This window comes from Collinsella sp. HCP3S3_D1, from assembly GCF_052064015.1.
Taxonomy (GTDB): Bacteria; Actinomycetota; Coriobacteriia; order Coriobacteriales; family Coriobacteriaceae; genus Collinsella.
Map to the genome: position 1 here is coordinate 1 of NZ_JBQHWK010000021.1, position 41,369 is coordinate 41,369.

The 41,369-nt window shown below is 59.0% G+C and carries 35 protein-coding genes; 17 read left to right on the forward strand and 18 right to left on the reverse strand.

The genetic code is table 11. The annotated features are described in order from the left end of the window. Window positions 1–150: 150 nt before the first annotated feature. Window positions 151–1,230, forward strand: coding sequence for an agmatine deiminase family protein (locus tag ACTNDJ_RS07480; protein WP_441064033.1), 1,080 nt, complete (start codon window positions 151–153; stop codon window positions 1,228–1,230). 426 nt (window positions 1,231–1,656) lie between these two features. Here ACTNDJ_RS07480 and ACTNDJ_RS07485 read toward each other — a convergent pair whose 3' ends face one another. From ACTNDJ_RS07485 to ACTNDJ_RS07505, 5 genes are all read right to left on the reverse strand, one after another. Then, entirely contained in the window at window positions 1,657–2,076 is a 420-nt protein-coding gene (locus tag ACTNDJ_RS07485) for a YjdF family protein (protein ID WP_441033667.1), read from the reverse strand. A gap of 977 nt (window positions 2,077–3,053) precedes the next feature. After that, entirely contained in the window at window positions 3,054–5,294 is a 2,241-nt protein-coding gene (locus ACTNDJ_RS07490; RefSeq protein ID WP_441064029.1) for a DNA gyrase subunit A, read from the reverse strand. A 45-nt stretch (window positions 5,295–5,339) separates the two neighbouring features. Next, window positions 5,340–7,337, reverse strand: coding sequence for a DNA gyrase/topoisomerase IV subunit B (locus ACTNDJ_RS07495; protein ID WP_441064028.1), 1,998 nt, complete (start codon window positions 7,335–7,337; stop codon window positions 5,340–5,342). Window positions 7,338–7,591: 254 nt separating this feature from the next. Beyond that, window positions 7,592–11,959 (reverse strand): hypothetical protein, encoded by a 4,368-nt coding sequence (locus ACTNDJ_RS07500; protein ID WP_441064027.1) that lies wholly within the window; start codon window positions 11,957–11,959, stop codon window positions 7,592–7,594. 155 nt (window positions 11,960–12,114) lie between these two features. After that, entirely contained in the window at window positions 12,115–13,119 is a 1,005-nt protein-coding gene (locus tag ACTNDJ_RS07505; RefSeq protein ID WP_441064026.1) for a helix-turn-helix domain-containing protein, read from the reverse strand. 297 nt (window positions 13,120–13,416) lie between these two features. Between ACTNDJ_RS07505 and guaA the strand changes: the two genes are divergently transcribed. The 3 genes from guaA (at window position 13,417) to ACTNDJ_RS07520 (ending at window position 18,758) form a co-directional block, all read left to right on the forward strand. Next, complete coding sequence (guaA, locus tag ACTNDJ_RS07510) at window positions 13,417–14,397, forward strand: glutamine-hydrolyzing GMP synthase (protein WP_441083504.1); 981 nt, start codon at window positions 13,417–13,419, stop codon at window positions 14,395–14,397. Between the two features lie 279 nt (window positions 14,398–14,676). Beyond that, a complete protein-coding gene (locus tag ACTNDJ_RS07515; protein WP_441083505.1) occupies window positions 14,677–15,261 on the forward strand; it encodes a DUF5714 domain-containing protein in 585 nt (194 codons plus the stop codon). 242 nt (window positions 15,262–15,503) lie between these two features. Continuing rightward, window positions 15,504–18,758: an ABC transporter ATP-binding protein/permease gene (locus ACTNDJ_RS07520; protein WP_441083506.1), complete on the forward strand. Its 3,255-nt coding sequence runs from the start codon at window positions 15,504–15,506 to the stop codon at window positions 18,756–18,758. Window positions 18,759–19,031: 273 nt separating this feature from the next. Here the strand turns inward: ACTNDJ_RS07520 and ACTNDJ_RS07525 are convergent, their stop codons facing one another. Beyond that, complete coding sequence (locus ACTNDJ_RS07525) at window positions 19,032–19,856, reverse strand: hypothetical protein (RefSeq protein WP_441064021.1); 825 nt, start codon at window positions 19,854–19,856, stop codon at window positions 19,032–19,034. A gap of 350 nt (window positions 19,857–20,206) precedes the next feature. Between ACTNDJ_RS07525 and ACTNDJ_RS07530 the strand changes: the two genes are divergently transcribed. Continuing rightward, window positions 20,207–21,160, forward strand: coding sequence for a tRNA dihydrouridine synthase (locus ACTNDJ_RS07530; RefSeq protein WP_441064019.1), 954 nt, complete (start codon window positions 20,207–20,209; stop codon window positions 21,158–21,160). A gap of 65 nt (window positions 21,161–21,225) precedes the next feature. On the opposite strand, the gene ACTNDJ_RS07535 is transcribed toward ACTNDJ_RS07530, so the two are convergent. Continuing rightward, window positions 21,226–21,471 carry a glutaredoxin family protein gene (locus ACTNDJ_RS07535; protein WP_427794969.1) on the reverse strand — a complete coding sequence of 82 codons (246 nt, stop codon included), beginning with the start codon at window positions 21,469–21,471 and terminating at the stop codon, window positions 21,226–21,228. A 51-nt stretch (window positions 21,472–21,522) separates the two neighbouring features. Continuing rightward, window positions 21,523–22,350 (reverse strand): TipAS antibiotic-recognition domain-containing protein, encoded by an 828-nt coding sequence (locus ACTNDJ_RS07540; RefSeq protein ID WP_441064017.1) that lies wholly within the window; start codon window positions 22,348–22,350, stop codon window positions 21,523–21,525. Between the two features lie 141 nt (window positions 22,351–22,491). Between ACTNDJ_RS07540 and tsaA the strand changes: the two genes are divergently transcribed. Together tsaA and ACTNDJ_RS07550 are read left to right on the forward strand one after the other, a co-directional pair. Next, window positions 22,492–23,229, forward strand: a complete 738-nt coding sequence (gene tsaA, locus ACTNDJ_RS07545) for a tRNA (N6-threonylcarbamoyladenosine(37)-N6)-methyltransferase TrmO (RefSeq protein ID WP_441064015.1) — start codon at window positions 22,492–22,494, stop codon at window positions 23,227–23,229. A gap of 112 nt (window positions 23,230–23,341) precedes the next feature. After that, on the forward strand, window positions 23,342–24,553 hold the full coding sequence (locus tag ACTNDJ_RS07550) for a MalY/PatB family protein (protein WP_441064013.1): 1,212 nt from the start codon (window positions 23,342–23,344) through the stop codon (window positions 24,551–24,553). 96 nt (window positions 24,554–24,649) lie between these two features. Here the strand turns inward: ACTNDJ_RS07550 and ACTNDJ_RS07555 are convergent, their stop codons facing one another. After that, on the reverse strand, window positions 24,650–25,129 hold the full coding sequence (locus ACTNDJ_RS07555) for a pyridoxamine 5'-phosphate oxidase family protein (protein WP_154516961.1): 480 nt from the start codon (window positions 25,127–25,129) through the stop codon (window positions 24,650–24,652). A gap of 256 nt (window positions 25,130–25,385) precedes the next feature. On the opposite strand from ACTNDJ_RS07555, the gene ACTNDJ_RS07560 reads away from it, so the two are divergent. The 3 genes from ACTNDJ_RS07560 (at window position 25,386) to ACTNDJ_RS07570 (ending at window position 27,811) form a co-directional block, all read left to right on the forward strand. Further along, complete coding sequence (locus tag ACTNDJ_RS07560) at window positions 25,386–25,811, forward strand: potassium channel family protein (RefSeq protein WP_154516963.1); 426 nt, start codon at window positions 25,386–25,388, stop codon at window positions 25,809–25,811. Between the two features lie 36 nt (window positions 25,812–25,847). Beyond that, on the forward strand, window positions 25,848–26,381 hold the full coding sequence (locus ACTNDJ_RS07565; RefSeq protein ID WP_441064011.1) for a TIGR00730 family Rossman fold protein: 534 nt from the start codon (window positions 25,848–25,850) through the stop codon (window positions 26,379–26,381). Between the two features lie 125 nt (window positions 26,382–26,506). Further along, window positions 26,507–27,811, forward strand: a complete 1,305-nt coding sequence (locus ACTNDJ_RS07570) for a chloride channel protein (RefSeq protein ID WP_441064009.1) — start codon at window positions 26,507–26,509, stop codon at window positions 27,809–27,811. An 83-nt stretch (window positions 27,812–27,894) separates the two neighbouring features. Here the strand turns inward: ACTNDJ_RS07570 and ACTNDJ_RS07575 are convergent, their stop codons facing one another. The 4 genes from ACTNDJ_RS07575 to ACTNDJ_RS07590 all read right to left on the reverse strand — a co-directional run bounded on the left by ACTNDJ_RS07575 (window position 27,895) and on the right by ACTNDJ_RS07590 (window position 30,887). Then, window positions 27,895–28,632, reverse strand: coding sequence for an SAM-dependent methyltransferase (locus tag ACTNDJ_RS07575; RefSeq protein WP_441064007.1), 738 nt, complete (start codon window positions 28,630–28,632; stop codon window positions 27,895–27,897). A gap of 274 nt (window positions 28,633–28,906) precedes the next feature. Next, the gene (locus ACTNDJ_RS07580; protein ID WP_441064005.1) at window positions 28,907–29,605 is read right to left on the reverse strand and encodes an ABC-2 transporter permease; all 699 of its coding nucleotides are present in this window, start codon (window positions 29,603–29,605) and stop codon (window positions 28,907–28,909) included. Next, complete coding sequence (locus ACTNDJ_RS07585) at window positions 29,602–30,483, reverse strand: ABC transporter ATP-binding protein (protein WP_441064003.1); 882 nt, start codon at window positions 30,481–30,483, stop codon at window positions 29,602–29,604. Before ACTNDJ_RS07585 ends, ACTNDJ_RS07580 begins: the two co-directional genes overlap by 4 nt. 23 nt (window positions 30,484–30,506) lie before the next feature. After that, a complete protein-coding gene (locus tag ACTNDJ_RS07590) occupies window positions 30,507–30,887 on the reverse strand; it encodes a GntR family transcriptional regulator (RefSeq protein WP_117820855.1) in 381 nt (126 codons plus the stop codon). Window positions 30,888–31,358: 471 nt separating this feature from the next. Between ACTNDJ_RS07590 and ACTNDJ_RS07595 the strand changes: the two genes are divergently transcribed. The 3 genes from ACTNDJ_RS07595 (at window position 31,359) to ACTNDJ_RS07605 (ending at window position 34,541) form a co-directional block, all read left to right on the forward strand. Further along, the gene (locus ACTNDJ_RS07595) at window positions 31,359–32,972 is read left to right on the forward strand and encodes a peptide chain release factor 3 (RefSeq protein ID WP_427719358.1); all 1,614 of its coding nucleotides are present in this window, start codon (window positions 31,359–31,361) and stop codon (window positions 32,970–32,972) included. A gap of 156 nt (window positions 32,973–33,128) precedes the next feature. Next, window positions 33,129–33,851 carry a VUT family protein gene (locus ACTNDJ_RS07600; protein WP_441064000.1) on the forward strand — a complete coding sequence of 241 codons (723 nt, stop codon included), beginning with the start codon at window positions 33,129–33,131 and terminating at the stop codon, window positions 33,849–33,851. A gap of 9 nt (window positions 33,852–33,860) precedes the next feature. Continuing rightward, on the forward strand, window positions 33,861–34,541 hold the full coding sequence (locus ACTNDJ_RS07605; RefSeq protein ID WP_441063998.1) for an SDR family NAD(P)-dependent oxidoreductase: 681 nt from the start codon (window positions 33,861–33,863) through the stop codon (window positions 34,539–34,541). Between the two features lie 50 nt (window positions 34,542–34,591). On the opposite strand, the gene ACTNDJ_RS07610 is transcribed toward ACTNDJ_RS07605, so the two are convergent. Continuing rightward, entirely contained in the window at window positions 34,592–35,317 is a 726-nt protein-coding gene (locus ACTNDJ_RS07610) for a uracil-DNA glycosylase (protein ID WP_154516983.1), read from the reverse strand. 61 nt (window positions 35,318–35,378) lie between these two features. Between ACTNDJ_RS07610 and ACTNDJ_RS07615 the strand changes: the two genes are divergently transcribed. Continuing rightward, on the forward strand, window positions 35,379–35,684 hold the full coding sequence (locus ACTNDJ_RS07615; protein WP_441056314.1) for a LysR family transcriptional regulator substrate-binding protein: 306 nt from the start codon (window positions 35,379–35,381) through the stop codon (window positions 35,682–35,684). A 27-nt stretch (window positions 35,685–35,711) separates the two neighbouring features. On the opposite strand, the gene ACTNDJ_RS07620 is transcribed toward ACTNDJ_RS07615, so the two are convergent. Next, on the reverse strand, window positions 35,712–37,094 hold the full coding sequence (locus ACTNDJ_RS07620) for an MATE family efflux transporter (RefSeq protein ID WP_441056313.1): 1,383 nt from the start codon (window positions 37,092–37,094) through the stop codon (window positions 35,712–35,714). A 178-nt stretch (window positions 37,095–37,272) separates the two neighbouring features. On the opposite strand from ACTNDJ_RS07620, the gene ACTNDJ_RS07625 reads away from it, so the two are divergent. Continuing rightward, window positions 37,273–38,088 carry a putative RNA methyltransferase gene (locus ACTNDJ_RS07625; RefSeq protein ID WP_441056312.1) on the forward strand — a complete coding sequence of 272 codons (816 nt, stop codon included), beginning with the start codon at window positions 37,273–37,275 and terminating at the stop codon, window positions 38,086–38,088. Between the two features lie 129 nt (window positions 38,089–38,217). Here ACTNDJ_RS07625 and ACTNDJ_RS07630 read toward each other — a convergent pair whose 3' ends face one another. Further along, on the reverse strand, window positions 38,218–38,619 hold the full coding sequence (locus tag ACTNDJ_RS07630; protein ID WP_441063990.1) for a hypothetical protein: 402 nt from the start codon (window positions 38,617–38,619) through the stop codon (window positions 38,218–38,220). A 440-nt stretch (window positions 38,620–39,059) separates the two neighbouring features. Here ACTNDJ_RS07630 and ACTNDJ_RS07635 point away from each other — a divergent pair, with 440 nt between their 5' ends. After that, window positions 39,060–39,764, forward strand: a complete 705-nt coding sequence (locus ACTNDJ_RS07635) for a class I SAM-dependent methyltransferase (RefSeq protein ID WP_427794261.1) — start codon at window positions 39,060–39,062, stop codon at window positions 39,762–39,764. A 48-nt stretch (window positions 39,765–39,812) separates the two neighbouring features. Here the strand turns inward: ACTNDJ_RS07635 and ACTNDJ_RS07640 are convergent, their stop codons facing one another. After that, the gene (locus ACTNDJ_RS07640; RefSeq protein ID WP_441063986.1) at window positions 39,813–40,109 is read right to left on the reverse strand and encodes a hypothetical protein; all 297 of its coding nucleotides are present in this window, start codon (window positions 40,107–40,109) and stop codon (window positions 39,813–39,815) included. 77 nt (window positions 40,110–40,186) lie between these two features. Here ACTNDJ_RS07640 and ACTNDJ_RS07645 point away from each other — a divergent pair, with 77 nt between their 5' ends. Next, window positions 40,187–40,675, forward strand: a complete 489-nt coding sequence (locus tag ACTNDJ_RS07645) for an N-acetyltransferase (RefSeq protein ID WP_154517003.1) — start codon at window positions 40,187–40,189, stop codon at window positions 40,673–40,675. A 118-nt stretch (window positions 40,676–40,793) separates the two neighbouring features. Here the strand turns inward: ACTNDJ_RS07645 and mscL are convergent, their stop codons facing one another. Beyond that, entirely contained in the window at window positions 40,794–41,219 is a 426-nt protein-coding gene (gene mscL, locus ACTNDJ_RS07650; RefSeq protein ID WP_154517006.1) for a large conductance mechanosensitive channel protein MscL, read from the reverse strand. Window positions 41,220–41,369 lie beyond the last annotated feature (150 nt).

Genomic DNA, 41,369 nt, shown 5'->3' on the forward strand with positions numbered 1-41,369 from the left:
ACGTTTCGCTCCATATCCCGCTCCTCCCGGGTCGGATACCCGATCGGAGCATAGTTCCGTTAGCGCAGTTGGTGAAAGTACGTTAGCGGGGTCGGCGAAAGCGCGTTAGCGCATTCGGCGAGATGCGTTTGCGAAAGTGGTCAATTTTAGATTAGCGCTAACAAGAAGCAGTATGCCGCCATCGCCCGCGCCATCTCCGAGTTCACCCCGGTCTATATGTGCGCCAACCAGGTCGACTACGCCAACTGCAAGGCCGTCTTCGAGAACGACGAGAACGTCACCGTCGTCGAGATGACCACCGACGACGCCTGGTTCCGCGACACCGGCGCCACCTACGTCATCAACGGCAAGGGCGATAAGCGCGCCAACCACTGGCACTTCAACGGCTACGGCGGCCTCATCGACGGCCTCTACTTCCCGTGGGACAAGGACGAGCAGATCGCCCTCAAGATGGCCGAGCTCTCCGGCTGCCGCCGCTACCGTCCCGACGACATGATCCTCGAGGGCGGCTCCATCACCGTCGACGGCGAGGGCACCCTCGTCGTCACCGACCAGTGCCTCCTGTCCCCCGGCCGCACCTGCTCCGCGGTGCTCGAGGAGGAGGAGGACCCCGAGTCCCTCTGGCCCAAGTACCGCAAGAAGTTCGAGCCCTGGAGCGAGGAGCTTCGCGAGTACATGACCGAGCACCTCAAGGACTACCTCGGCGTCGAGAAGGTCATCTGGGTCAAGGAGGGCATCGACCCCGAGGAGACCAACGGCCACATCGACGACGTCGCCACCTTCATCGCCCCGGGCGTCATGGTCTGCATCTGGACCGACGACCCCGAGTACCCGTTCTACGAGCAGTGCCACGCCGCCTACGAGACCCTCTCCAACGCGGTTGACGCCAAGGGCCGCAAGCTGAAGGTCTACAAGCTCTGCATGCCCGTGAAGCCGCTGTACATGGACCAGGCCTCCTGCGACACCATCGACGCCGACGAGAACGCCGAGCCGCGCGTCCCCGACGAGCCGCTGATCGCCTCCTACATGAACTACCTCGTGACCAACCACGGCGTCATCGTCCCGCAGTACGGCGACGAGAACGACCAGCTGGCCGTCGACACGCTCCAGGAGATCTACGACGAGGTCTGGGGCGAGGGCGTCTACAAGTGCGTGGGCGTCAAGTCCGACCAGGTCGTCTACGGCGGCGGCAACATCCACTGCATCACGCAGCAGGAGCCGTCCGCCTAATAGCCCGGCTTGCCGGGGCGCGGTGACCCTCTTTCACGGGAGTCCGCCGCACCCCGGAGGCCCGGCCGGCCGGGCTTTCCCCGGGCACTCCGCTGCCTCCACACCGGAGTGCCCCTCCCCTTCGATTGGATACCCGTCTGGCCTGGGACCTATCGCGGGTTAGGCCTATTGTTCGCTTGGATATCCCAGGTCAGACGCGTATTCAACTGTCGAAAGTTCCCGGTCGTATACGCGGCCGTCTTGATCGGAGTATCTATGTACCAGCGTATTTAATTACTGCGCTGGAATAGAACACATGTTTGATAAATTAATTTAGCATCAGACAGCGGGCGCAGTTTCAGTCGAATCCGTGCCCGCTGCTGTATGTGTGAGCAGTGTGAACAGGGGACGTAGCCCCGTTCACACCTGGACCCATGTCGGCACCGGTCAATGCCCACGATGCTTCTGCTTGCGCTTCAGCTTCCGCTGCTCGAAGCGCGCCTCCGCCTCATCCGCGCGACGCTGACTTCTTGCTTGAGCCGACTCCCGCTTCATCGCTTCCCGCTGCGCCGCGAGCGCCTGTTGTGCCTTGGTGCTCACCGCGGGCCGTTTAAGGGCTTTCGCTGCCTCGCGAGCGCGCCGCTTGGGGTTCTTCGCGGGCTTGCTTGTCTCAGTGGCCTTGTCGCCGAAGAACGAGAGCTTCTCCCATTTGCCGACAACGAATCGCAGGATCTCCTCATCGGACGGCTCCGCGCCGAAGACGATGCGGGCGACGCCGTATCTGCCGTCCTCGACATGCTCCGCCAGCCCGACCCAGAATTGGCCGTCGTGATATACGGTCAGGGTGGACGACACACTGATCTGCATGGTTGGTTCCTCCTTTATGTAGATGACCATGCAGAGAAGGGACAACCAAGGAGGCAGGTTACTGATGCGGACCCCCGCACGCCCACGACTACCCGACGGGGACTGTGTTTTTATCTCTGGTAGTTGGATTGTAGCACGCGCAGACGCGCCCTTCATCGCTGGCGACATGACATGGTTGGGGCTTACCACCCGACGCGCCCTTGCGCATATCGTCTTCTCATTTTCGAAACTTTAAAAGACCTTGAGTTTCGAAACCGCGAAGGAGAGTTTAAGCAAGAGACGACGTTAGCTCTGAGTCGACGCTCGAGAAGGGGCTCTCGTCGCTTCTGTCCATCAGGGATGCATTCACGAAGGTCCTCATCGCCCGCACGAGGCGCGGGCCTTATACCCGGGAGGGCGTTCTCGTGCTGGATCTCGCGAGGTGACTGCTCGGCGAGCAGGAGTTCTGAGCGTCATACGGGGATATCGCTCGATAGGGCACGCAGGGCCGTTTGTGCTCGCACGGGAAACGTCGTCGCCGTATGGGCGGCCAGTCGCATCCGATTAGTCTTTTGTTAAACAGACCTTTCGAGTGCGCACGAAGTGATTGCGCCAACAACGAAGCCCCAACCTGCTCGCTAACTCATGGGCAAGCCACCTGAGACTACTCATTTTCCCTACTAGCAATGAAGGCCTGCGACCTGCAGTTTTGCAAACTGCTTGAAAGGCGCCTGCGTTGATTCGCTTCCTATTGCAGCTGGCGGCTCGCACACGAAAAGGCACTTGAGTTTCAAAGCGGGCGTTTTCGTCGATATCGAACCTCTAAAGGCTGTCCGCCGTGCCCTTTGGGAATGAATGATGGGCTTATGTCTGTTCCACTTTATGCGACATTTTGTCTATAGGGATGATGCTGCTGTAATGCATGGGGCCCGGAGCGCGGCATTTACTGCGCTCCGGGCCTCACTGTTTTGAGAGTTTATGGCGGCTCTGCCGTCGTCCTAGTCAAACAAACTCGGCATGTCGTTTTCTTTCATGAGGGCACCGGCAGAGGGGAGACTCTGCGCGGTGAACTTCTCGGCCGAGACGCCGGCGCCAAGGATTTCCTCGGTCGTGCCGACGGTGGTGACCGAGCGACCCTTCTTGGCGGTAAAGGCCTGGACGCCCTGCGTGTTGGTGGTCGTCTTGGTCTTGAGCAGCGACGTGTTGAAGTTCATCAGGCGGTAGTCGCTCGAGACCAGCGCGAGGTCGCGATCCTCCTTGAGCACCTGTGCATACAGCAGTTTGCTGCCGCCGTAGATGGCGTTCTTGAGGCGCTTGCGGTTGGTCTTGGTGACGTATCCAGAAAGCGCGACGCGCACCACACGACCGTTCTCAAAGACGAACAGCACGTCGGCCTTGTAGTCCTCGGGGTCGATGACCCAGATGACGCTCTCGTCGGGTTCCATCTCGAGGTCGGTGGGCAAGTACGAGCCCAGCTGGGCCGACTTGGTGTCCTCAAACGCTGCGACCTTGCACTTGTACACCTGGCTCTTGTTGGTAAACACGAGCAGCTCGTGCGTATTGGAGGACGGGAACTCGATAAAGGGCTTATCGCCGTCCTTGTACTTGAGCGTCGCAGCCTTCTTGAGTACGCGGTCCGTCATCTTCTTAAGGTAGCCCTCGCGCGAGAGCATGATGGTAACCGGATATTCCTCGACCTCGGGCTCCAGGCTTACCTCGATGACCTCGTGAGGCTCAATCCTGCCCGTGCGGCGCGGCATCACGTACTTCTTGTTGACCGCAGCCAGCTCGTCGCTGATGACCTTCTTGATGTTCTCCTCGCTGGAGAGGATCTCCTCTAGCTCGGCAATCTCACCCTCAAGCTTAGCGATGTCCTTGGTGCGGTTGAGGATGTACTCCTCGTTGATGTTGCGGAGCTTAAGCTCGGCAACAAACTCGGCCTGGGTCTCGTCGATGTCGAAACCCTTCATAAGGTTGGGCACGACCTCAGCCTCGAGCTTGGTGCCACGGATGATGGCGATGGCCTTGTCGATGTCGAGCAGAATCGCCTCGAGGCCGTGCAGCAGGTGCAGGCGCTCGGACTTTTTGCCCAAGTCAAAGTTAATGCGACGACGCGTGGACTCAATACGCCACTTGACCCACTCGTGCAGGATCTGGCGTACGCCCATAACGCGGGGGTAACCATCGACCAACACGTTAAAGTTGCACGAGAACGAATCCTGCAGCGTAGTCGAGCGATAGAGCTTGGCCATGAGCTTATCGGGGTCGACACCGCGCTTAAGGTCGATGGCGATACGCAGGCCCGAGAGGTCAGTCTCGTCGCGGATGTCAGCGATCTCCTTGACCTTGCCCTCTTTGGAGAGCTTGACGATGCGATCGATGATGACATCGGTCTTGGTGGTGTAGGGGATCTCGTAGACCTCGATGATGCGCTCTTCGGGAATCCAGCGCCAGCGGGAGCGGATCTGGAAGCTGCCAAGGCCGGTCTCGATAATCTTTTCCATCTCCTCGCGGCGGTAGATAATCTCACCGCCGGTCGAGAAGTCGGGCATGGGCATATATTCGAGCAGATCGCAGTTAGGATCCTGCAGGTAGTGCATGGTGGCGGTGCAGACCTCGTTGAGGTTGAAGCCGCAGATGTCGGACGCCATGGCGACGCCGATGCCCTTGTTGGCCGAGACAAGGATGTTGGGGAACGTGGTGGGCAACAGACGCGGCTCCTTCATGGCGCCGTCGTAGCTGTCGACGAAGTCGACCGGGTCTTTGTCGATGTCCTTGAAGATCTCGGCACTGATGGGGGCGAGCTTGGCCTCGGTGTAACGTGAGGCGGCGTAGCTCAGGTCGCCCGAATAGTACTTGCCAAAGTTGCCCTTCGACTCCACGAAGGGGGCGAGCAGCGCCTCGTTGCCGGTGGCCAAGCGCACCATCGTCTCGTAGATCGCGGCGTCGCCGTGCGGGTTGAGCTTCATGGTTTGGCCCACGATGTTAGCGCTCTTCTGGCGCTCACCTTTGAGCAAGCCCATCTTGTACATGGTGTAGAGCAGCTTGCGGTGCGAGGGCTTAAAACCGTCGATCTCGGGGAACGCACGCGAGACGTTGACGCTCATGGCGTAGGGCATGTAGTTGACCTCGAGCGTCTGCGTGATCGGCTGATTGGTGACCTCGGAGTGCAGGCCGATGACGTTCTCGGCGTTGACCTGCTTTTTCTTTGGCTGGTTCTTCGTCTTCTTCTTTGCCACGATTTCCTCTTGAACTTCTTATGGGCCGTCGTTATCGATTTGCTGCTACTGCAGGTCCAGCTGGTCCAGGTATTCCTTGCCGTGCTCCGAGATATGGCGCTTGCGGCCCGCCTCGTCGCTGCCCAGCAGAAGGTTGAACATGGTCTCCATCTTGGTGACGTCTTCGGACTCGACCTTGATCAGACGACGCGTCTCGGGGTTCATGGTGGTGAGCCACATCATGTCCGGGTCGTTCTCACCAAGACCCTTGGAGCGGTTGATGGAGCACTTCTGGTCGCCGATCTCCTTAAGAATGCCGTTCTTCTCGAGCTCGGTGTAGGCAAAGTAGGTCTTTTCTTTGCAGTTGATCTCGTAGAGCGGCGACTCGGCGATATACACGTAGCCTTCGTCGATAAGCGTGGGCACCAGGCGATAGAGCATGGTGAGCACGAGCGTACGGATGTGATAGCCGTCGACGTCGGCGTCCGTACAGATGATGACCTTGTTCCAGTTGAGGTTGTCCAGGTCAAAGGCGCCCAGGTTCTTGATGCGCTTGTCCTTGATCTCCACGCCGCAGCCCAGCACGCGCATGAGGTCCATGATGATGTCGGACTTAAAGATGCGCGGATAGTCCTCCTTTAGGCAGTTGAGGATCTTGCCGCGGACGGGCATAACGCCCTGGAACTCGGCATCGCGCGAGGTGCGAATGGCGCCTGCTGCCGAGTCGCCCTCTACGATGTAGATCTCGCGACGGCTCTTGTCCTTGGAGCGGCAGTCGATGAATTTCTGCACGCGGTTGGCCATGTCGGTCTTCTGCTGCAGGTTGGTCTTGATGCTCTGGCGCGTCTTCTCGGCATTCTCGCGCGAGCGCTTGTTGATGAGCACCTGCTCCATGATCTTGTTGGCGGCATCTTTGTTCTCGATCAAGTAGGTCGAGAGGCGCTCCTTAAAGAATGCCGTCATGGCCTGCTGGATAAAGCGGTTGTTGATGGCCTTCTTAGTCTGGTTTTCGTAGGACGTTTGGGTGGAGAAGCAGTTGGTTACCAGCACCAGACAGTCCTGGACATCTTGCCACTTAATGCCGCTCTCGTTTTTGTTGTACTTGCCCTGTTGCTTGATGTAGGCATCGATGGCGCTGGTCAGGGCGCTACGGGCCGCCTTTTCGGGTGAGCCGCCGTTCTCGAGCCAGGAGGAGTTGTGGTAGTACTCCTGCATCGTGAAAGTGCGCGAGAAGCACATGCAAGCAGTGATTTTTACGTTGTAATCGGGCAGATCCTCGCGATCGCGACCGCGACGGTCGGCCTCGATAAAGAAGGGATCGGTAAGGTAGTCGGCACCGACCTTCTCGAGCACGTAGTCCTCGATGCCCTTGGGATAGCAGAAGTCCTCTTGGGAAAACTCGCCGTCGTCGCCCTCGATGCGCAGCCGGAAGGTCACGTTGGCGTTGACCACGGCCTGGCGGCGCATGGTCTCGCGATACCAATCGTGGGGGATGCTGATGGAGGTAAAGACCTCAAGATCGGGGCGCCACTTGATGGTGGTACCGGTGCGGTCCTCGTCGCTGGGCTCAACCTCGAGTGCTTTCTTTTTGGCGCCGACGACCTTGCCCTTCTTAAAGTGCAGGGAGTACTTGTTGCCGTCGCGCCAAACCGTGACGTCCATGTATTCGGAGGCGTACTGGGTTGCGCACGAGCCCAGGCCGTTGGTGCCGAGCGAGAAGTCGTAGTCGCCGCCCTGGTTGTTGTTGTACTTACCGCCGGCGTAAAGCTCGCAAAAGACGAGTTCCCAGTTAAAGCGCTTCTCGGAGGGGTTCCAGTCAAGCGGGCAGCCGCGGCCGTTGTCCTCTACCTGAATGGAGCCATCGCGAAAGGCGGTAAGGGTGATGAGCTTGCCGTAGCCCTGGCGCGCCTCGTCAACGGCGTTGGACAGGATCTCGAAGGCGGCATGCGCGCAACCGTCGAGCCCGTCCGAGCCAAAGATGACGGCGGGGCGCAGGCGTACGCGCTCCTCGTCCTTGAGCTGGCGGATACTGTCGTTACCATAGTTTGCGGTGTTTTTTGCCATACTCGCTCTCTCGGTGCTCCTTTGCTGCGTTTAAGTCATATAGATAGTCAAGGTAGCATAGCCCAGCCCACAGACGATTCCAACCAACACGAAATCCATCGAACAATCGTTCGGAGTTCGATGAGGTTTCGTTTACTCGCACAAAACCGAGTCGGTATTGTGCGAGTAAGTTTGAATTGCGAACCGAAGTTGTAATGTCCGCATAGCGATGACGAATGAGCCGAGTCGGCGTCTCTCATAAAAGTAACTAGGAGCTAGCGGGGCCTATCCGAATTGACCTCATTGGCGGTATCGGCTTCGAGCGCCGTGCGGCGGGTGCTGTAGGCGACGAGGCCGGCGCCTGCCGCGGCGAGTGCTGCAGCGGCTGCCGTAAGGGGAGCGCATGTATCGCCCGTGCCCGCAAGCGCGCCCGCTTTTCCGGGGCGCTTGCTATTGTTGTGGTCCTTGCCGCTGCTGGAGCTGCTTCCGCCGGAGCCGCCGCCCTTGTCAGTACCGCCGCCACTCGAGCCGCCACCGTCGTCCGCCGTCATCGGTGCATCGTGAAGTCCCGTCGTATCCGCGCTGTCGCATACGCCGACCTGAACTTCGGAGCGTTCGCATGCCGCGTCGGGCACATGAAGCTCGTGCAGTACGGCACCCAGCGCCGAGTTTGCACCCGGTCGAATTTCCTCGAGCGTTACGGGATCGAGCGCCACCAGATTATGCGCCTTCGCATACAGCGTTACGCGTTTGCCCACATCGTCGCTCCAACTCTCGGGGATGGCGAAGCTCATGCGGAACTGTGCCGTGCAACCCGGTGCCAGCACGGCGTTGCCGTTGTCGGCTACCAGCGGGTGCGTTGCAAAACGTGCGCCCAGCGTCTCGAGCGCGTACTTCACGTGTGCCATGTCTTTGGCCGAAGCATCCTCGGCAAGCTCTGGATCGTAGATCGAAACCATGCGTGCGTTCAGTCCGAATCCGATGGATGCGCTGGAGAACGGCTGGCTGGAGCCCTCTCGGTACAGATCGATCGTGCCGGCGGTCAGCAAGGTGTTGCCGTCGTTTCGCACCGTGACCATGAAGGATTCGCCTGCTGCTCCGGGTACCACCGCGCCCGAGGTAGCGACCGCGCCCGTCGGAGTGGCACACGCCACCAAGGGCACTTCGATGCCGTGCAGCTCTGCCTCGCTCTTCTCCGCGCTCACAATGTGCGTGGCGAGTGCGGAGAGTATGCCTCCCGACGTCAAAAATGTCGTTATCTGATCGACGGGATGGTCCAGCTCGCACATCACGAACGGCTCCGTGAACAGATCGCCTGCCAAGGTGCTGGCGAAGATGCGGAAGTGCTTGCCCATCACTGCTACCGGGTTGCCTTCTTCGTCGTAGGTTTGTCCCACCTTGCCATCGGTGTTCTCTACATAGAGCACGCACCTGCCGTTGTTGCTTACGCTAAACGATGCCGGGCCACAGCCTGCGGCACCCACGGGCTGCGTTGCAAATGCCGATGCGCCTCGCGTCCAAGTAATATGCTGCAGTTGCTCGTTGACGGTTGCCAAAAAGCCCGAATGTTGTGGCCATGGCACCGCATGAGGTACCGTGGCGTCTGGTGACATAACGTCCCAGCACGCAATGGACTGGCCGATCACGGCGTAAGATGCGCAGCCGCAACCGTCTGCGGTCTCGTACGCAACGGACACCACCATTTTGCCGTTGATATTCTCGGGCTTGCCCAGCTCGATACTCGACGGTGCTTGCGGAAAGCGGAGGATCTGACGGAACGTGAGACTGTCGCCCAAATCATCCGACCACAAGGTAAAGCATTCCAGCGCAACCTCGGCCTCGCTGCCGAGCGCCTTTTCTGCGGTGGTTCCGCGGCGGTGGAGGTAGGCACCCGACAGGCGCCCGTCGACGAGCGTCTTGCCCACCGTGATACGCGGGCACTGCAGACAATGGTAGCCATCCTCCTGAAGGCGGCCGCGCGAGATGCTGCGCCACGACGTATACGACACCACGCGAACTTCGCTATTACTTATGCGCAGGCGCACGACGGACAGTATGCCGGCTGTGCTTGCCGTATCGAAAAGGGTGTTGTCACCGGCGGGGCGCTCGCCCGAGATCAGCAGCACGTAGGCGTCCTGGTTTCCTCTTCCGTCCGTATATTCCACCACGTCGAAGTCGTAATCGAATATGCCGTCGCGCTCCACGTCGCCCTCGCCAAACCCAAGGGGAAAGTCCACGGGAGTGGGAGCGGACCACGTGCCGTTTGCCTTTGTGTGCACCACCAGGCGCGAGCGGCCATTGTCGCCGTAGCGCACCGAGGCGATACGGAACAGACATTCTACGCCGGCAATCATTGCCAGCTTCATGTGGGCTTCGCTGAGCACGCCAGCAAACAGCACGTTGTCGCTCGAGGGCTTGATGCCGCCACGCTCGTCCTCCGATACACCAGCAGAATTGGCGTTGGGGTCCGCAACGGCGTTCGTCGTCTGCCCGATATAGGTGTAGTCATACATCGGCGCGGCGTTTTCGTCGTTCTCTATCAGTGTATGGACGAAATGCTCGATCTGTCCCGTGTCGTCGCTTTCTGCATCCGCCTCGAGCTCAATGCGCGTGACCGCTTGATTCCAATCGCGCACGACAGGCGCGACGTTTACGGCAGTGGCCTTAACCTCGGCGCGTGCGAGCAGCTCGGCGTTGGTGACGATGGTGGCCGATGCGATAAATTGCGGCACGCCGCCTGCCTCGGCGTTGCCGGCCGTGCCGAAGCGGGCATCCAACGTGTAAGGCGTATCTCCACCCAATGCGAGCTCAGAGCGCTGGAGCACATACTGGTTGCCATTGTTCACCGACATATTCCACGAATCGAGGAGTGTGGGCCACGACCCCGACCAAGCCTTGGTGGTCCACTTGAACATTACGAACTGGAGTATCACATCGACATCGACGTCTGCACCTACGCGCAGTCGCGGAAGCTGGTGTCCATCTGCCTTCTCGTACCCAATGAACAGCGTGAGGGATGCGGCGCCGCGCACGGCAGACGAAGCGACGCCTGCAACGCCGGCGCCAAAGGTGACGGCAAGCCCGATCTGGATGGTGAACGAGCCCGAGGTGTTTGAATAGTCGAGCGAAATGTTTTTAAAAAACGCCGCGCCGCTGCCGTGCGTGTGGGCACCCACGGCGAGCGCCAGCTTCGCCAGCACCCAGGGGTTGACGTTTAGGAAAAACGGCACCGGTCCTAGGGTAAACTGCTCGGTCCAATTGAGGTCGGTTCTTACCTGGAAGAGGGCCTTAATATTGCCAAATGCGGGGTCGTTGTTGTCACCCCAGGTTTTGCCCACCCAGTCGTAGGCGAGCGATCCGTACAGCTGTGTGGCGATATTCATCGTAAAACGCGGCGTGCAGTGGTGACGAAGCAGCTTAGTGTTCCTTGGATCGGTGCCCGAACCGGCACTCATACTTTTGTACTGATTCCACTTCCCCTCCATCTCGTCGAGGTAGCGGTTTGCCTGCTTGGCGCCCGACTCTCGCGGTGACTTCTTCCAGTATTCCGGATCCGGATTGCCCGAATCGTTCATGTAGCCGACCGGTTTGTATCCTCCGCCAAACAGCACGTATCCGGCAAAAGAGAAATTAAACATAATGGGGAACGAGGGCATCCAGCACGTGAACTTATTTCCGCCGATGCCGGGAAACGCCGCCGGGAAATCAAACGGAGTAATCTCTTGGTCCATGGTGGTGGGGACGATAGTGGTCGAACCCGATTCTGCCTTTGCGGCCGGCGCGGTGACAACGGCCATGGGGGAGGAGAGTGTATAGGTCTTGCCCTGATAGTCGAGGACAAAGCGCAGCTTGCATCCTTCCTCCAGAAGGCCCGAAGCTGCATCGAGGAACGTGTCTTCGAGTGTGAACGTTGCCAGATTATCCGAACCCGATGCACTGGCCTTGACTTGGCCAATTTGCGTGACGGTTTCGGATGAGCTGCTCGTGGCGGGCATTACCTTGTTGATGCACAGCGTTGCCTGTCCACCCTGTGGCAGATGTGCCTGCACGGTAAAGGCGTGCGTGTCGGGTTGGTCGTTTCCGGCGTCGTCCTTCGGCAGTGCCATGAACGTGGCGTCGGCGTACTGGATGTCCCACTCGTCGAACGTAAGCTGGCGAAAGTACGGCTCACCGTCGGAAAGCGGACGTGTGGGCGCGGTAATGGCGGTGCCGCCCTGGATGCGCGTGAGGGGGATCTCGACATCACGGTAGCCCGCCATGCTGATGGAGATGCCACCGTTAAAGTCGTACGCGTCGAGAAGCGTTGCCTGGTCCACGTAGCCTTCCGAAAGCGGCGCGACCTCAAAGATGGCCGTGCCCTCGTCGTCGGTAGTGGCGGAGATCTGCTTGCCCGCGGCATAACGCGACGCGAGCGTGACCTGGGCTCCCTTGATGGGCATATTCTTGTTGGCGACGTCGACCACGACCACACCAAACATGGTGCGCGTGAGAACGAGCACCTTGAAGGGGTCTTCTTCGTCGGCATAGGCCTCGGTGGGGGCGAATGGCAGTATGAAGGCGTTTGCGCTGCTCGGCACGCGAGGCAGCATGATGCCTGCCAGCGAGGATGCTCCGGCGATAAGTAGCGAACGACGATCAAGCATTTTGGGCTCCCATCCCGCAAATAACGGAGGAAATAATCCTATTTTGCGAGAAGGTGCCCCGTGGCGGTAGTGCCGTTCAAGGGTCAAAATGTCCAAATTGATCGAGCGAAGCGCCGGGTTCCGGAACGCGTTCGATGCGCTTGGCAGCCCGGTCGCTAACGCAACATATGCGCGACCAGCTCGGCGCGAGTTCCGATACCAAGCTTGGCATACACTCCTGATAGGCGGTTTTTAACAGTGCCCGGCGATACTTCCATGTGGCGTGCGATTTCGGCGTTGGTCCATCCGCGGCAGGCGAGCATGGCCATGGTGAACTCCGTGGTCGTTAAATCGTCGGCCACGTCCTCGCCCGAATCGGGGTTGTGGATGCGCCGCCAGCCGTAGCTGAATCGATACGTAATCTCGATGATGCGTGCGAAATCGTCAGGGTATTGCGCTTTTAGGCACGCCTCGATGAGCCCCTGTAAAAGGCCGTGGTGCTCGCCAATGAGCTCGATAAGGCCGTCGGGGCGCGCAATGTCCCAAGCGGCTCCGAAATGTGCCTTTGCGGCGTCGATGTCCTTGAGGCTCATGCATGCCATGGAAGCCGCCAGGTGCAGGAACAGTTCCGAGATGGGATAGCTTCCCTGTTTCATGATCAGGGCATTTTCCACCATGCCCAGGCTGCGGCCGTATTCGCCGCGCAGATACAAGGCGTGCGCCATCACGTAGCTGGCGAACAGGCGCAGGCCTTCGGGCAAATGCGCCGCAAGCGGATAAAACTCTTCGGCGGAATACGGGGAAGGCAAGTGCAGCAGGACGCTCGCGGCCGAGGCGAACAGGGTGTGCACGGCGTGGACGGCAGGCGATTCCTCGTCGGCCGGCGTATCGAGGATGCCAGTAAGGCACCGGCGGGCATCGGCGATACGGTTGAGCGACAGACTGGCGTATCCGCAGATAAAGCATGCGGAATAGCGCAGTGCGGGGTCGGTGGCGTCAAGATAGGGGCGCGCCGTCTTGGCAGCGAGGGTGGCCTGTCCGCGAAAGTACAGCGCTTCTGCCGTGGCAATGGCGCGCGAATCGGGGTCGGAAATGCCTGCAACCGCAGCGTCAATCTGCCCCGGCACAAAGGCGGTGCACATCAACGGCATGGGAACGCAAGGGTAGCCATCGCAGTCCATCTTCCATCTCCCAACAGCTGGCAACAATAGCAGCAATTGTACTCCTGTTACTCGGGACTGGAATTTGCGGGTATGGCATACGATTACGCAGAACGTATAAAGGAAGAGTCTATTGGCGATGCTGCCAAGGTGGCTACCGAAGCCTAGCTGAGCTCGACAATAGGAAAAATTGCCACCCCTGCAAAAAGCTTTGTCGCAGCGATGGGAAACACATCTTGTTCTGCATATAATGAGGTCATATGACGGTGCGTTTGCATACGTGTGACGCATTCCCATCGAACCGAAAAGGAGCTTTGCATGGATTCCAACAAGCGTCCCGACGACATGGTGCGTATCACCACTTCCGAACTTGCCCAGGTGTTCATCGATGAGCAGATCGCTGCAATCCGCGAGCAGATCGGCGACAAGAAGGTCCTGCTGGCCCTTTCCGGTGGTGTCGACAGTTCGGTTGTCGCGGCCCTGCTCATCAAGGCCATCGGCAAGCAGCTTATCTGCGTGCACGTGAATCACGGCCTGATGCGTAAGGGCGAGAGCGAGCAAGTCGTCGACGTCTTCAAGAACCAGATGGACGCCAACCTGGTCTATGTGGACGCGACCGATCGCTTCTTGGATAAGCTCGTGGACGTCGAGGAGCCCGAGGCCAAGCGCAAAATCATCGGCGCCGAGTTCATTCGCGTGTTCGAGGAGGAGGCCCGCAAGGTTGGCGACGAGGTCAGCTTCCTCGCCCAGGGAACCATCTACCCCGACATCCTGGAGTCCCAGGATGGCGTGAAGGCCCACCACAACGTGGGTGGCCTGCCCGAGGACCTGCAGTTTGAGCTTTGCGAGCCCGTCAAGCTGCTGTACAAGGACGAGGTCCGCGTCGTGGGCCGCGAGCTCGGTCTGCCCGAGAACATGGTCGAGCGTCAGCCGTTCCCCGGCCCCGGCCTGGGCGTCCGCTGCCTTGGTGCCATCACCCGCGACCGTCTTGAGGCGCTGCGCGAAGCCGACGCCATCGTGCGCGAGGAGATCGACAAGGCAGGTCTGACCATCTGGCAGTACTTCGCCGTGGTGCCCGACTTCCGTGCCACCGGCGTGCGCGAGGGCAAGCGCGCCTACGACTGGCCCTGCATCATCCGCTGCATCAACACCGTCGACGTGATGACCGCCGAGGTGCCTGAGCTCGACTGGGCACTGCTCAAGCGTATTACCGCTCGCGTCACAGCCGAGGTTCCCGGCATCTGCCGTGTGTGCTACGACCTCACGCCCAAGCCCGTCGGCACCGTTGAGTGGGAGTAAGCTTTTTGGGCTGCTTTGATCATAGTTCCATGAATGGGGAGGCCTCGCGCGATTGCGCGGGGCCTTCTTTTTCGAAAAGAGCTGCCGTCGTGGTGTTGCCACTGTCCATCGCGCTTGCCATCGCCTCTGGTGTTGCTCCTGAGCATGGCTGATTTGCGACGAGAACTAGCAGGGCTTGTTGGCGGCACGAGCGAAGCAGGTTGTTTCGCATTGAGCGCGCCGGGCAGAAGAAGGCCATAATGGAGTGAGCGCACAATTTGTTTTAGAGGAGGATGCCGCATGGCAAAAGACGAACAAACAGGCTGGATTGTTGAGATGCTCATGGCCAGTACGTCGGTGGCGCCCGCGGCTCTTTTGGAAGAGGTTATGGCAGATGAGCGCTGCGTGGCTTTTGGCCCCATCCACCATTTTATTGTGGGCGCGGTGCTGCTTGCGTGCTGGCGCAACGCCGAAGCATCTGGGGAGCGAGATGCGATGCTCAAAGACGATCTTGCCGATTTGATGTCTCGTTCGGATTGCGTGCCGGGGGCGACGTGTGCCCGTTGGGGCGTGTGCGGGGCAGCTGCGTCTGCGGGCATGGCATATGCAATCGTGCGCGGCAATGCGCCGCTGCGCAGTGAAGGCTGGCAGGAGGGGCAGCTTATGGTTTCGGAGCTGCTTGCCGCCATCGCGCGCTCGGGAAGCCCACGGTGCTGCAAGCGAGATGCGCGCGTGGCGATTCGTGAGGCCGTTTCGTTTTTTAACGCGCTCGGCGGACCACAGCTTAAAGCATGGGAGAAGACGCCAACCTGCGATAGCTATGCGGCCAATACAGTGTGCATGGGCGAAAAGTGTCCGTATCATCCGTCCTTTATCATCCAATAGGGAATCGGGTGCCCCAATAAGGGTTGGGCAGATGTGACAAAGTGACAGTTCCTTTGTCACATTATCGACGGTATACGCGGGATGGTGCGCCACGCGGCGTGCCGTCCCGTTCGTTTTTTGGTGCGGTTTGTTACATTCCTCACTGGCGCCGGTAAAAAATGGGGATAGAGTAGGACAAACGCGTCGAATACGAACGGCGGGGGAGAGCGGGCAAGGTGCCTGCGCAGGAGAGGTTGCCGTCCATGCTGGAGCTCAAAGGAATTTGCAAAAGGTACGTTACGCAGTCGTTTACGCAGGTGGCGCTCGACAGCGTGAGCCTGTCTTTTCGGGATAACGAGTTTGTGGCCATTCTGGGGCCCTCGGGTTCGGGTAAGACCACGATGCTCAACGTTATCGGCGGACTCGACCACTTTGACTCGGGTGACCTGCTGATCGACGGTATTTCGACCAAGGACTTTCACGATCGCGATTGGGATGCCTATCGCAACAACCGCATCGGCTTTGTGTTCCAAAGCTATAACCTCATTCCACATCAGACCATTTTGGAAAACGTGGAGCTGGCGCTTGCGCTCACGGGCGTGGGGCACGCCGAGCGCCGCCAACGTGCGCGCAAGGCGCTCGAGGCCGTTGGTCTGAGCGAGCACGTGAACAAGCGCCCGAGTCAGCTTTCGGGTGGACAGATGCAGCGCGTGGCCATCGCCCGCGCCCTGATTAATGATCCCGAGATTGTGTTGGCAGACGAGCCGACCGGCGCTTTGGATTCCACAACGTCCGTGCAGGTCATGGACTTGCTCAAGGACGTCGCGCGCGACCGTCTGGTTATCATGGTCACGCATAATCCCGATCTGGCGTACGAGTACGCCACGCGCATCGTCAACCTGGCGGACGGCAAGATTACCGACGATTCTGATCCTTTCGATGTCGCTGACGCCACGCGCCGCGAGGCCAAGCCTACGCGCAAAACCTCGATGAGCTTTGTGACGGCGCTGGGGCTTTCTGCCCGAAACCTTATGACCAAGAAGGGCCGTACGGCCATGACGGCCTTTGCGGGCTCGATTGGCATTATTGGCATCGCGGCGATTTTGGCGCTGTCCAATGGCGTAAACGGCTACATCAAAAAGGTCGAGGAGGATACGCTTTCGAGCTACCCGCTTACCATTTCCAAGCAGGATTACGACCTGTCGTCGATGATGGGCGAACAGGGGGCCACGGATGACGATATGTCCAAGAACGAGGGTTCGTCCGACGACGGTGCCGACGGCAAGGCTCAGGGAACCGATAAGATCCCTGTGGTCACGGCCGTAAAGGATATGTTTGCAAGTGTTAAGTCCAACGACATGACGAGCTTTAAGGCATGGCTCGATGCCGGCGGCGACGGTATCGATAAAGAGGTCAACGCCATCCAGTACGGTTACGGCGTGACGCCGGTTGTCTATCGTGCCGGCAAGGGCGATGAGAAGCCTGTCCGGCTGGTGCCCAACGCTATGACCGAGGCCATGAGCGGTGGTGCGAGCTCGGCGGCAACGGTGAGCATGGACTCCATGGGGACCTCGGTCTTTAACGAGATGATCGACGACCAGAGTTTGCTCGACAGCCAGTACGATGTCGTCGCCGGCCATTGGCCTACGTCTGCTCACGAAGCCGTAATGGTGCTTTCGAGCCGTGGAACGGTGGGCGACTATACGCTTTACAGCATCGGTGCGCTGGATATCGATGAACTCAACGACCTGGTGAACAGTGCCATGGCCGCCGACGGTAAGATTGAGACGCCTGAGAGCGGCGCCGACTTTACTTACGACGATGCGCTGTCCACGACGTTTAAGGTGTTGTCGCCGGCCGATGCTTATCGCAAAAATGAAGAGACCGGCATGTGGACTGACATGTCCGGCGACGCCGACTTTATGACGGCCAAGGTTGCCGACGGTATTGACGTGCACATTGTGGGCGTGGTGCGACCTAACGAGACGGCCAATGCGAGCGCGTTGTCTCCGGGCATTGCCTATACGCATGCGTTGACTCGCCAGCTTATGGAGCGCGCCGCCAATTCGCAGATCGTGCAAGAGCAACTTGCCCACCCCGAGACGGATGTCTTTACGGGCAAAACTTTCGACGAACTGCAAGGCGAGGCCAAGCAAGGCGTGGATCTGGGCAGTATGTTCAGTGTGGACGAGGCGGCGCTCAAGAGCGCGTTCTCGTTCGATGCATCTGCCCTCTCGGGTGCTGCCGGTGGCATGGATCTTTCGGGCATCGATTTGTCGGGCCTGGATATTGACCTTTCGGGCGTTGGCAAAGACATCGACTTAAGCGACATCATGGCCAAAGCGCCGACCCCCGATTTCTCGGGCATCTTTGACGGTCTGGAGCTCACGCCCGAGCAAATGCAACAGGTGGGAACGCTTGCCAACCAACTATTTGAGGGCTTTTTGCAGTCTGATCAGTTTAGGGCGCTGTCACCCGAAGATCTCAAAGACGCGTCAAAGCTTGCTGCCGCATTCTCGGCGTATCTCGAGAACGATGTTGTGGCGCAGCAGTGCCTGGCGCAGCTCAAGGCGCTCGGCGGCGATGCCCTGGTCGAGCGCCTGCAACAGGCGATGACCGACTATGTCCAAAATCAGTTGGCTCCGTATCTGCAGCAGGCTATGGATCAGGTGATGAAGGCGATCGGCGAGCAGGTGGCAACGACCGTGTCGACCCAGCTTAAGGCCGGCGCGGCAGGGCTCATGGACCAGATGGTGACGCAGATGTCTTCGAGTTTTGCCAACCTGGCGAGCGCCATGCGCGTGGATGCGAGCGCCTTTGCTCGTGCCATCCACTTCAACATGGACGCCGAGGACCTGAGCTCGCTCATGATGAGCTATGCCAAGGCGTCGAAGCTCACCTACGACAACAATCTGACCACGTTGGGCTACGCGGATGAAGCGGATCCCATCTCGGTCAAGATTTTCCCGCGCGACTTTGAGGCCAAGGAGCGCGTACTCGACCATATCGATGCGTACAACAAGCAGGTCAAAGCCGCCGGCCACGACGAGCAGGCAATCTCGTACACCGACTACATGGGCATCATCATGGGCTCGGTGACTGATATCGTGAATACCATCAGCTTGGTGCTCATCGCGTTCGTGAGCATCAGCCTGGTCGTGAGCTCCATCATGATCGGCATCATCACCTACATCAGCGTGCTGGAGCGCAAAAAGGAGATTGGCATCCTGCGCGCGATCGGCGCGTCGAAGCGCAACGTGGCCAACGTATTCAATGCCGAGACCTTTATCGAGGGCCTCATCGCCGGTGTCTTTGCCATTGTCGTTGTGGTGCTCGTGAGTTTTCCGGTTAATGCCTGGGCGCTTGCTGCCAAACAGGTACCCAATCTGATGAGCTTGCCCGTGCAGGATGCGCTGGCGCTCATTGCAATTTCGGTGCTGCTGACGGTCGTTGCCGGCCTGCTGCCGGCCCGCAGTGCATCCAAGAAAGACCCCGTGGAAGCCCTGCGCTCCGAATAATGTGACAAAGGGACTGTCCCTTTGTCACATTGAGTGACATGCAAATCGAGGTCTAATACTTTTCCCGAGAAGTGAACGAGTCAAAATGGACCCCCGAAGCATCGACACTTATTGAAGGCGGTTTCCTGCGGTTTTGCCAGCCAAATCCTGCGGGTTTGGCGTCTAAAAATGTCGATGCTTCGGGGGTTCAAATACAGCCGTTCACTTCTCGGGAAAAGTATTAGACCTTGAGATATAGACGGCGTTTGCGAGCGTCAATTAGAGCGTAAGTTGCTAGTCCTCCTTTGCGGAGAGCATGAGGCTAATTTCCGGATGGGTGTACTTGTCGAACTCTTCTTTGGGCTCGGTGTCAAAGGTGTAGTACGACTTGATAGATTCGTCCTCCGTCTTGATGCTGATTTCTTTATATAGGGATCCGGCTAAAAATGCCTGTTTAAATTTATCCGACAGGCTGCATGGCGTGAGGAGGCCCGGTGTGGCAACGGAAATGTCCAACCCGTTGAGCGGGGCGCAGAGTGTCGCGATATCCTGCTCGCTGCAGGCGAGGTTGTTTGCAAGGCTTGCCTCGGGGTCGATCTGACTGGTGTAATCGACGTCCGTGAGCATGCCATCTGCATCGAAAGAAAGGTAGACATAGGCCGCTTGAGCGCCGAGGTCATTATCACGCAGATAGCCGATAATGCGGTAGCCGTAGTCGTGATACGACTCGTATGGGTCGTCTGCCGCGACGCGTTTGCACACGGGCTCCAAGGCATCTTGCGCGGCGAGCACGCCGGCGACCTCCGCGGAGCGGTCTTTGTTGGTTTGGGCTATCGCAAGCCTGCTCTGCAGCTCCTTCCACTGTTTGCCCTGCATTCCAAAGCGCGGCGCAAGAGCGCAATAGCAAAAGATGATGAGTTCGATTGCGGTGAGTGCAATGGCGGTATATATACCCGCGGGTTGGAATTCCTTTTGGTGGAACGCGATATCGTTGATCATTTGGAGCGGCAACATCAACAGGCATGCTACGAACGACATGACGAGTGCAGTCGCTGCGATCTTGGGGTATGTGCAGTACCGCTGGATGTGTTTCTTTTCTTGTTCGGTGAGCGGCTGCATGGGGCCTCGACTCTCATCGTTTTTCGGGGGCGATGCGCACACACTCTTGAGTATAGATGAGCGGAGGGTGTCTGTTGTTCAGACATGGCGGTCAACAGCGTGCTGTTGGTGATCGATTGATCGCGAACGTCCTCTTTTGGACAAGGAAAAAGTGGCGAGTGAGGGAGCTGCTGTGGGGCGGCCCTGCTTGCTGTTTGTGGGCGCCATTCACCTTCGTTGCACAGGGATGGTCGGAGGGCTGGTTGATGTCAAGCAACCGCCTCCGCCTTGTGGGCCGCCTCAAGGACAAGGCATAATGCATGTGACAAAGGGGCAGTCCCTTTGCCGCATTGATTTGAGAGTAGATGTTGATGATTCTATCGTTGGCCCCCATGGAGGGGATTACCGGGCATGTGTTCCGTCGCGTGCATGCGGAGTGCTTCGGTGCGCTCGACTGCTATTACACGCCGTTTTTGCCGCCGCCGCGGGTGGGCAACCGCTTTGGCGGCAAGGCGTTTAAGGAAATCGATCCGGCTAACAACCAAGGGCTTAACGTGGTGCCCCAGCTCATGTCCAAGAACGCGGATGAGTTTGTGTGGGCGGCGCGCGTGCTCGCCGACATGGGCTACCGCGAGGTTAATCTCAACCTTGGCTGCCCCTCGGGTACGGTTGTTGCCAAGGGTAAAGGATCGGGCTTCTTATGCAACCTCGATGAGCTCGAGGTGTTCTTGAGCGACGTGTGCGAGCGATCGCCCTTGCCGGTGTCGGTAAAAACCAGGCTGGGGCTGGAGAGCGACGACGAATACGAGCGCGTGCTCGACCTGTACTGTCGCATGCCGCTGGCAGAGTTGATCGTGCATCCGCGCGTACAGAAGGATCGCTATACGGGCTCGCCGCGCAAAGGGTTTTATGGCGAGACGTTGGAGCGGGCACCGTTTCCGGTGGCATACAACGGCGATATTTTTGATCTTGAGGACATGGAGGCGCTGGTGGAGGCCTATCCCGGTACACGCCATGTGATGCTGGGGCGTGGCTTGCTTGCGAACCCCGCGCTGGCTCGCATGGTCAAGGGCGGCCCTGCTGCCACGGCAGCCGAACTGCAGCGCTTCCACGACACGCTGTTTGCGGCATATGCAGAAGAGATTGGCGGCAACGCGGTCTTTCGCATGAAGGAGTGGTGGTTCTACGCTAAATGCGCCTTCGCCGATCCTGCTACCGTTCACAAACTCGTACGCAAGACTAAAAAGGTCGACGAATACCGTGCCGCCGTCGAGCGCGTCTTTCGCGAGCAGCCACTTGCGCCCATAGCCCGCTTCCACGGTTAGCTAGTCATTGGGGACGTTCTTTAACGGCTAGTCATTTAAGAACGTCCCCAATGAGTACTCGCACGCTAGAGCAGGTTCTCCTGTACCCATGCGATGATGTCGCTCGATTCGTAGAGTGGTTTGCCGTCGATGAACAGACAGGGAACCTGGCGTTTTCCGCCGACGGCGATGAGCGTCTGCTCGGCATCGGGGTCGGTCGAGATGTTGCGCTCAGGGATGGTCACACCGTTATCGGCAAGGAAACGCCTGACCTTCATGCAATACGGGCAGCCGGTCATAACGTACAGCGTGAGCTCATGTTTAGTAGCCATAGGTCTCCAATCGGTTGAGGTTTTGATTGAAATACCCAAAGCCGCCGCGGTCTATGCATGAGCTGACGACGACTCGATGGCCTGTACCAGAAACGCCGTGGCTCCGGTGCCGCAGGGCTTGTCGTAGTAGTCGATAAAGCGCTGGTCAGCAAGATAGCCGTGGGCGAGGCCCAGGTATGCTTCGTCTTGGGGCTTGTGCCCCCAGTTAAGGCCAATCCATCGACGGTGCATCGCGACAAGTTTACGGGCCTCGCTTCCATCCGCATCGCCGTCGCCCATGGCAATCGAAAGCTGGTCCAGAATAGCGCGTTCAAGTTCCTTCATGTCGTTCCATGTCTCGGGGTCCATGTCCAGCAGTGCTTCGTTTGCTGCGTCGATCGCCTCGTCGCCATAGCGCGCCCGCGCCTCGGCGCCGTAGCGCTCCTCGTTTTCTTGCACGGAGCGCCAGCGCTCCAGTTGCGGCAGGACGGCGCCCATGAGCGAGACGGCTTCGTCGAGCGACATGCCGGTGTTTTGCGCCAGCCGCGGGGCACAATCCTCGATCATCGCCTCCATGGTGGTGTCGTAGGTGTACTTGCCGTGGTCGTAGCACCACTTGCAGTAATGGTCGGTCGTGGCGCCCGCAGCATCGGTGCCGCAGTCGTCGGGTGTGAGTATCATGCCGCAGCTCTGGCAATAGTGCTCGGGCATTTCGAGCAGGTGGGACAGCGGTTCTCCGGTTACGGCGGCAATGAGCTTCATCATGTCGATGCCCGGGGTGACTTCGCCGCGTTCCCAACGGCTGACGGCTTGGCGTGTGACGAAGAGCTTGGCGGCGAGCTGCTCTTGGGTAAGGTGATGGGCGCGGCGAATGGCAATGAGCTTTTCTGCAAAGGCCATAGCGACTCCTTTCTGCTGGTTGATGGCTTAAGCATACGCGGCGGCCGGCGCCCTTCCAAGCAACCGTTGGTTGCACGACGGGAGACCACGGCGAAGAATTGCGCGCTGCACCCCACACCTCCATGCCGTACAATGACCGGCATGGAACCTATCGCACACATACATACCGACCTGCCGCAGAAGTTCGGCATTCCGCGCAACAGCTTTTTGGCGCCCCACCTGCAGGGACGCATCGTCTTTGAGCCGGAATTTGCCTCCAACGCAGCAGTTGAGGGCCTGGACTCCTTCTCTCACCTATGGCTGCTGTGGCGCTTCGAAAACGGAACGCCCGGCGGCACGGCTAAGGATATAGCTGCCGATGCCAAGACGCAGGACAGGTCCGGCACCAACGTCAAGTGGTCGAAGACTGTGCGCCCGCCGCGTCTGGGCGGAGCCGAACGTGTGGGCGTGTTTGCCACGCGGAGTCCGTTTCGCCCCAATCCCATCGGTCTTACCTGCGTCAAGCTCAGACGCGTTGAGCGCACCGACGACGGCCCCATCATCCATGTACTGGGGGCCGACCTGCGTGACGGCACGCCCATCTACGACATTAAGCCCTACATCCCGTTTGCGGACTGCCACCCGGATGCGACCGGCGGCTGGATTGAGGGTGCTCCGTGGCAAGAGGTCGATGTTGAGTTCCCGCAAGCGCTTCAAGACATGGTCCCGCCCGCAAAGCTCCCCGGCCTGGTCGAGGTTCTTCGCCAAGATCCGCGCCGCGCGGGCAGCAAGCACGAGCCAAACCGCGTTTACCACTTGGCTTACGCCGGACTCGACATATCGTTTACGGTTGACGGGGCCAGGTTGACGGTAACCGCCATCAACGACGCGCGAGACTAGCCAGCCATTCGTCCGCACCCATCAAATTAAGCGCCAAACCCCATCCCAAAATCGCCTACGCTGGTGGACAATAACGCCTACCGAATCATTCCGCTCTGCACGGGGGCTCAGCATGAAATACGACTTCACTTCAATCATCGACCGCCACGGCATGGACTCCATCGCCGTTGACTCTTGGGGTGAGATCCCCGGTATGGCTCCGAACGCACCCGACGAGGGCTTCGACCGCATTCCCATGTGGGTGGCGGACATGAACTTCGCCACGGTGCCTACAGTCCAGGAGCACATCATTCAGCGCGTCCAGCACCCCATGTTTGGTTACTTCAATCCGCGTTCCGAGTACTTCGACCGCATCATCGAATGGCAGAGCCGCCGTAATGGCGTCGAGGGCCTGGCGCCTGAGCATATCGGCTACGAAAACGGCGTGCTGGGCGGTGTCGTGTCGACGCTGCGCGCGTATGTCCAGCCGGGCGATGCGGTGTTGGTCCACAGCCCCACCTACATCGGCTTCACCAAGTCCATCGAGGCCGCGGGCTATCGCATTGTCCACAGCCCGCTTCAGCTCGACGACCAGAGCGTGTGGCGCATGGACTTTGAGGACATGGAGCGCAAACTCGCCCAAAACCACATCCATGCCGCAGTGTTCTGCTCGCCGCACAATCCCTGCGGCCGCGTATGGGAGCGCGACGAGATCGAGCGCGCCATGGACATTTATCGCGAGCACGATTGCGTGGTGATCTCGGACGAGATTTGGTCCGATATCATTCTGCCGGGACACAAGCACATCCCGACGCAGTCGGTGAGCGAGGATGCCCGCATGCGCACGGTTGCCCTCTATGCGCCGAGCAAGACGTTTAACCTGGCGGGTCTGGTCGGCAGCTACCACATTGTCTACAACGAGACGCTGCGCGACCGCATGTGCGCTGTGTCTAACAAGACCCATTACAACGAGATGAATGTCCTTTCGATGCATGCGCTTATCGGTGCCTACCAACCGCAGGGCTACGAGTGGGTGGACGAACTCAACCAGGTGCTTGCCGACAATATCGAGTACTTCTGCGATTACGTGGACGAGCATTTTGAGGGCGTGTCCTATTCGCGTCCGCAGGGCACGTACATGGTGTTTCTGGACTGCACCGAGTGGTGCCGCGAGCATGGCCGTGATATTCAGTGGTTGCTCGACGAGGGGGCACGCGTGGGCGTGGGGTATCAGGATGGACGTCCGTTCCATGGCCCCTGCCACATTCGCGTGAATCTGGCGCTGCCGCTTTCGCGCGTAAGGGAAGCGTGCGACCGCCTAGACCGTTACGTTTTTGGGGTATAGGGGTCGCACGATTCGGGTACTGCAGCTTGCGCCCGTGTCGTCAATGTGCGTGGGCGCATAGGGCGCAGAGGGTTGCGAGCGCGTTTTCCACGTTTGCTACTTTTCTTGAATTTGCTTGCCGCAAAGGTGTTCAACCGTAATTTCATACAGCTGGACGCCCCTGATACTTTGCTTGATCTCCTCTTCGACCTCTTCGGCAGAAGGATAGTACTTGAGGGCAAACTGTCGGACTTTGTCTTCGACAAACGCCGGGTCATCGTTCACGAGGCGGCAACGGCCAAAAACCACAGTGCTCTGAACATAGGGTGCCCAGTCGTCGTCTTTGTACCAATCGTTGCCATAGACGGTAAAGCAGACTTTGTCGCTGCGTTTGAGTGCGTCGACCTTATGCCCCGCCTTGGCTCCATGAAAGTAAATTTTGTCGTGCTCGGGGTCAAAGTAGTAGTTAACGGGAATGGCGTAAGGATAGCCGTCGTCTCCGTTGACGGCAAAAATGCCGCGTTTGCAATTAACAAGCAGCTCTCGTGCCTCTTGATCGGTGATAGCACGCTTCTTTCTACGAAGAGGTCTAAACATCGTGGGTTTCCTTTCTTTCCGCGTGTTGCGTGCACGGCGGTGGGTGGTATGTCTATATCAAGATACTAGTTCAGGCTGCGAGGCCGACGGGAACATCCTATTTGTCGCAGATTGAAACGCACTTTTTGTTGTGGAAGGATTGTCCCTCACAACTCGTCGTCTAGGGGCATTCTCGATGGCTGGTTCCGTTTGCGGGAGAGGCGTGGGACAATACCGACCAAAAGCGATTGCTTGTCCTGAAAAAAAGGGGGTCTCGATGAAAAAGCTGAGGACGCTGGCCGATGTGTTGCGTCAAGCCGGTTTCGTGCGCATCACGGGCCTTTTTCTCGTCTTTTATCTTCTGTGTTCAATGGCTGTTTGGCTCTCTGAGCCAACAACTCTTACGTTTGGCGATGGCCTTTGGTTTAGCTTTGAGACCGTATCGACGATCGGCTTTGGCGACATTCCGGCCGAAACGCCGGTCGCCCGTGTCATCACGGTCGTCCTGAGCGTTATCAGCATTTTTTACATTGCCATGCTCACGGGCGTGGCGGTGAGCTACTGCAATATGCTCATCAAGATGCATCAAAAGGACACTATGGCGCGCTTTATGGATGATCTTGAGCATTTGGAAGAGCTCGATCGTGACGAGCTCGCCGATCTGTCGCGCCGCGTGCGCGAATATCGCCGGCGCCAGCGCTAAAACGGGCGCCGCGCGTCACCATGAGGGGGACTGAATTTGAATATCACCGTGTATCTGGGTGCCAGTATCGGCAATGACCCGGCGTTTCTGCCTGCGGTGCAGGAGCTGGGCAACTGGATTGGCGCCAACGGGCACGCGCTCGTGTACGGCGGATCCAAATCGGGCCTGATGGGCGCGCTCGCCGATAGCGTGCTTAATGCCGGCGGGCACGTGACGGGTGTGGAGCCGAGCTTTTTTATCGAGGCCGAGTTTCAGCATGACGGTATCGACGACCTCATCGTGACGAGCGATATGGCGGAGCGTAAGGCAAAGATGATCGAGCTCGGCGATGCGTTCGTTGCCTTTCCCGGTGGGACGGGCACGCTCGAGGAGATTGCCGAGGTTATGTCCGCGGTGTCGTTGGGGCACCTGAGTGCTCCGTGCATCCTGTATAACCTGGACGGTTACTACAACGACCTCAAGGCGCTGCTCGGACACATGATTGATAAGGGTTTATCAAGCCCACGGCGCCAGCAAGGCATTTACTTTGCCGAGGATCTGTACGAAATCGCATCAATTATCAACGGATAAGCCTTGAGCCTGTCCCGCTGTGGTCCCCGGTGGCTCCGTTTGCAGCGCAGACGGTTGGCTTGTCTGGGCCACACTCGCTCTACAATAAAACGTATCTATGTCGACTTTGACCGCGGGAGGACCCGATGGATAAGCTCGCTAAACCTACAAACCGCGCGCTGTTTTTAGTTAGCGTTGCCGTGACCGGTGCGTTCGCAGGTGCCGCGGTCTGGCTGTTCTTCTTTGTGATGGAGCACGGCATCGACTATCTATGGACCGAGATTCCGCACGCACTGGGCGTCGCTTCGCCCGAGCTCGCCAGCGGCCCGTTTGGCTTTCTGCCGTACCCGTTTTCTGTCTGCCTGCTGGGCGGCCTGTTAATCGGTCTGTACGAAAAGATGACAGACACCAAGACCGATAACCTCAATCAGGTGATGGCTAAGGTCAAGCAAGATGGGCGCTACCCGTACGACAATCTGGGCAAGCTTTCGCTTGCGGCATTGCTGCCGCTGCTGTTTGGCGGAAGTATTGGACCGGAGGCCGGCCTGACCGGCGTTATCGCGGGCCTGTGCAGCTGGGTCGGCGACCGCATGCGTCGCTTTGGCGCCGAGTTTAGGGAGCTCACGCTGCTAGGTACCCAGGCTGCCCTGACGGCGCTCTTTACCGCGCCTGTCTTTGGCTTTGTGGCGCCGCTCGCCGGTAGCGCCGACGGCCAGGGCGAAGATGCCGACGATGAGTCCGCGTCCGACGAGATCACCATCAAGCTGCCCAAGGCGCAAAAGACCGTGGTCTATGGCATTGCGATTGCCGGCGGTCTGGGCACTTACCTGTTGCTTGGCCAGCTCGTGGGCGGCGGCATGGGCATGCCCAGGTTCGAGTCCGCCGAGGTGGGCAACCTGGAGCTTGCCTGGCTCATTCCGCTGGCGTTGCTCGGCACCGTTTGCGGTTGGCTGTACTTTGTCTCCGAGCATGCAAGCGAGGCGCTGTCCCATGCAATAGGGGAGCGTCCTGTCGTCAAGGCCATGCTGGCCGGTCTGGCGCTCGCCATCTGTGGCACGCTCCTGCCCTACACCATGTTTGCCGGCGAGACGCAAGCCGACGTGCTCATGGAAACCTATCTGACCATTCCCGCCGGCGTGCTTATCGCGACCGGTCTTGTCAAGGCTATGCTGACCCCCGCCCTCATCAATATGGGCTGGCGTGGCGGTCACTTCTTCCCGGTTATCTTCTCGGGCGTAAGCCTGGGCTATGGCCTTGCCATTCTCACCGGCGCCGATCCGGTCTTTTGCGTCGCCGTCTGCACGGCATCGACGATGGGCGCCGTCATGCGCCAACCCGTTATGGTCGTGGGCCTGCTGCTCATGTGCTTCCCGCTCAAGGGCATCGTCTGCATGATCATCGCCGCAGCCATCGCCGCCGGCATTCCGCTGCCCAAGCCGCTGCGCAAGTAGCATATTGCGCTTTGCGTTTGTTCAGAACTCGTTTTGAAGAAGCCGCGCGAGGGCATTTGTTTACGGCCTCGCGCGGCTAATGTTCAGAGCTTCCTCAGCACAATGGCGATGGTGTTGAGGTATTCGAGCGCACCGGCTTCAACGGCAGCGCGGTCGCCTGCTGCGTACTCGTTGTCGCAGGCGAGCCAGTCTTTCCATGCTTCGTCCGTGCAGAGCATAGGCTGCATCGAGACAATCTCGACGCCGGGGGTCGGCTCGATCATGGTGCGCCACCAGGCTATGTCGTGCATATAGTCGAGCTGCTCGGGTGTCCAGGATTTGAGCAGGCAAACGGGCAGGTTGTCGTGGCAGTCGCGAACCATGCCGGGGATGCTTAAGTAGAGCATCCCGCCTTGCTTTACGTAGGGGAGTAGGCGCTCACCCAGATAGTGTGGGTCACGGCCGTAGTAGTTGTACGAGTCGATACTTACGACCGCATCAAAATAGTCGTGCTCAAACGGCAGCCCCTGCGAGGCGTCTGCCTTAACAGGGTGAATCGTGTCGCGCGAGATACCGAGCGAATCGAAGAACGCACGGTTTTCGACGGGGTCGCTCCACAGATCGACAGCGTGGGTGTCAAACCCGTATTCGCGGGCGAGTAGGGCGCTGGTGATACCGGTGCCCGATCCAAGGTCGCAGATGCGGACGCCGCAGGGGATATGCACATCGCGAAGCAGCTCTTCGCAGAGCTTGAGGGGATTGGGGCCCATAATCTTAGAGCGTACGAGTGTCGCGCCGAAGCTAGTTGCTTTTGGGAAGGATTGAGATTCCTGGGTTTGCATTGTTCTTTCCTATCAGGTGCAAAAATGGCAGATGACGGAGGCGGAACGGCGCAACAAACCACGGCCGTTGGACGGCCGTTTTCGTGGTTCTATGCGATTGACCGTTCCCTAAAGAACAATGACCAAAAAGACATCCCCTTGGATGATCGAGACTGAGCCGAGGCCCGTGACGTTTATATTGTAAAACGTCACGGGCGTGCCGGGATATGCCGTTTGTCACGGATTTGCGGGGAGGGGCGGCGATCGCGTCCTTCGTAGATTGAGACACGCGTGGCTACAGATCGCGTACTCGATAAACCTTGGTGCTGACAGCGCAGCTGATTACACATAGTGCGAGCGCCAGTACTGCAGTTCCTGCACACAGACAGCCAAGGACGGTGGGATTGGGATTCGCCCCGGCAATCGACATAAGCCAGTTGCTGATGGGGTTGGATGAGCTCAACGTGGCCATGGCAAGGCATCCGAGCAGGGCAAACAGGCCAACGGATAGGCGCAGCGCCTCCATGTGTCCAAATCGAAAGAACAGCGGCTGCGCCAAAAACACCATCATGAGGGAGATGAGCATCGATGCTGCCGAGGCGATTGCGATTTCAAAGACCGTCTGTCCCGTCGAAGGAATGCCCGCGCTGTTGAAGAGCGGGATGGCGACGATACTCAAAAGCGTGGCGGCGCACGTCATGACGGCCGAGAAGACAACGATGCTCAGGTAGCGGGCACAAATAATGTCTTTGCGCGTGAGGGGCAGCGTTGCCCGATAACGCTCCCATCCGTTTTGATTGTCGAAGCCTGCCAGCGAGCTCATGACCATGATGGGTGACATGGCGCTGAGCGCGCAGGCGCCGGCACTCATGCCGGAGTCGCCACCTGACGTGTTGGCGAGGGTCAGCACAACGAATATGAACAGGCCGACGCCCGCTATGCTTGGGACAAGCGTGCGAACGATGGCGAGCTCGGACATAAAGGCGCGTTTCATTTCGAAGCCCCTTTCAGCGTGAGGCGTAGATAATCGTCAATGGTTGCCCGATCGCAGGGAATCTCGGGGAAGGCCTCGAGCGTTTCGCGACGGTTGGGCACGAGCACGTCCACGCTATAAGCGTGGTGGGCGGCACGGGCGCCTTCGACGCAAGCCATAAGCTCGGCGGCCTGCGCTTGGGTACAGTGGGCGATGCCGGCGCGGTCGGTAATGTCCTCGCGTGGCAGGTCAAACACAATCGAGCCGTTATCGATGCAGATGATGCGGTCGGCAGCGCGATCGAGGTCGGACGTAATGTGACTCGAGAGCAGCACGCTGCGCTGGCCGTCGGCGACAAAGGCAAGCAGCTCATCGAGCAGCTCCTCGCGTGCCATGGGATCAAGACCCGCGGTGGCTTCGTCCAAAACGAGCAGCTTGGCCTTGTGGCTGAGCGCACAGGCAAGCTGCAGCTTCATGCCCATGCCGCGGGAGAGGTCCTTGACCTTCGCCTTGGGATCCAAGCCAAATCGGTCGATGAGGCTGGCGAAGGTGTCGTGGCTCCAGGTGGGGTACGCCGGGCTTACGAGTGCCTCAACTTCGGTCACCTTGAGTGTGGAAGGGAAAGGACACGTGTCCAGCACGAGGCCGATACGGGTGCGCAAGCAGCGCTGCACTTCACCGGGTGCGTCGGCGCCACAGCACTGCCCAAACAGGTGTACCTCGCCGGCATCGAGCTTTATAAGCCCGAGCGCGGCGCGAATGGTCGTTGTCTTGCCGGCGCCGTTTGCGCCCACAAAGCCAACAATCTGGCCGGGCTCCACGGCGAGCGTGACATCGCGTAGTGAAAAGCGGTCGCTTACAGCGCGTGAGATGCCTTTGAGTTCAAGCAAGTTTTGCATGGTATAGCCTTTCTTGCAGATGACTACTGCATGGTTTCGGGGGCTACCAGGTCGAGCATTTCGTGCAGTTTGTCGCGCGTGACGCCCAGGGTTTCAGCTTGGCTCGCCGCTTTCGCAAGCAGCTCTTCGATATGGCAGAGCTGGTTTTCGCGCAAGAGCTCCTGATTGCCCTCGGCGACAAAACAGCCCTTGCCCTGCACGGTGCAGATAAACCCGAGTTGCTCTAGGTCGGCGTAGGCGCGCTTGGTGGTGATGACGCTCACACCCAGGTCGCTCGCGAGTGCACGGATGCTGGGAAGTTTGGCTCCCGCAGCGAGCGTGCCCGATAAGATCTGAGCTTTGACCTGCGAGGTTATCTGCTCGTAGATGGGCTTGTCGCTCGAATTGGATAGGATGATGTCCACAGCGGCTCCTTAGCTGTTGGGCTACACGTGTATATAACCGGTAAACACAGTATATATACACTATGCACAGTTACACAAGAGGTAAATAGGGATTGTCCGCTCGTTCATTCATCTCAATCTGTAACATCTGGAACCTATTTGGACGGCTACCTGTTACAGATTGAGATTTTGCTGGTGGGCCCCACCTGGTTGTCTCAATCTGTAACAACTGGAGAAGTTTTTGGCTGCTAGATGTTACAGATCGAGATCTTTCTGGGACGCCCACCTGTTTGTCTAAATCTGTAACAGGTAGAGGTTCAAAAACCGTTTAGATGTTACAGATCGAGACAAACTGCTGCGGAGTGCCGTCATCGACTGCTACACAGGCCCCAACTGATGAATTTGTCCTGATAGGCGCCCTAGAGCGGAATTTCGCGGCTACAATAGTGCGGTTACAACGACGTAATGCACTCAATGCAAGAAAGGATCCGCATGGCAAGCCTGTCGGATGAAATCTCGTCGCGCCGCACATTCGCGATCATCAGCCACCCGGATGCCGGTAAGACCACGCTTACCGAGAAGCTGCTGCTCTATACCGGCAGCATCCAGACCGCCGGCTCGGTCAAGGGCAAGAGCTCGGCCAAGCATGCCGTCTCGGACTGGATGGACATCGAGAAGGAGCGCGGCATTTCCGTCACCTCCTCGGTGCTGCAGTTCACTTACAACGGCGCCTGCGTCAACATCCTCGATACCCCCGGTCACCAGGACTTTTCGGAGGATACCTACCGTACCCTTATGGCCGCTGACGCCGCAGTCATGGTCATCGACGGCGCCAAGGGCGTCGAGGCCCAGACCAAGAAGCTCTTTAAGGTCTGTACGCTGCGCCACATTCCCATCTTCACCTTTGTGAACAAGCTCGACCACGAGGCTCGCGATCCGTTTGAGCTCATGGAAGAGATCGAGAATGTCCTGGGCATCAATACGTATCCCATGAACTGGCCGATTGGCAGCGGCCGCAATTTCCGCGGCGTGTTCGATCGTCAGACCCGTCGCGTCATTGCCTTTGAGGGCGACGGTCACGCCAACGCCACCAAGAAGGTCGCCGAGGTCGAGGCCGAGCTGGGTGATTCTTCTATGGATGAGCTCATCGGCGAGGAGAACCATAAGAACCTGATGGACGACATCGAGCTGCTCGATGGCGCCGGCGACGAGCTCGACTTGGATGCCGTGGCCTGCGGCAAGCTGAGCCCGGCGTTCTTTGGCTCGGCGCTTACCAACTTTGGCGTGGAACCCTTCCTTAAGGAGTTCCTGCGTCTGGCCCCGACGCCGCGTGCCTATACCGATACGCTTACCAGTGAACCGGTCGATCCCTGCCGCGACGACTTTAGCGGCTTTGTGTTTAAGATCCAGGCCAACATGGACAAGAACCACCGCGACCGCATCGCCTTTGTGCGCATTTGCTCGGGTAAGTTCGAGCGCGGCATGGATGCCTTCCACGTGCAGGGCAACCGCAAGCTTAAGCTTGCCACGGGCACGTCGATGATGGCCGACGACCGCGCCATCGTGGACGAGGCGTACGCGGGCGATATCGTGGGCCTGTTCGACCCGGGTATCTTTAGCGTCGGCGACACCGTGTGCTCCGGCAAGCGCCATGTGCAGTACCCACAGATCCCGACGTTTGCCCCCGAGATGTTCGCTCGCATTACGCAGGTCGACACGCTCAAGCGCAAGCAGTTCGTCAAGGGCATGGAGGAGCTTGCCCAGGAGGGCGCCATCCAGATCTTCCGCGAGCTGGGTGCCGGCATGGAGAGCGTCATCGTGGGCGTGGTCGGCGTGCTACAGTTTGAGGTGCTCGAGCGCCGCCTCAAGGCCGAGTACCGTGTTGAGGTTCGTCGTCAGCCGCTGCCCTATACGGACATTCGCTGGATCCAGAACGACCCCGACACCATCGATATCCCGGGCCTTTCGCTCACGCGCGACACGCTGCGCGTCGAGGACATGCGCGGTGGCAAGCTGTTGCTGTTTACGAGCCCGTGGAACGTGGATTGGGCAACCGACCACAACCCCGACCTTATCCTGTCGGAGTTTGGCAACGTAGTCTTTTAACGCATCGGCGCGGTGGCCCTGCGGGGCTGCCGCGCTGCCTGCTTGCCTGATGCCGCATGAGCGGCTATCATGCCCACCGTCGCCTCAAGACCGGGGCGTCCGAGCAGTTCGGGTCCGATATCCTGCTCGTTAAACCTAAAACCAAAGGAGTACATAATGATCAAGAAGGTCATGGAGGACTACAAGGTCCTGTTGCGGAGCATTCCCGCGGCAACGGTTTCGCTGTTTTTCGTGAGCGTCATCATGATGAACCTGCTGGCCAACAAAGAGCTCATCAGCCTGCCGTATCTGGCACTCGATTGCGGCTTTGTGGTGAGCTGGGTCTCGTTTTTGTGCCAGGACATGATCTGCAAGCGCTTTGGCGCCAAGGCATCCATCAAAATCTCTATCCTCGCACTGGCGGTCAACCTTGCCGTGAGCCTGTGCTTTTGGGTGTGCTCGCTCACACCCGGTATGTGGGGCGCCTACTACGACACGGGCATGATCGAGGTCAACACCGCCCTTAACGCCACCATCGGCGGCACCTGGTACGTGGTGCTGGGCTCTTCGCTGGCAATGTTCGTTTCTGCCGTGGTTAACTCCACGCTCAACCAGTCGCTCGGCCGTATGCTCAAAAAGAATAACTTTGCGAGCTTCGCCTTCCGCTCCTATGTGTCCACGGGTGTTGGCCAGTTTATCGACAACCTGGTCTTTGCCATTGTAGTGAGTCATACGTTCTTTGGTTGGACCTGGGTGCAGGTCCTTATGTGCTCGCTGACCGGCGCTGTTGCCGAGCTGCTGTGCGAGGTCTTCCTGAGCCCCGTGGGCTATAAGGTCGTGCGCGGCTGGGAGCGTGAGAATGTGGGCGCCGAGTACCTCAAGCGCCACGCAACCGCCTAAGGAGCAAGTATGCGGGTTTTGATTACGGGCGCTTCGGGCGGTATCGGAGCCGCGTGCGTGCAGCGCTTTTTGGACGAGGGCCACGAGGTCGTGGGCTTTGATCTGCTGCCGGCGGTGATCGAACACGAGCGCTACCGCCATCTGGTCGTTGATGTACGCGAGCCTGACTCGTTTCCAGGCGATCTTGAACCCCAGGTAATCGTGAACGTTGCCGGTACGCAGGATTCGGTCGACGATATCGCCGCCAACCTGTGTGGCACCATCAACGTGACCGAGCGCTACGCCTTTGTGGGGGAGGGGCTTGCTGCCAAGCCGGCGCCCGCCATCAAATCCGTGGTCAATGTGGGGTCGGCGAGCGGGCATACGGGATCGGAGTTTCCCGCCTATGCTGCCAGCAAGGGCGGCGTTATCGCCTACACCAAGAACCTTGCAAACCGCCTGGCACCGCAGGCCATCGCCAACAGTGTGGACCCGGGTGGAGTTATCACGCCGCTCAACCGTTGCGTGATGGAAGACGAACACCTGTGGAACCAGATTATGGAGCTTACACCGCTTAAACGCTGGGCAACCGCCCAAGAGATCGCCGAATGGATCTACTTTGTGGGCGTGACCAACCGGTTTATGACCGGGCAGAGCCTGCTCATTGATGGTGGCGAGGCCGGCCGCACACAATTTATTTGGCCCGAATAGGAAACGCGCCCGATGGAAAGCCGTCGGGCGTATTTTTGATGTATCGATTTTTAGCCGAGACAAGTCCAGTTGACGGGGGTCGAGCCGTGCTGTTCGAGTAGCCGATTGGCTGCCGAGAAGGGTCGCGACCCCATAAAAGCGGGGAGTTCTGCCGTGGCACGGTTGGCCGAAAGCGGCGAGGGGTGCGTGGAGGCAAGGCAGAACTTGCCGGTTGTTTTGCCCGCGTCGATTGCGGCGAGCTTGCCCTCAACCATCTGCTGGGCAAAGCGGCCCCATGCCAAAAAGACTACCGGTTGGGGTAGCTGGCAGCAGCGTTCGATAACGTAGTCGGTGAGCGTACTCCAGCCCAGCTTGGCGTGTGAGTTCGCGGCATGCTCGCGCACGGTAAGCGTAGTGTTGAGGAGCAGGACGCCCTGTTGTGCCCATGGCGTCAGATCTCCCGTGGCGGGAATGGGACAACTCAGATCGGCTTTGAGTTCCTTATAGATGTTGCGCAGGCTTGGCGGCAGCTTGGTTTGCGTCGCGGGGACCGAGAACGATAACCCCATGGCCTGGTTGGGCCCGTGATAAGGATCTTGGCCCAAGATGACAACTTTGACCTGGTCGGCCGGCGTGTAGGCGAGGGCATTGAGGATGTCGTCTTGTGCCGGGTAGATGGTCTGCTCGGCACGCAAAAGGGCGATGCGCTCGAGCAGCTGGTTCGTAGTGTCACGTACCGGCTGCGGCGCATCGTCCAACCAAGTTGCTATGTTGCGGTCACGAGTTGCGGTGTCCATGGAGCTCCTTTATGGCAAATGCTATGTTGGCATCTATTGTAAAGGTGCACCGGTTGCCTTTATGCCGCGGCTGTATGAGGGGCGGGGCCTTCGAGACGTGCTCGATGCATTCGCGGTGTATGGCCTGTCGCCGCACGTGACGAGCGAGGTCACCGACGACTACACCATCATGGCGATGGTGGAGGAGGGCCTGGGCGTGAGTATGCTGTATCGCCGTACCGTTGAGGGCATGCGTGCCGATATTCGCGTACGTCCCATCGTGCACGCCCCCTCACGCGACGTAGTGGCGGCCTGGCGCAGCTGGGACACCATGCCTATCGCCACGAGGCGCTTTATCGACTATATGAGCTCGCATATTGTCAATTAATGACTGGCGTGGCGTTGAGTGCGGTGTTTAGCAGGCTGTCGCTTTGGCTTGGGTGGCGCGATAGGTGCGTGCCGGGTGGCAGAGTAGTACCGCCACGACCATAAAGAACGCCGTGGTGCCCAGGCTGATGGGGTAGACCATCATGATGTTCGCAAAGGTGCGGAAGTGCGGGAACACGCAGAATACCCAATAGAAGCGGATGCCGCAGACGCAGATCATGGTGATAAGGGCGGGCATGAGCGAGATGCCAAAGCCGCGCAGGTAGCCGGACATGTTTTCGTAGAACATACTAAAGGCGTACGCAGGGAAGATCGAGCACACGCGGATATAGCCGATTGAGACGATGTTGGGATCGCTGTTGAACAACGACAAGATCTCGCGCCCCAGGCCGACAATAACAATAATCGTGGTGAGCGCGACGATACCGCCTTCGACCAGGCAGACCTTAAGGGTCTTGGTGCAGCGGTCGATCTGACGGGCACCGTGGTTTTGCCCCACAAAGGTGGTGCAAGCCTGGCTAAAGCTGTTGAGCAGGTTGTAGCACACGTACTCCAGGCTCATGGCGGCGCTCGAGGCCGCCATGACCTCGGTGCCCAGGCTGTTGATGGCGGACTGGATGATGATGTTGGCGACGGCAAAGACGGCGCTTTGGATGCCGGCGGGCAGGCCGATCTTGACGATGCGCTTGAGGGCGACGGGGTCGATAGCAAGGTCGCGCGGGGTGACGCGGACGACGGAGTCGGTCTTGAGCAGGCGGATAAAGAGTGTAGCGGCGCTGACGGTGTAGGCGATGACGGTGGCGATGGCGACACCCGCGACGCCCCAGTGGAGTACGGGGACAAAGATGAGGTCCAGGCCAATGTTGAGGACGGTGGACACGGCAAGCGCTTGCAGCGGCATGCGGGTGATGCCGACGGAGCGGAAGATCGCGGACTCAAAGTTGTAGAGCAAGATTGAGGGCATGCTGAGCAAAAAGACGCGTAGATAGAGCGAAGCGAGCGGCATGGTCTCGGCGGGAACGTTGAGCGCGGCGAGCATGGGCTCGGCAAAGATCTCGCCCAGAGCGATGACGACAAAGCCCACGAGCGCCATTAAAATCGAGGTATGGACGGCGCGTTTGACCATATTCTGATCGTTGCGGCCGATAGCGTTGGCGATGACCACGTTGGAGCCAAGCGACATGCCAATAAACAGGTTGAGCATAAGGCTGGTAAGCGGAACATTGGAGCCGACTGCCGCCATGGCGAGGGTTCCCTGGTCGCCCGAGAAGTTACCGATAATGACCGTGGCGATGAGGTTTGACAGCTGCTCCAAGATGCTCGTGGCGGCCACGGGCAAGGCGAACAGGGGGATATTGCGCCACAGTGAGCCGGTGGTCATGTCGATGTGCTTAGATGCGGTATCAGCCATACGCTCTCAATCTCTAACGTGCTATTTCGTGCTTATTTGCGCAGACGATGATACTCCTAATCACCTAGTCATTGGGGGCGTTCTTAAACGACTAGTCATTCAAGAACGTCCCCAATGACTAGGTGGGGAAGGCGTGCGACAATGGTGTACGTTGTGTTGTTCGCGCTAAGGAGTTGCCATGTTGTTGTGTCCCGTTTGCCATGAGCCGTTGGTGGACGACGAGCGCGGTGCTGCATGCGCGGGCGGACACCGGTTTGACCGTGCGCGCGAGGGTTATCTATATCTGCTACGTTCGTCCAAGAGCGGCGACTCCATGGGCGATCCCAAGTCGCAGGCACGCAGCCGTCGTGACTTTTTGAACCGTGGCTACTATGCGCCGCTGCGCGATGCAATGGTCGAGCTGGTGCGCAAATGGGTTTCTGGGCGTGCTGCGTCTACAGGCGGCCCCATGACGCTGCTCGATATTTGCTGCGGCGAGGGTTACTACACCAGCGCCATGGGCGCGGTGCCGGGCGTGGACGCTTATGGCTTTGACCTGGGCAAAGAAATGGTACGCCTGGCCGCCAAGCGCGGCGATGCGACCTATTTTGTGGCCAACATGAAAGACATCCCAGTGGCCGATGGTGCCTTCGATATGGTGACCGAGCTCTTTGCTCCCTTTAACGAGCGCGAGTTTGCCCGCGTGTTGGCGCCGGAGGGTTCGTTCTACACCGTGGTGCCGGGTGCCCGTCATCTCTTTGGGCTCAAGGAGGTGCTCTACGACACGCCGTACATCAACGACGAAAAGCTTCCGAAGACGATGGAGCTTAAACTGGTCGGCACACAGCGGGTGTCCGCGAATATTACGCTCCAGACCCAGGCCGACATCGAGGCGGTGTTCCAGATGACGCCGTACTACTACCGCACACGCCCTACCGACAAAGAGCGCCTGGCAAACCTGGACACCCTTAAAACCGACATCGACTTCATCATTGCCGAGTACCGCCACAGCTAACCAACCTGCCAAAAAGGGACAGGTTTATTTTGGCAGGTTTTATCTGGGCAAATGTAAAGGACCGACCGCGTTACTGCGCGATCGGCCCATGTTAGTTGCTTGGCTGCAGGGGTTATGAGAAGCGAGTGCCTACAGGCGGTCCTTGTTCTCGGCCTTAACGGCGTGCGCCTGCTGAACAAAGAACAGGTCGTAGACCACGATGACAAAGGCGCCGATATTGACGGCGCTGCCGCCGAGTGCGGGAAGCGTGAGCACGGCCTGCGCAATCGTGGCGATTGAGGCAACGATGCCGAGCTTAAACGCGCTATCCACCTGCGAGGGCTTGTTGGCGCCCTTGATGCCCGCAACACCTGCGGAAAGATCGACAATGCCCTTGACGACAAGCACGACCGCGGCGAGCATGGCGTTCGACCCGTACGTGGAATCGAGGCTGCCCCTGGCGATACCGATGCCGGCGATGACGAGGCTGGCGATGCCCAAAACAAAGTAGACGAGGGCAAGGATTTTGAGAGTCTTGCGAGCGGAGCTCATGGCTGGTCCTTTCGATATGAGTACGCCGATCTGGCGTAGCCCATGTGCTGCACATATGGTGAAGCACATTGTAGTTCAACGCAGCGATGCGTGCGCCTGAAAGCGCTTTGAGCCCGCGCAGCCCAATTCGACCTTTCAAAAAGGAAAGCTGGACGTAAGCCAAATCGATGGCAGCTCATGTGCGGCGCTGCGATGATGAGACCGTAACAAGGAGCTGTTCTTAAGGAGGAGCCATGATGTACGGAGCGGGGCGAGTGCATGAGCCGCGGTCGTTGGGAAGGCGCATGGGCGATTCTGTGATCGCTGCCGTGTGCACGGGATTGATGGCGGTGCTTTGCATTGGGATGCTGTGGGCCATGTCGCATGTGGGACAATAGCGGACGGTTGGGTGCTGGCATAAACGGCGCTCACGTATTCATTTTGCTTGTTAAGGAGTACCCATGGGCGTCGTCGATCCCTTTTCTGTTGCTCGGGCCGCGGGGCTTGAGCTGATCGGGAAGTCCGCGGGCCTCACGCTCACCGACGGCACGATGGAGTTGCGTGCCGATTTTGTCCGCATGCTGCCACGGCTCAAACAGGGCCGTCTGCAGCAAGAGCTGTTGGTAAAGGCTGCGCGCGCAAAAGGCGTCGAGTGCCCATGGGCGATTGATGCCACGGCAGGCTTTGGCGAGGATTCGCTGCTGCTGGCGGCTGCGGGCTTTACCGTCGATCTGTATGAGCAGGATTGCGTGATCGCGGCGCTCCTCAAGGATGCCTTGGATCGCGCGGCAGATAATCCGGCGCTTGCGACTGCCGTGGCCCGCATGCGCTTACATGCGGGCGAGGACAGCATTGCCGGCCTTCACCATATAACTGAGTTGATCGGGCAGGGCGAGCTCACCGCTCCCGACGTGGTGTATCTGGACCCCATGTTTCCCGAGCGCACAAAGAGCGCGGCGGTTAAAAAGAAGTTTCAACTCTTGCATCATCTGGAACAGCCGTGTGCCGATGAGGAGACGCTGGTCGAAGCTGCGCTTGCGGTGCGCCCGCGCAAGGTCGTTATCAAGCGGCCGGTGAAGGGGCCGCTGCTTGCTGGCGTTAAGCCGAGCTATCAACTTGCGGGCAAGGCCGTTCGTTACGATGTTTTGGTGCCGCCGCGCCCGTAGCTTGCGTGCGATGGTTGGCGCTCGGTCAGTGTCGTGCCGATGCGGGGTCTATTTCCAAGGGTGCGACGTCAGGTGCCAGCCGCCGCAGTATTCGCATTTGTAGCAGGCCAAACCACGCCGCCCGCTGCTTTCGCAGTCGGCCATAACGGCCTCGGCCTCGGCGCGTGTGCCGTAACGGTTTTTGCGCTCGCACGACTTGTAGCGCCAGGCTTCATCGCGCTCGGCGTTCAGGGCGTCGCGGCGCTCGTCCTCGCGCGCAAACAGGTCGCTCATAGCGCCACCGGTGGCAGCGCCCAAAAACTCGCTTTTGGCCTTTGACCAGGCGGCTCGCTTTTTGCTTCCCATCTGCTTCTCGCCCCTCTTCAAACGCTGGTATCATTGCTCAATCAAAGTGATACCAATAAACGTGAGGTCGCCGCGTGATGATCAGAAAAACCCTCGATACCGACATTCCCGCCGTCATGGCTATCTATGACGCGGCCCGTGCCTTTATGCGCGCGCATGGCAACGCCACGCAGTGGCCCGAGGGCACGCCTTCTGCCGAGCAGCTGGCTGCCGATATCGCCGCCGGTGGTAGCTATGTGTTCGAAGTCGACGGCCGCGTGGTGGCGACGTTTGCCTTTTTACCGGGCCCGGACGAGTGCTATGACGTAATTGAGGACGGGCAATGGCGTAGCGACACTCCGTACGCCGTGCTGCACCGTGTGGCGTCCGACGGCACCGTGCACGGTATCGCGGCTGCGATGTTCGCCTTTGCCAAAGAGCGTGCCGACCATCTGCGTATCGATACGCATCGGGACAACCTGCCCATGCAGGGCGCGAGTATTAAAGCGGGGTTTGAGCGTGCCGGCGTCGTGTATGTGTCGGACGGCACGCCGCGTGTTGCGTTTGACTGGCTGCGCGAGGCATAAGAGCGGGGGCGCGTATCTACGCTCCATGTAAGCGAAAATGGCCCCGGGTGGGGCCATTTTTGATCGCTGCGCTGTTTTGCAAGGTGGTAGATGTCGCTCGCTGTCGGCTCTAAGGCACCTACGCTCGGGGCAGCTCGCTTCCGCAGTGGCAACACTTGGTCGCGCCTTCGTGCACCTCTTCCAGGCAATACGGACAGACGGGCGCCGGTGCGGCTTCCTCGGCGGTGGCACCGGCGAGCCTGTCGCCGATCTCCTGCGCCTTGTTGAATGCCTTGACGATGGCAAAGACGATTGCCGCCACAATCAAAAAATTGATGCACGAGCCGATAAAGGCGCCAAAGTCGATATTAGTGCCCGGCACCACCAGCCCCGAGATCTCGGTAGCGCTACCGCCGGCAATCACGGAGATAAGCGGGTTGATGATGTTATCGGTAAGTGAGGTCACGATGGCGGTGAATGCGCCGCCGATAATCACGCCGACGGCCATGTCCATCACGTTGCCGCGATTGATGAATTCCTTGAACTCGTTGAGCAATGTCTTCATGGTGACTCCTCGCTGTTGTGGGGTTCGCGTTATTGCCGCCCCGGATGAGCCCGGGCAGGCAAGACGATATGAGAAAGCCATTTGGGTCGCCTCCCCCGCGGCGCAGCTTCTTTTCGCGGGCTCGGGATGCCACAATGGGCTTTGAGTATC

Excerpts from the sequence above, each read along its gene's own strand:
- ACTNDJ_RS07485 (WP_441033667.1), bottom strand. The coding sequence starts at position 2,076 with ATGCAGATCAGTGTGTCGTCCACCCTGACCGTATATCACGACGGCCAA.
- ACTNDJ_RS07495 (WP_441064028.1), bottom strand. The coding sequence starts at position 7,337 with ATGGCAAAAAACACCGCAAACTATGGTAACGACAGTATCCGCCAGCTC.
- ACTNDJ_RS07500 (WP_441064027.1), bottom strand. The coding sequence starts at position 11,959 with ATGCTTGATCGTCGTTCGCTACTTATCGCCGGAGCATCCTCGCTGGCA.
- ACTNDJ_RS07505 (WP_441064026.1), bottom strand. The coding sequence starts at position 13,119 with ATGGACTGCGATGGCTACCCTTGCGTTCCCATGCCGTTGATGTGCACC.
- guaA (WP_441083504.1), top strand. The coding sequence starts at position 13,417 with ATGGATTCCAACAAGCGTCCCGACGACATGGTGCGTATCACCACTTCC.
- ACTNDJ_RS07515 (WP_441083505.1), top strand. The coding sequence starts at position 14,677 with ATGGCAAAAGACGAACAAACAGGCTGGATTGTTGAGATGCTCATGGCC.
- ACTNDJ_RS07520 (WP_441083506.1), top strand. The coding sequence starts at position 15,504 with ATGCTGGAGCTCAAAGGAATTTGCAAAAGGTACGTTACGCAGTCGTTT.
- ACTNDJ_RS07525 (WP_441064021.1), bottom strand. The coding sequence starts at position 19,856 with ATGCAGCCGCTCACCGAACAAGAAAAGAAACACATCCAGCGGTACTGC.
- ACTNDJ_RS07530 (WP_441064019.1), top strand. The coding sequence starts at position 20,207 with ATGATTCTATCGTTGGCCCCCATGGAGGGGATTACCGGGCATGTGTTC.
- ACTNDJ_RS07535 (WP_427794969.1), bottom strand. The coding sequence starts at position 21,471 with ATGGCTACTAAACATGAGCTCACGCTGTACGTTATGACCGGCTGCCCG.
- ACTNDJ_RS07540 (WP_441064017.1), bottom strand. The coding sequence starts at position 22,350 with ATGGCCTTTGCAGAAAAGCTCATTGCCATTCGCCGCGCCCATCACCTT.
- tsaA (WP_441064015.1), top strand. The coding sequence starts at position 22,492 with ATGGAACCTATCGCACACATACATACCGACCTGCCGCAGAAGTTCGGC.
- ACTNDJ_RS07550 (WP_441064013.1), top strand. The coding sequence starts at position 23,342 with ATGAAATACGACTTCACTTCAATCATCGACCGCCACGGCATGGACTCC.
- ACTNDJ_RS07555 (WP_154516961.1), bottom strand. The coding sequence starts at position 25,129 with ATGTTTAGACCTCTTCGTAGAAAGAAGCGTGCTATCACCGATCAAGAG.
- ACTNDJ_RS07560 (WP_154516963.1), top strand. The coding sequence starts at position 25,386 with ATGAAAAAGCTGAGGACGCTGGCCGATGTGTTGCGTCAAGCCGGTTTC.
- ACTNDJ_RS07570 (WP_441064009.1), top strand. The coding sequence starts at position 26,507 with ATGGATAAGCTCGCTAAACCTACAAACCGCGCGCTGTTTTTAGTTAGC.
- ACTNDJ_RS07575 (WP_441064007.1), bottom strand. The coding sequence starts at position 28,632 with ATGCAAACCCAGGAATCTCAATCCTTCCCAAAAGCAACTAGCTTCGGC.
- ACTNDJ_RS07580 (WP_441064005.1), bottom strand. The coding sequence starts at position 29,605 with ATGAAACGCGCCTTTATGTCCGAGCTCGCCATCGTTCGCACGCTTGTC.
- ACTNDJ_RS07585 (WP_441064003.1), bottom strand. The coding sequence starts at position 30,483 with ATGCAAAACTTGCTTGAACTCAAAGGCATCTCACGCGCTGTAAGCGAC.
- ACTNDJ_RS07595 (WP_427719358.1), top strand. The coding sequence starts at position 31,359 with ATGGCAAGCCTGTCGGATGAAATCTCGTCGCGCCGCACATTCGCGATC.
- ACTNDJ_RS07600 (WP_441064000.1), top strand. The coding sequence starts at position 33,129 with ATGATCAAGAAGGTCATGGAGGACTACAAGGTCCTGTTGCGGAGCATT.
- ACTNDJ_RS07605 (WP_441063998.1), top strand. The coding sequence starts at position 33,861 with ATGCGGGTTTTGATTACGGGCGCTTCGGGCGGTATCGGAGCCGCGTGC.
- ACTNDJ_RS07610 (WP_154516983.1), bottom strand. The coding sequence starts at position 35,317 with ATGGACACCGCAACTCGTGACCGCAACATAGCAACTTGGTTGGACGAT.
- ACTNDJ_RS07615 (WP_441056314.1), top strand. The coding sequence starts at position 35,379 with ATGCCGCGGCTGTATGAGGGGCGGGGCCTTCGAGACGTGCTCGATGCA.
- ACTNDJ_RS07620 (WP_441056313.1), bottom strand. The coding sequence starts at position 37,094 with ATGGCTGATACCGCATCTAAGCACATCGACATGACCACCGGCTCACTG.
- ACTNDJ_RS07625 (WP_441056312.1), top strand. The coding sequence starts at position 37,273 with ATGTTGTTGTGTCCCGTTTGCCATGAGCCGTTGGTGGACGACGAGCGC.
- ACTNDJ_RS07630 (WP_441063990.1), bottom strand. The coding sequence starts at position 38,619 with ATGAGCTCCGCTCGCAAGACTCTCAAAATCCTTGCCCTCGTCTACTTT.
- ACTNDJ_RS07635 (WP_427794261.1), top strand. The coding sequence starts at position 39,060 with ATGGGCGTCGTCGATCCCTTTTCTGTTGCTCGGGCCGCGGGGCTTGAG.
- ACTNDJ_RS07640 (WP_441063986.1), bottom strand. The coding sequence starts at position 40,109 with ATGGGAAGCAAAAAGCGAGCCGCCTGGTCAAAGGCCAAAAGCGAGTTT.
- ACTNDJ_RS07645 (WP_154517003.1), top strand. The coding sequence starts at position 40,187 with ATGATCAGAAAAACCCTCGATACCGACATTCCCGCCGTCATGGCTATC.
- mscL (WP_154517006.1), bottom strand. The coding sequence starts at position 41,219 with ATGAAGACATTGCTCAACGAGTTCAAGGAATTCATCAATCGCGGCAAC.